The sequence below is a fragment of the Nocardioides sp. Z22_16 genome, from assembly GCF_058134365.1.
Genome location: NZ_JBYTTI010000005.1, coordinates 449,081 through 506,420, shown reverse-complemented (window position 1 = coordinate 506,420; position 57,340 = coordinate 449,081). Strand labels below are relative to the sequence as shown.

The window sequence follows — 57,340 nt, the reverse complement described above, 5'->3', positions numbered from 1 at the left end:
GGTCCACTCGCAGAGGGTCTGGTCGTCCTCGCAGGGGCCGGTGGTCAGGAAGGGCAGCGGAGGCATGGCGCTCAGTATGGCGAGCCGGTGGTGACCGACCATGGTCAGGTGCGGGCGCGCCGGAGCGGCGCGATATCCTGGTCAGCGTGACCTCCACGACCTCCTCCGAGACCAGCCCCGCCCGCGTCCTGCGCTCGTCGCTGCGCCTGATCGTCCCGGTGGTCGTGGCCGGCTCCGTGCTGCTCGCCGCGCCGGCCCTCGCCGACGTCCCGGAGGGCTGGTCGGAGCCCGACCCGGTCTCCGCCCTGGACTTCCTGATCCTGCTGGTCCTCCTGCCGCTCGGCGGCGTGGCGCTGGTGACCCTGCTCTTCTACGCCCCCATCCTGGCGCGCGGCGAGAAGATCTCGACCCGCTCCGCCCCGGTCGAGGACCAGTGGCTGGGTGGACCGCGCGGCGGCCGTGCCGAGCTCGAGGAGTCGGCACCGCCGGCCAAGGAGACCGGTGGGGCCAGTGGCAGCTGGTGAGCTGACCGCCCGGCAGCAGGCCGAGCTCGACCGGACGATCCGCGCGGCCGAACAGGCCACCAGGTTCGAGTTCTCCCTCTTCCGTGGGGTCGTCGACGGCCCCCCGCGCCCGTTCGCCGAGCGGCTGCACGCTGCCCTGTCCACCCCCGAGCGCAGCGTGCTGATCGTGGTGGACCCGATGGCCCGGATCCTGGAGGTGGTGACCGGCCGCGAGGTGCGCCGGCACCTCACCGACGACCAGGTGGCCCTGGCCGTGGTCGCGATGCAGGCCGACTTCGCCGAGGGCGACGAGGTCGGCGGCCTCAAGCGGGGCATCACGCTGCTGGCCGAGCACGCCGTCGGGCCCCGCACGCTCCACGCGCGCAACTGATCTCAGCCGCCCCCGGGTCGCTCCGCGATCCGCGTCGGGCACCGACGAGAAGGAGCCCGGACCGTCCTGGTCCGGGCTCCTTCTCGTCGTCGGCGGGGCCGACCGTGCCGGTCAGCCGGCCGCGGCCCGGGCGTCGCACTCCTGGGCGGCGAGCGCGCGCTCCACGTCGGCCAGCCCCTCCCGCGCGTACCGCTGGGCGCCCATCGGCGCGCTCGAGCCCTCGAGCCAGGCGCGGACCCGCGTCGCCAGCTCGCGCGAGGCCAGGACCTTGGGGAAGCCGTGCTCGAGCACCGTCGAGGCCTTGTGGAAGCCGAGGGTGTCGATGAGGGTGTCGGCCGCCTCCAGGTACTTCTCCAGGTAGGGGGCCACGACCTCCTCCTGGCCGGCGCGGAAGATGGAGAAGACCATCTCCCGGGAGGTCTCGTTGGGGGTCGCCGGGTCCATGATCGCGGCCCACCCGGCGGCCTTGGCCTGAGCGGTGGGCTGGGCGACGCGCGCCGCGGCGGCCTTCTCCTTGCCCTCGATCGTCGCGTCCCGCGCGAGCTCGGCGTCGATCGCGGCGTCGTCGACACGGCCGGCGGCGGCCAGCGAGGTCAGCAGCGCCCAGCGCAGGTCCTGGTCGACGGCGAGACCGTCGATGACGACGGAGCCGTCGAGGAGCCCGGCCACGTCCGCCAGGGCGTAGTCGGAGCGGGCCGCCGCGGCGTAGGAGCGGGCGAAGGTGAGCTGGTGGTCGCTGCCCGCCTCCGCGGCGAGGAGCAGGGCGCGGAGCCCGGCCTCCCACTCCGCCCGCAGCTGGGGGCGGGTGGCCGGGTCGGAGTAGAGGTTGACCGCCATCGCGGCCGAGACCGGGATCCGGGTGACGCCCCAGGAGTCGGTCTCGTGCCCGATGTTGGCGAGCACCAGCCGCACGAAGTCGCGGGCCGGGAGCTCGCCGTCGCGGGTCATGTCCCAGGTGGCTCCCCACACCAGCGCACGGGCCAGCGAGTCGTCGACCCGGGAGAGCCCCTCGACCGCGGTGGCCAGGGAGCGCTCGTCGAGCCGGATCTTGGCGTAGGCGTGGTCCTCGTCGTTGAGGAGCAGCAGCGCCGGCTGGCGCACGCCCACCAGCTCGGGCACCTCGGTGGCCTCGCCCTCGACGTCGACCTCCAGGTAGTCGCGCCGGACCAGGCGCTGCTGACCGTCCTCACCGGGCACCGAGTCGTAGAGGCCGATGCCCAGCCGGTGGCGACGCAGGGTCGGCTGCTCGGGCGCCGCGCTCTGCAGGACCGAGAAGGAGGAGTAGGCGCCGTCCTCGCCCAGCTCGAAGGCGGGGCGCAGGGTGTTGACCCCGGCGGTCTGGAGCCACTCGCGCGCCCAGCCCTGGAGCTCGCGGCCCGAGGACTTCTCCAGCGCCGCGAGCAGGTCGCCGAACTCGGCGTTGCCGAAGGCGTGGTCCTTGAAGTACTGGCGCAGCCCGGCGACGAAGGGATCCAGGCCGACCCAGGCCACCAGCTGCTTGAGCACCGAGGCGCCCTTGGCGTAGGTGATCATGTCGAAGTTGACCTCGACCGCGTGCAGGTCGACGTTGTCCGCGGCGATCGGGTGGGTGCTGGGCAGCTGGTCGGCGCGGTAGCCGGTCTGCTTGCGCGCGTTGGCGAAGCCGGTCCAGGCGTCGGTGAACTCCGTGGCCTCGGCCTCGCACCAGTAGCAGGCCCACTCCGCGAACGACTCGTTGAGCCACAGGTCGTCCCACCACCGCATGGTCACGAGGTTGCCGAACCACATGTGCGCCATCTCGTGGGTGATCACCGAGGTGCGGAACTCGTAGAACGAGCGCGGCTGGCGGCTGCGAGGCAGGTACTCGTCACGGAGGGTGACGCACCCGGCGTTCTCCATCGCGCCCATGTTGTACTCCGGCACGTAGAGCTGGTCGTACTTGCCGAAGGGGTAGGGGAAGTCGAACTTCTCCTCGAAGAACTCGAAGCTCGCGCGCGTCGTGCGCACCAGCTCCTCGGTGTCCATCAGCTCCACCAGCGACTGGCGGCAGTAGTGACCGAGCGGGATGGTGCCGAACTTCCCCTCGTAGGTGTCGAGGACCTCGTGGTACTCGCCGGCCACCACCGCGGTGATGTAGGTGGACATCCGGACGGTCGGCTCGAAGCGCCACACCGCCTTGCCCTCGCCGAGCGGAACGGGGGTGGGGCTGGGGGAGTTGGAGACCACCTTCCAGTGCTCGGGGGCGGTGACGTGGAAGGTGAAGCTCGACTTCAGGTCGGGCTGCTCGAAGGTGGTGAAGACGCGACGTGCGTCCGGCACCTCGAACTGGCTGTAGAGGTAGACCCGGTCGTCCGCGGGATCGACGAACCGGTGGAGCCCCTCGCCGGTGTGGCTGTAGGTGCAGTCGGCGCGGACCACCAGCACGTTGTCGGCCTGCAGGTCGTCGAGGGCGATCCGGCTGTCGGCGTACGCCGTCGCGGGGTCCAGCGACCGGCCGTTCAGGGTGATCTCGTGCACCACTGCGTCCACCAGGTCGGCGAAGGTGCTCGCGCCGGGCTCCCGGCAGGTGAACTCCAGGGTGGTGGTGGAGCCGAAGGTCTTCTCACTGGTGGTGAGGTCGAGCTCGACGGTGTAGGACGTCACGTCCAGGAGAGCGGCGCGGGTGGCGGCCTCGTCCCTGGTGAGGTTGGTTCCGGGCATGGTGTTCATCATGTCACTGCCGACCACGGCGTCCAGGGGTGGCTGTGGCGCGTCTGCTTGACTTCGGGGGTGACGAACTCCAAGACGAAGGCCGATTTCTGGTTCGATCCGCTCTGCCCGTTCGCGTGGATCACCTCACGGTGGATCCTCGAGGTGGAGCAGGTGCGCGACATCGAGGTCACCTGGCACGTGATGAGCCTGGCCTACCTCAACAAGGACAAGGACATCCCCGCCGAGTACCGGAAGATGCTCGAGCCGGCCTGGGGGCCGGTGCGTGTCTGCATCGCGGCGGAGCAGCGGCACGGCCGCGGCGTGCTGCTCCCGCTCTACACGGCGCTCGGCAACCGGATCCACCTCCAGGAGCAGCCGATCAGCCGCGAGCTCATCGCGGCCGCCGTCGCCGAGGCCGGCCTCGAGGCCGACCTGGTCGAGGCGATGGACGACTCCTCCTACGACGAGGCGGTGGCCAAGTCCCACCACGAGGGGATGGACCAGGTCGGCGACGAGGTGGGCACCCCCACCATCGCCATCGAGGGGGCGGCCTTCTTCGGTCCGGTGCTCTCGAAGATCCCGCGCGGCCAGGAGGCCGGCGACCTCTGGGACGGGTGCGTGGCGGTGGCGAAGGTGCCGTACTTCTACGAGCTGAAGCGGTCGCGCACCGGCGAGCTGGACTTCAGCTGATCCGCTCGGCGCCCTGACCCGGCGTTCTGACTCGGCGCCCTGAGGCGCCTCAGCTGCTGCCTGCGGCGGCCGCCGAGGACGCCACCATCGCCGCGGTGATGGCCGCCTGGGAGGCGGCGACGGCGTCGCGCACCGCCTTCGCCGCCCAGGCGCCCTCCGCGATCTGCTTCGCGCGCTTGCGCACCTCGCCCTTGCTGAGCGCGCCGCGGTCCACCACCTTGTACGCGTGGTCGACCGCGGCGAGCAGCGACACCAGCGCCGCGGTCCGGGCGTCCGGATCCACGCCGGCCACCAGGCAGTCCTGCAGCCGCTGGCGGAGCTGCTGCTCGTGCCGCAGGTCCGCGGCGGGCCAGGTGCGGCTGGGGAAGAGGCCGAGGATCCGGGTCTCGCGGACCTCGAGGATGCCGCGCGCCACCAGGCGCTCCTGGAGCGCCTCGCGCACGTCCTTGCCGATCCGGTTGACCAGGTCGGGGGCGGTGCGCGGCTTCTGCGCGACCGTCTGCCAGGCCTCGGCCAGCAGCGGGTCGCGCCGCGCCTGGGAGCGTGGTTGCCGCGCGTGCACCTTGGGGGTGTGCAGGAGGCCGCGCTTCTCCTCGACCTCGACGGCCTCGTCCAGCGCCAGCTCGACGAGCAGGGCGCCCCCGAAGAGCGGGCGCGACTGGGCGGCGGCGGCGAGCCGCCCCTTCTCGTCGTCCATCAGCAGCAGGAGCAGGTCCTCGGCGATCAGCGTCTGGTCGGGGCTCATGCCTGGCAACCTAACCGGCGGGGGAGCGGTGGGCGAGCCTCACTAGGATCGCTCCATGACCAAAGTCCTCTCCGCAGTCGCCTGGCCCTACGCCAACGGCCCGCGCCACATCGGCCACGTGGCCGGGTTCGGCGTCCCCTCCGACGTCTTCAGTCGGTACATGCGGATGGCAGGGCACGACGTGCTCATGGTCTCGGGCTCCGACGAGCACGGCACCCCGATCCTGATCGCGGCGGACGAGGCCGGGATGACGCCCCAGGAGCTGGCCGACAAGAACCACCGGCTCATCGTGGAGGACCTGGTCGGTCTCGGGCTCTCCTACGACATGTACACCCGCACCACGACGCGCAACCACCACGCGGTGGTGCAGGAGATGTTCCGCGGGGTGTACGAGAACGGCTACTTCGTCGAGCAGACGACGTACGGCGCCATCTCGCCGTCGACCGGACGCACCCTGCCCGACCGCTACATCGAGGGCACCTGCCCGATCTGCGGCACCCCGGGCGCCCGCGGCGACCAGTGCGACGCCTGCGGCAACCAGCTCGACCCGCACGACCTGATCGACCCGGTCTCGCGGATCAACGGCGAGAAGCCGGAGTTCGTCGAGACCCAGCACTTCTTCCTGGACCTGCCCGCCCTGGCCGACGCGCTGGGGGCCTGGCTCGACGAGCGGGACGCGTCGGGGACCTGGCGCCCCAACGTCATCAAGTTCTCCAAGAACATCCTCTCCGAGATCCGGCCGCGTGCCATGACCCGGGACATCGACTGGGGCATCGCGGTGCCGCTGCCTGAGTGGGTCGACAACCCGACCAAGAAGCTCTACGTCTGGTTCGACGCCGTCATCGGCTACCTCTCGGCCTCCATCGAGTGGGCCCGTCGCACCGGCGACCCCGAGGCCTGGCGCCAGTGGTGGAACGACCCCGAGGCCCTGTCCTACTACTTCATGGGCAAGGACAACATCACCTTCCACAGCCAGATCTGGCCCGCGGAGCTCCTCGCCTACAACGGCCAGGGCAGCAAGGGCGGCGAGGTGCACGACTACGGCGTCCTCAACCTCCCCACCGAGGTGGTGAGCTCGGAGTTCCTCACCATGGAGGGACGCAAGTTCTCCTCCTCCAAGAAGGTCGTCATCTACGTGGCCGACCTCCTGTCGCGCTACCAGGCCGACGCCTTCCGCTACTTCGTCGCCGCCGCCGGCCCGGAGAACCAGGACTCCGACTTCTCCTGGGCCGAGTTCGTGCAGCGCACCAACTCCGAGCTGGTGGCGGGCTGGGGCAACCTGGTCAGCCGCACCGCCACCCTGGTCGCCAGGAACTTCGGGGAGATCCCCGCCGCCGGCGAGCTCACCGACGCCGACCGGGCGATCCTGGCCACCTGCGCGGAGGCCTTCGACACCGTCGGCGGTCAGATCGGGCGGAACCGGATGCGCCACGCCATCACCGAGGCGATGCGCGCCGTGGCGGAGGTCAACAAGTACGTCACCGACTCCGAGCCCTGGAAGATCAAGGACGACCCGGCCAGGCTGGCGACCGTGCTGCACGTGATGACCCAGTGCGTCCAGGACCTCAACACCGTGCTCAGCCCGTTCCTGCCGTTCACCGCCAACGAGGTGGACCGGGCGCTCGGGGGCGACGGCACCGTGCAGCCGCTGCCTCGGATCGAGGAGGTCGACGACCTCGACGGCGGGGCGGGATACCCGGTGATCACCGGCGACTACACCTCGATCCGTGCCTGGGCGAGCAGGCCGGTGGTGGTGGGCACCCCGGTGGAGAAGCCGGCACCGGTCTTCACCAAGCTCGACCCCACGCTGGTGGACGACGAGCTCGCCCGGCTGGGCCTGGCATGACCGCACCCGCAGGGCAGCCCGTCCGGCACGTTCCCCGGTTCTACCTCCGGCAGCAGATCACCATGATGGTCAACCGCTACGACGTGCAGGCGGCCGAGCCGGACGGCTCGCCGGGTGCCCTGCTGGCCTTCGCCGAGCAGAAGCGCTTCGCGTTCAAGGAGCAGGTGACCTTCTGGAGCGACCCGACCCGCGGCCAGGCGGTCTTCGGGTTCAAGGCCCGTCAGGCGATGGACCTCGGGGCGGGCTACGACATCACCGACGGGGCGGGCGCCCCGCTGGGGTTCTTCCGCAAGAACTTCGGCGCCAGCCTGCTGCGCTCGACGTTCCACCTCGAGGGCCCCGGCTACACCGGCACGGGGCAGGAGCGGAGCCTCCTGGTCGCGCTGGTGCGCCGGTTCACCGACGTGCCGTTCCTGCCGATCCACTTCGACTTCGTCGACCCGGGCGGGGCGCCGCTGATCTCGGTCTCGCGACAGCGGAGCCTGACCGACCGCTACACCGTGGACGTGCCGGACCCGCGCGTGGACTTCCGGGTCGCCGCCGCCGTCGCGGTGGCGATGGACGCCCTGATGGGCCGCTGAGGGGGAGAGATGGTGCTGCATCCACAGGCGCGGGCCGCGCTGGAGGCCGCCGCCGATGAGCCGTCGGTGACCGACCCCGGCTTCGACGTGGCGGCCTCCCGGGCGGCCGACCGCGCTGCGGCGCTCGCCGCGCCGCGCGAGGAGGTCGCCGAGGTCCGCGACGTGGAGGCCGCCGGGGTGCCCGCACGGTTCTACCGACCGGCGGGCGACCCGGGAACCGGGCTGGTCCTGCACCTGCACGGCGGCGGGTTCGTGCTCAACGACGTCGAGGTGCACGACGCCTCCGCGCGCCGGCTGGCCAACCGCTCGGGCCTCGCGGTGCTCAGCGTCGACTACCGGCGTCCGCCCGAGCACCGGTTCCCGGCCGCTCCCGACGACGTCTCGGCGGTGGTCTCCTGGCTGGACGCCGGCGGCCTGGCGGAGCTCGGCCTGGGGCCCGGCACGCGGCTCTTCGCCCACGGGGACAGCGCCGGCGCCAACCTGGCCCTGGTCGCCGCGCTGCGCCACCCCGGACGCTTCGCCGCGCTCGTCCTCATCTACCCCTTCCTCGACCCCACGATGGCGGGGGAGTCCTACCGCACCGAGGTGGAGGGCTTCGAGCCGGCGCAGGCGCGCTGGTACTGGGACCAGTACGCCGCCTCTCCCCACGACCTCGACGACCCGGACCTCGCCCCGCTGCGCTCCGACCGGCTCGGCACCCTGCCACCGACCCTGGTGGTGACCGCCGAGCACGACCCGCTGCGTGACGAGGGCGAGCTGCTCGCCGCCCGGCTGGCCGAGCTCGGCGTGGAGGTGGTGGGCACCCGCTACCTGGGGATGCTGCACGGGTTCTGGCGTCACCCGGACGCCTTCGACGCCGCCGAGCCGCTGATGGGGCAGGTGGCGGGCTTCTTGCGCCAGCACCTGTGAGGAGCCGCCGCGCCCACGGGTGAGAGAATGCCGTCATGCGCGTGCACCTCGGATCTGACCATGCCGGCCTCGAGCTCAAGGACCACCTGACGAACTGGCTGGTGGACGCCGGCCACGAGGTCGTCGACCACGGCCCCTTCGTCTACGACGCCCTCGACGACTACCCCGTCTTCTGCCTGCGTGCGGCCGAGGCGGTCGCCGCGGAGCGCGCCGAGGGGCTCGACAGCCTCGGCGTGGTGATCGGCGGCTCCGGCAACGGGGAGCAGATCGCCGCCAACAAGGTCCTCGGGGTCCGCTGCGCGCTCGCGTGGTCGGAGGAGACCGCGGCGCTCGCCAAGGAGCACAACGACGCCAACGTCGTCTCCGTCGGCGGCCGCATGCACACCCTGGAGGAGATGACCCGCTTCGTCGAGGTCTTCCTCACCACCCCCTTCACCGGGGACGAGCGGCACGTGCGCCGGATCGCCCAGATGGCCGACTACGAGCAGACCCGCGACCTCCCGCCGCTCCCGGAGTCGGCCCTGAAGGGGCCGGATGCCTGAGGGGCACACCCTCCGACGGCTCGCCGACGACCTGGGCCGCACGTTCACCGGACACGTCGTCGCCGTGTCCAGCCCCCAAGGGCGCTTCGAGGCCGAGGCGCGCCAGCTCGACGGCTCGCTGCTGGTCGGCGCCGACTCCGCGGGCAAGCACCTCTTCGTCGAGCTCGCCGGCGACCGCTTCGTCCACGTCCACCTCGGGCTGTACGGCGGCTTCTCGGTGCACCGCGACGTCGCGGAGGTCCCGCCCCCGGTGGGACAGGTCCGGCTCCGGCTGGTGGCCGTCACCGGGCCCTCCGCCTTCGCCTACGCCGACCTGCGGGGCGCCACCCGGTGCGACCTGGTGGGCCGGGCGGCCGTGGAGCAGGTCCTCGCGCGCCTGGGTCCCGACCCGCTGCGTCCCGACGCCGATCCCGGACCGGCCTGGGAGCGGGTCCGCCGTAGCCCTCGCCCGATCGGCGACCTGCTGATGGACCAGTCGGTGCTGGCCGGGGTCGGCAACGTCTACCGCGCCGAGGTGCTGTTCCGGCAGCGGCTCCACCCGCTGCGTCCGGGCAACACCCTGCGCCGCGGCCAGTTCCTGGCCCTGTGGGAGGACCTGGTCGCCCTGATGGCCGAGGGTGTGCGGCTGGGCCGGATCGACACGGTGCGGCCCGAGCACACGCCCGAGGCGATGGGTCGTCCGGCCCGGCGCGACGACCACGGCGGGGAGGTCTACGTCTACCGCCGGACCGGCCAGCCGTGCCTGGTGTGCGGCACGGCGGTGCGCACCGAGGTGCTTGCCGGGAGGAACCTCTTCTGGTGCAGTCGGTGCCAGCCCCGGTTCAGGTCGCGGGGCCTAGGCTCACAGACACCCGCACGCGAGGAAACCCATGGCTGAAGCGAACTCGGTGCTGGCCGCCTCGACCCGACGAGTCCGCCGGCGCTACCAGCGAGCCGTGCGCACCGGCATGTCCGACGAGCTGGTGCTGCTGGTCGTCGTGACGCTGCTGATGGCGGCGGCCATCATCGGCCTGCCGACCGTGGCGCCGCTGATCCTCCTCGTCCTGCCGATGGTCGTCGCCAGCCTGGTGCTGGGGCCTCGACAGCTCCCGTGGTTCATCGTCTTCGTGCTGCTGACCCTGGCGGTCACCGTGACCCAGCAGCCACGGGTGACGCTCCTGGTGGCCGTGAGCGTCGCGGTGATGTTCGGCCTGGGCTTCATCGTCCTGCTCGGCTCGTTCCGGCGCTCCCGGCTCGGGGTGCCGGGGATGATGGGGGAGTCGATGCTGGTCGACCTGCGCGACCGCATCCTCAAGCAGGGCGCGATCCCGCCCCTGCCCCCGTGCTGGGACGTCGCCTGGGAGCTGCGCTCGGCCGGAGGGACACCGTTCGCGGGGGACTTCGTGGTCGCCAGCCGGTCCGCCGCGGACCGGCTCGAGGTCGCCGTGGTCGACGTCTCCGGCAAGGGCGAGGACGCGGGCACCCGCGCCCTGCTCCTCTCGGGCGCCTTCGGCGGCCTGCTGGGGGCGATGGAGCCGGCGGAGTTCCTCCCCGCCGCCAACGCCTACCTGCTGCGGCAGGACTGGGAGGAGGGGTTCGCCACGGCGGTCCACCTCTCGCTCGACCTCTCCACCGGGCGCTTCGAGCTCCGCTCCGCCGGACACCCCCCGCCGGCTGTCCACGACGCGGGCACGGGGCGCTGGAGCGTCGTCGAGGCCCACGGACCGCTGCTGGGGCTGATCGACGACGCCTCCTACCCGGCGGCCACGGGGCAGCTGCGCCCGGGCGACGCGATGCTCCTCTACACCGACGGTCTCGTCGAGGACCGCGGCCTGGACATCGTCCTGGGGATCGACCGGATGCTGGGGCAGGCCGAGAGGATCCTGCGGGGCGACTTCGAGGACGGCGCGGCACGACTGATCGACGCCCTGGGCTCGCCCGACGACGACCGGGCCCTGCTCATGGCGCACCTGCGGGTCTGACGACCCTTCGCCCCGGCGCCGGCCCGACCGAGACCCGGTCCGAAGGGGCCGCCCTCGGTTACGGATCGGGGGGCCGTGTGTGGCACCATGGCAGCGCGCATTTCCGCAGCGGGGCGACCCCTCCGTGAGGCGTGCACGCGGATGTAGCTCAATGGTAGAGCCTCAGTCTTCCAAACTGATTACGCGGGTTCGATTCCCGTCATCCGCTCCAAGGAGCCCCTGACCAGCACGGCCGAGGGCACTTGGCGGGGCGTAGCGTAGTGGCTAGCGCGCCTGCTTTGGGAGCAGGAGACCGCAGGTTCGAGTCCTGTCGCCCCGACTTCCGCACGACGACCACGTACCACCGATGAAGGAGACCACCTGTGAAGAGCGCCGTCGAGAACTTGAGCCCGACCCGGGCCAAGCTGACTGTCGAGGTGCCCTTCGAGGAGCTCAAGCCGAGCCTCGACGCGGCGTACAAGAAGATCGCCCAGCAGATCAACGTCCCCGGCTTCCGGCGCGGCAAGGTCCCGCCGGCCGTGATCGACCGCCAGGTCGGCCGCGGTGTCGTCCTCGACGAGGCGATCAACCAGGTCGTGCCCGCCAAGTACATCGAGGCGATGCAGGAGAACGCGCTCGAGCCGCTGGCGCAGCCCGAGATCGAGGTGACGCGCCTGGAGGACAACGAGCTGCTGGAGTTCTCCGCCGAGGTCGACATCAAGCCCCAGTTCGACCTTCCCGACTACGACGGCGTCCAGGCCGAGGTCGAGGACACCGAGGTCACCGACACCGACGTCGAGGAGCAGGTCGAGGCGCTGCGTGAGCGCTTCGGCACCCTGGTGGACGTCGAGCGCCCGGCCGCCGAGGGCGACTTCGTCACGATCGACCTGCGTGCCGACCAGGACGGCGAGACCGTCGAGGGCGGCGAGGTCTCCGGGATGTCCTACAAGGTCGGTCGCGGCGGCATGCTCGACGGCCTGGACGAGGCGCTGGTCGGCATGTCCGCCGGCGACGAGAAGACCTTCTCCTCCCAGCTCGTGGGCGGCGACCTGGTCGGTCTCGACGTCGAGGTGACCGTCACGGTGACCGGCGTGCAGGAGCAGCAGCTCCCCGAGCTCGACGACGAGTTCGCCCAGCTGGCCTCCGAGTTCGACACCGTCGAGGAGCTCACCGCCGACGTGCGCGAGCGCCTGGGCCGCGGCAAGCGGCTCGAGCAGGCGGCCGCCGCGCGCGACGCCGTCCTCGAGGCGCTGCTGGAGAAGGTCAGCATCCCGCTGCCCGACACCCTGGTCACCGACGAGCTCAACGCGCGCCGCCAGAACATCGAGCAGCAGCTGGTCTACGCCGGCATGACCATGGAGAAGTACCTCGAGGACGAGGGACAGACCCAGGAGGAGTTCGAGGCCGACCTCGAGCGCCGGGTCCGCGACGCGATCACCGCTCAGTTCGTCCTCGACGCCATCGCGAAGAAGGAGGAGCTGGGGGTCGACCAGAACGATCTCTCCCAGCACATGGTCATGCGGGCCCAGCAGTCCGGCCAGGACCCGCAGGAGTTCGCGAACCACATGTTCGAGCACAACCACATCCCCGACCTCGTGCAGGAGATCCTGCGCGGCAAGGCGCTGGCGCGGGTGGTGGAGTCGGCCGAGGTGAAGGATGCCTCGGGCAACGCGCTCGACCTGAAGAACCTGCGTCCCGACGGCACGATCGCCGACCCCGCCGAGCAGGGCGACGCCCCCGAGCCGGCTGCCGAGGCCGACTCCGAGGACTCCGACTCCGAGGGTTCCGAGAAGGCCTGAGCCTCCTCGTCCGCGAGACGCCCCGTCGGCGACCACCAGGTCGCCGGCGGGGCGTTCGTCGTCGGTGCGCGCCGGCGGATACGCAGAATCACGGACGCGCGCACGTTGACCCTGGGTCTACAAAGGAGGTTCCGCCTCATCTCGTGCGGACTCCGTCCCGCCCTCCGGCTCCCGGCCCGACGGAGAACCATCGCGGAGCCGAAGGTGAGGGATCGAGATGATGAGGAACAACCGAGGCGTCGCCGGGCTCGCGGTGGCGGTGCTGGCACTCAGCGTGGCGTGGGGGAGCAACGCCACCGCGGGCCCGTCGGAGAGGTCGGAGCGCCACCAGGCTGCGCCGGCCCTCTCGAGGGCCGAGACCAAGGCAGTCACGAAGCTGTCCAGGAAGATCGCGCGGCAGCAGGCCGCCAAGGTGGTGGAGCGCAAGGCGCCGACGCTGTCGGTGGCCTCCGCCCGGAGTGCGGAGACGGCGACCAGGGCCCTGGTCGCCGACCGGGCGACGCTGGCCGACAACGCCACGATGGCCACCAATGCCCAGAACGCCGCCAACGCCGCCAAGGTCGGGGGACTGGACGTGAAGAAGTTCGTCGCCCGGGTGGCGCCGGACGGTGCACCGGCCACCCTGGTCTCCGACCTCGGGTTCACCGTCACCGCCTCGTGCGCGGGCGGCCTGCCCGGGCTCCGGGCGGCCTCCTCCGTGCCCGGCGGGGTGCTGCGGACCACCGCGATCGACAACAACGAGGCCCTGCGCACCAACGGGTCCAACGACCTGTCGGCGACCGGGGTCACCTTCGAGGCCAACGTCGGCGACGGGCTGGGCTCGGCGACCGCCGAGTTCGTGACCGCGGCCGGCGAGGTGGTCAGCGTCTGGATCGGCTACCGCAACGACGCGCCCGCCTGCGTCTTCTTCGGCAACCACCTGGTCGGCTGAGGCGCCCGGGGAGGGACGGGCCCGGCGGTACCCGGCCGGGCCGACACGTGGCACAGCGGTGCGGACCCCGCGGTCCGGGCCGCTGTGCGCTGTGGGCGAACAGGGGTGGATAACGCGTGGAACTGTCGGAGCCACGGGCTAGTGTCACTGGCGTGAACCCGAACTCCAGCGCTTCCCAGACGACGCCGCAGATGAACGGCGGCGGTTCCTACGGGCTCGACGACCACATCTACCAGCGGCTCCTCAAGGAGCGGATCGTCTTCCTCGGCTCCGAGGTCCGCGACCAGAACGCCAACGCGATCTGCGCCCAGCTCCTCCTGCTCTCCGCGGAGGACCCAGAGGCCGACATCTTCCTCCACATCAACAGCCCCGGTGGCTCGGTGGACGCGGGGATGGCGATCTACGACACCATGAACTACATCCCCAACGACGTGGCGACCGTGGGCATGGGCCTGGCCGCGTCGATGGGTCAGTTCCTGCTCTGCGCCGGCACCAAGGGCAAGCGCTACGCCCTGCCGCACGCGCGCATCATGATGCACCAGCCGTCCTCCGGCATGGGTGGCTCCGCCTCGGACATCAAGATCCAGGCCCAGCAGTCGCTGCACATCAAGAAGGTGCTGCTCGAGCTCATCGCCCAGCACACCGGCCAGAGCGTCGAGCAGGTGGAGGCCGACGCGGACCGCGACCGGTGGTTCACCGCCGACCAGGCCCGCGACTACGGCTTGGTCGACCAGGTCATCAAGAGCGCCCGCGAGGCCGCCGACGAGGGTCGTCCCGCCCACTCCACCGACTCCGACAAGGACTGATCGATGAACTACTACATCCCGCAGTGGGAGGAGCGGACCTCCTACGGGTTCCGCCGGATCGACCCCTACGCGAAGCTCTTCGAGGAGCGCATCATCTTCCTCGGCTCGCCGATCTCCGACGACGTGGCCAACGCCGTCATGGCGCAGCTGCTCTGCCTGGAGACGATGAACCCCGACCAGGACATCTCCATCTACATCAACTCCCCGGGCGGCTCCTTCACGGCCCTGACCGCCATCTACGACACCATGCGGTTCATCAAGCCCGACGTCCAGACCGTCTGCCTGGGCCAGGCGGCCTCCGCCGCCGCGATCCTGCTGGCCGCCGGCACCCCGGGCAAGCGGATGGCCCTGCCCAACAGCCGCATCCTGATCCACCAGCCCTACACCGAGGGCACGTTCGGCCAGACCTCCGACATCGAGATCCAGGCCAACGAGATCCTCCGGATGCGCGAGCTGCTGGAGAAGATGATCGCCGAGCACAGCGGCAAGGACATCGAGACCGTGAGCCGCGACATCGAGCGCGACAAGATCCTCACCGCCGCCCAGGCGGTCGACTACGGTCTGATCGACTCGGTGCTGGCGCCGCGCTCGAGCGCGCTCGCCCTCGGCTGACGAGCGGTCCGGACACAGTCACGTCGGGTCTCCGTGTCCCGCCCCCGGCGGGGGCGGGCACGGGGTACCGTCAAGAAGTTTCGAAGCACCATGCCGGGCTCACCCGGCCGAACCGGAGGATGATCGCCCGTGGCACGCATCGGTGACGGCGGTGACCTGTTGAAGTGCAACTTCTGCGGGAAGAGCCAGAAGCAGGTCAAGAAGCTCATCGCCGGCCCAAACGTCTACATCTGTGACGAGTGCATCGAGCTGTGCAACGAGATCATCGAGGAGGAGCTCGCCGAGGGCACCGAGGTCGGGCTCGAGGAGCTGCCCAAGCCCAAGGAGATCTTCGAGTTCCTCAACTCCTACGTCATCGGGCAGGAGCACGCCAAGAAGTCGTTGGCCGTCGCGGTCTACAACCACTACAAGCGGGTCCAGTCCGGGCTGAGCGGCACCGCGGGCAAGCACCACAAGGACGAGGTCGTCGAGGTGGCCAAGTCCAACATCCTGGTGATCGGCCCCACCGGCTGCGGCAAGACCTACCTGGCCCAGACGCTGGCCCGCATGCTCAACGTCCCCTTCGCCATCGCCGACGCCACCGCGCTGACGGAGGCGGGCTACGTCGGCGAGGACGTGGAGAACATCCTCCTCAAGCTGATCCAGGCCGCCGACTACGACGTCAAGAAGGCCGAGACCGGCATCATCTACATCGACGAGATCGACAAGGTGGCCCGCAAGGCGGAGAACCCCTCGATCACCCGTGACGTCTCGGGCGAGGGCGTGCAGCAGGCCCTGCTCAAGATGCTGGAGGGCACGACCGCGTCGGTCCCGCCGCAGGGTGGTCGCAAGCACCCGCACCAGGAGTTCATCCAGATCGACACCACCAACATCCTCTTCATCGTGGGTGGTGCCTTCGCCGGGCTCGAGCACATCGTCGAGCAGCGCGTCGGCAAGAAGTCGTTGGGCTTCACCGCCGAGGTGCGGGGCCAGGCCGAGCGCGAGGCCGAGGACCTGATGGCCCAGGTGCGTCCCGAGGACCTGACCAAGTTCGGCCTGATCCCGGAGTTCATCGGTCGGCTCCCGCTCATCGCGAGCGTCAGCAAGCTGGACATCGAGGCCCTCGTCCAGATCCTGACCGAGCCGCGCAACGCGCTGGTCAAGCAGTACCAGCGCCTCTTTGAGCTCGACGGGGTCGAGCTCGAGTTCACCGAGGACGCGATCGCAGCGATCGCCGAGAAGGCACTCGAGCGCGGCACCGGGGCCCGTGGGCTCCGCGCCATCATCGAGGAGGTGCTGCTCCACGTCATGTACGACGTGCCCTCCCGCGGCGACGTCGCGAAGGTGATCGTGACCAACGAGGTGGTGCGCGACGACGTGGCGCCCACCCTGGTGATCCGGGAGCCGGAGAAGAAGAAGCGCTCGGCCTGAGCCACCCTCACCGCAGAGCCTGAGAGGCCACGCGGTGGCGTGACCCGTTGAGCCCGGGGCGAGTAGTCACTTATGACCATTTGGTCCTTTTGGCCTCCGGGACCCCGCTCCACGTCGCACACTTGTCGGGTCAGATCCACCTCGGGACGGAGCAGGACCCTCGCATGAGCGCCGAGCACAAGCGACCGTTGTTCGCCTTCATCGCCGTCACGGTGCTGTGCGCCCTCTTCCTGGCGCATGCGGTCCGCAGCGAGGCCATCGGCGGGGTGCTGCGCGCGCTCCCGGGACCGGTGTCCAGCCTGGGTCACCAGGACCGGGACGCCGGCCAGGAGAAGGCCCGGCCCGCGCCCGCCGACGAGGAGAACGTCCACGACCAGGCGCCGCCGGCAGCGGTGACCCCGGACCGGCCGACCGCGCGCCCGGGTGTCGCCCGGCGCGTCGCCGGCGTGAGCACCGCCGTGCGCCGCCCCCGGGCCACGCCGGAGCCCCGCGCCAAGCGTCGCCAGGAGCCACCCTCGCCCAGGAGGTTCGAACCGCGGACGCAGGTCCCGCCGGAGCCGCCCGTGACCCCGCCCACGACCCCGCCCACGACCCCGCCCACGACCCCGCCCACGACCCCGCCCACGACCCCGCCCACGGTCCCTCCCTCCACCCCGCCGGTCGTCCAGCCGCCGGTCGCTCCCGCGCCCAAGCCCACCCACGGCGCGAAGGGTGCACCGGGCACGCCCGGTCAGCCGGCAGGTCGCGGGCCCAAGGGCGGAACGCCTGCCCAGCCCCCGGTGCCCGTGGCGAAGGCCCCGGTTCCCGCGGCCGCTCCTCCCACGGCGAAGGCCCCGGTTCCCGCGGCCGCTCCTCCCGCGGCGAAGGCCCCGGTTCCCGCAGTCGCTCCTCCCACATCCGGCCGAGGGCCGCAGTCGGTGCTGCCTCCGAGCCCCGTCGCGCCGACCACGCCCGGCTCCCCGAGCCCGTCCACCCAGCCGGTCGACCAGTCGGGCTGGTCCTCGTCCTCCCCGGGGCGGTCCGGGCTCGCCCCCGGCCACCAGCGGTCCGGGCGGGACTGACTCGGCCCGCCCCACGAGCAAGGGCGGGCGCACCGGGCCGGACCCGGCCGGTCAGTCCTCCGGGACCGGCGCCAGCTCGGCCTCGACCGTGACCTCGGGTGCCTCCTCGTCGACGACGAAGAGGAGCTCACCGGTGATCTTGCCGGCCCGGCGCAGGTCCTCGGCCGCGGACTCGGCCCCGGCGACGAGGGCCGACGGCCCGGACACGCGGACCCGGGAGAGCTCGTGGCGCATGGAGACCTTGGCCTTCGACTTGGCACCCCGGACTCCGGCCAGAGCCGCGGCCACGCCCGCCAGGGAGCGGGGGTCGGTGGCGGCGGCGGAGCCGAGCTCGAGGGGAGTGGGCCAGGCCTGGGTGTGGACCGAGCCCTCGCGCCACCAGGACCACACCTCCTCGGTCACGTAGGGGAGGAAGGGCGCCAGCAGCCTCAGCTGGACGTGGAGCGCGAGGGCCAGCGCGGCTCGGGCGGAGTCGGTGGCCGGGCCGCCCTCCTCCGCGTAGGCGCGCTCCTTGACGAGCTCGACGTAGTCGTCGCAGAACTCCCAGAAGAAGCGCTCGGTGACCTCGAGGGCGCCGGTGTAGTCGTACGCCTCGAACGCCTCGGTCGCGGTGCGGACGACCGCGGCGAGCCGGCCCATCAGGGCGCAGTCGACGGGCTCGGAGACGGTGACCGGGCTCGGGTTGGTGGCCCCGACGCTCGACAGCACGAACTTGGCGACGTTGAGCACCTTCATGGCCAGCCGGCGGCCGACCTTCATCTGGGTCTCGTCGAACGGCGAGTCGAGGCCCGGACGGGCCAGGGCGGCGCGCCACCGGACGGCGTCGGCCCCGAACTTCTCCAGGATCTCGGTCGGGACGACCACGTTGCCCTTGGACTTCGACATCTTCTTGCGGTCCGGGTCGAGGATCCAGCCCGAGAGCATGGCGTGCGACCACGGGGTCACGCCGTTCTCGAAGTGCGAGCGGACGACCCGGGAGAAGAGCCAGGTGCGGATGATGTCGTGGCCCTGGGTGCACAGGTCCATCGGGAAGACGCGGCCGAAGAGGTCGTCGTCGGTGCCCCACTGGCCGGCGATCTGGGGGGTCAGCGAGGAGGTGGCCCAGGTGTCCATCACGTCGGGGTCGCCGAGGAAGCCGCCCGGCTTGCCGCGCTGCGCCTCGTCGTACCCACGCGGGGCGTCGGTGGAGGGGTCCACGGGCAGCTCCGCCTCGGTGGGCAGGAGGGGGTGGTCGTAGTCGGGCTCGCCCTCGGCGTCCAGGGGGTACCAGACCGGGAAGGGGATCCCGAAGAACCGCTGCCGGCTGATCAGCCAGTCCCCGTTGAGTCCACCCACCCAGTTGTCGTAGCGGTGCTTCATGTGCTCGGGCAGCCACGAGATCTCGGCCCCCCGGGCCAGCATCTCCTCACGCAGCTCGGCGCTCCGGCCACCGTTGGTGAGGTACCACTGCCGGGTGGAGACGATCTCGAGCGGCTTGTCGCCCCGCTCGTAGAAGTTCGCCATCCGCTGGGTCGGCTTGGGGTCGCCGATCAGGTCACCGCTCTCCCGGAGCAGGGCCACCATCGCCTCCCGGGCGGAGAAGACCGTCTTGCCGGCCAGCTCGGCGTACGCCGTGGTCGCCGGCTCGGCTGCCAGCCACTCCGGGGTCTCCCGGGTGAACCGGCCGTCCCGGCCGATCACGGTGCGGACCGGCAGCTGCAGCTCGCGCCACCAGGTGACGTCGGTCAGGTCGCCGAAGGTGCAGCTCATGGCGATGCCGGCGCCCTTGTCCATCTCCGCGGCGGGGTGGGCGAGCACCGGGATCTCGACGCCGAAGACGGGCGAGGTGACGGTGGTGCCGAAGAGCGGCTGGTAGCGCTCGTCGTCGGGGTGGGCGACCAGGGCGACCACCGAGGGGATCAGCTCGGGGCGGGTGGTCTCGATCTCGACGGTCTGCCCGTCGGGCCGGTGGAACGCCACCCGGTGGTAGGCGCCCGCGTAGTCACGCGACTCGAGCTCGGCCTGGGCGACCGCGGTCTGGAAGGTGACGTCCCACAGGGTGGGGGCCTCCTGCAGGTAGGCCTCGCCCCGGGCGAAGTTGCGCAGGAACGCGCGCTGGCTGACCACCTGGGCCGGCTTGCTAACGGTCGTGTACTGGTGGTCCCAGTCGACGGAGAGGCCCAGGGTGCGCCACAGCGACTCGAAGACCTTCTCGTCCTCCTGGACCAGCTGCTCGCAGAGCTCGACGAAGTTCGGTCGGCTGACCGGCACCTGACGCTTGGGGTCCGGCTTCTCCGGCGGGGTGAAGTCGGGGTCGTACGGCAGCGAGGGGTCGCACCGCACGCCGTAGTAGTTCTGCACCCGCCGTTCGGTGGGCAGCCCGTTGTCGTCCCAGCCCATCGGGTAGAAGACGCTCTTGCCGGTCATCCGCTGGTAGCGGGCGATCAGGTCGGGATGGGTGTAGGAGAAGACGTGCCCGACGTGCAGGGAGCCGCTCACCGTGGGCGGGGGAGTGTCGATGGAGTAGACGTTCTCGCGCGGCTGCGTGCGGTCGAAGCGGTAGGTCCCCTGCTCCTTCCACCGCTGCGACCACTTGGCCTCCAGACCCTCCAGCGCCGGCTTGTCCGGTACGACGACGTCGCGCGGGGACGGCGTCGTCGTGGACAGGTCGGGGGTCTGGTTCTCAGTCATGAGCCTGAGTCTATGAGTGGCCGCGGGCCCCGGCTAAATGCGTTCCCACCCACGGTCACGTGCTCGGGCGGGTGGTGGCGGCTGACGGCGTCCTCCGGGTCCTGAAGCGGGCCCCCTAGACTCTGAGGCATCATGACCGAGTCTGCGCAGCCCCGTCCCGCCGAGACCTTCGCCGAGGCGGAGGACGCCCTTCTGTCGCGCTGGCCGGAGACCCGCCTCGAGCCGTCGCTGGACCGCATCGAGGCGTTCACCGAGCTCCTCGGCGACCCGCAGGGGGCCTACAAGGTCGTGCACCTGACCGGGACGAACGGCAAGACCTCCACCTCCCGGATGATCGACACCCTGCTGCGTGCCATGGAGCTGCGCACCGGGCGCTTCACCAGCCCGCACGTGGAGCGGATGAACGAGCGGATCAGCATCGACGGCGAGACGTTGGACGACGAGGCGTTCGTCCGCGCCTTCAACGACGTGGCGCCGTACACGCACCTGGTCGACACCGAGCAGGAGCACCCGCTGTCGTTCTTCGAGACCATCGTCGGGATGGCGTTCGCCGCCTTCGCCGACGCGCCGGTCGACGTCGCCGTCGTCGAGGTCGGGATGGGCGGGTCCTGGGACGCCACCAACGTGGTCGACGCCGAGGTGGCGGTGGTGCTGCCGGTGGCGGTCGACCACAGCCAGTACCTCGGCCCCGACGCCGTCTCGATCGCCGTCGAGAAGGCCGGGATCATCAAGCCCGGCAGCACCGCGGTCCTCGCCGAGCAGACGCCCGAGGTGGCGGCGGTGCTCCTGGAGCGGGCCGCGGAGGTGGGTGCCACCGTCGTCCGCGAGGGCGTGGAGTTCGGCGTGCTCTCGCGGGTGCCGGGCGTCGGCGGGCAGATGCTCTCGCTGCAGGGCCTCCACGGCCGCTACGACGACGTCTTCGTGCCGCTGCACGGGGCCCACCAGGCGCAGAACGCCGCGGTGGCGCTGGCCGCGGTGGAGGCGCTGACCGGCGACGCGCCGCTCGACGAGGAGCTGGTCCGCGCGGCCTTCGCCGAGGTCACCTCGCCCGGCCGGCTGGAGGTCATCCGGCACTCCCCGACGATCGTCCTCGACGCCGCGCACAACCCGGCCGGAGCGGAGGCGACGGCGCAGGCCCTGGCCGACTCGTTCGCCTTCTCCCCGCTCATCGGGGTGATCGGCGTGATGGGCGACAAGGACTACGAGGGGCTGCTCGCGGCCTTCGAGCCCACCCTGGCCCACCTGGTGGTCACCCAGAGCTCCACCCCCCGCGCCATGCCCGCCCAGGCGCTGGGGGAGGTCGCCGTCGAGGTCTTCGGCGAGGACCGGGTCACCGTGGTGCCGCGGCTGGCCGACGCGATCGACCAGGCGGCGGCGCTGGCGGAGGCCGGCCAGGCGTTCGGGGACTCGGTGGGCTCCGGGGCGGTGCTGGTCACCGGCTCGGTGGTGACCGTGGGCGAGGCGCGCAGCATGCTGCGCCCCGCCCTGCCGCGGAGCGCCTCGCGGGCCCGCCCGGTGGAGGCCGTCGTCGTCCCGGGGGACCAGGAGCTGGTCGACGAGCTGGACGAGTACGACGAGCAGGACGACCTGGGCGACGACCGGGCGGAGCGGGAATGACCGAGGAGACCCCGGCGCCCCAGGCGGCGCCCCCCAACACCGAGCGCTCGCCGCGGCGCGGCATGTGCGCGGCGGTGCTGGGCCTCGAGGCGATCGCCCTCGGACTGACCACCCCGGTGCTGGTCACCATCGCGGACGTGCCGGTGGGCACCGCGCTGACGGTCGGCCTCGGCCTCGCCGTCGTCTCGCTGCTGCTGGCCGGGATGCTGCGCGCCGAGTGGGCCTACAAGGCCGGGTGGGGGGTCCAGGTGGCGGCTGTCGCGCTGGGCTTCGTGATCCCGATGATGTTCGTGCTGGGCGGGATCTTCGCCGCGCTGTGGGGAGCGGCCGACTGGCTCGGCCGCAAGATCGAGCGGGAGCGTGCGGAGGCCTGGCTGGCCTACCGCGGGACGGGGACGCCGCAGGACGGGTCCCAGGACGGCGCTTCCTAGCCCGGCGCCGGCCGCGACGCCGTGGGAGGGGCGCGAGGGCGGGGTGGCTAGGCTGGTCCCATGACCCAGCGCACCCTCGTCCTGCTCAAGCCCGACGCCGTGAAGCGCGGCCTGGCCGGGGCGATCCTGTCCCGCTACGAGGCCAAGGGGCTGTCCCTGGTCGCGATGGAGCTGCGCACCATCGGTGCCTCGCAGTCCGACGCCCACTACGCCGAGCACGTGGAGCGCGACTTCTACCCGGCGCTGCGCGACTTTGTGACGAGCGGACCGCTGGTCGCCGCAGTGCTCGAGGGCGACGACGCGGTCGAGGTGGTCCGGGCGCTCAACGGCGCCACCGACGGGCGCAAGGCGGCCCCCGGCACCATCCGCGGCGACTTCTCCCTCTCCAACCGGGAGAACCTGGTGCACGGCTCCGACAGCCCCGCCTCGGCGGAGCGCGAGATCGAGCTCTGGTTCCCCGCCCTCACCGGCTGACCTGCCTCCCGCCACCTCCCCGTCGCGCCGGGTGACGCCGACCCGCGCGCGTGTCCTGCCGTGATCGTGCCTGCCTTCTCCCTACCCTGAGTCAAGGCCACACCCGTCACACCGTGGCCCTTCCCCACGGACGACCAGTGAAGGCATCTGCGCATGGCGAACAGCGTCATCGGCCGCGACATGGCGGTCGACCTCGGCACTGCCAACACGTTGGTCTACGTGCGCGGCAAGGGCGTCGTCCTCGACGAGCCCAGCGTCGTCGCGATGAACACCAGCACCGGCGAGGTGCTCGCCGTCGGGCACGAGGCCAAGCGGATGATCGGCCGCACGCCCGACAGCATCGCCGCCATCCGCCCGCTCAAGGACGGCGTCATCGCCGACTTCGACGCCACCGAGCAGATGCTGCGCTACTTCATCCAGCAGGTGCACCGGCGTCGCTACTTCGCCAAGCCCCGGATGGTCATCTGCGTGCCGAGCGGCATCACCGCGGTGGAGCAGCGTGCCGTCAAGGAGGCCGGCTACCAGGCGGGCGCGCGGCGCGTCTACATCGTGGAGGAGCCGATGGCCGCCGCGATCGGCGCCGGACTCCCCGTCCACGAGGCGACCGGCAACATGGTCGTCGACGTCGGCGGCGGCACCACCGAGGTGGCCGTCATCTCGCTCGGCGGCATCGTCACCAGCCTCAGCGTGCGGACCGCGGGCGACGACCTCGACCAGGCGATCATGGCCTGGATGAAGAAGGAGTACTCCCTGATGCTGGGGGAGCGCACCGCCGAGGAGGTCAAGATGACTCTCGGCTCCGCCTTCCCCCTGCCGGAGGAGCCGGAGGCGGAGATCCGCGGCCGTGACATGGTCTCCGGGCTGCCGCGCACGGTAGTGGTCTCCAGCTCCGAGGTGCGGCACGCCCTGGAGGAGCAGGTGGTCGACATCGTCGACGCCGTCCGTGCCACGCTCGACCAGACGCCCCCCGAGCTCGCCGGCGACATCATGGACCGCGGGATCGTGCTGACCGGGGGAGGCGCCCTCCTGCGGGGGCTCGACGAGCGGCTCCGCCACGAGACGGGCATGCCGGTGCACGTGGCCGAGCACCCGCTGGAGTCCGTCGCCTTCGGCGCGGGTCGGTGCGTGGAGGAGTTCGAGGCCCTCCAGCAGGTCCTGGTCTCGGACCCCAGGAGGAGATGATGGCCCCCTTCGACCGGGAGCGCCGTTGGCGCGGCCTCGACGAGGGTTCCCGTCCGCCGCGCTCGACGCTGGTCGCGCTGGTGCTCGCCGCCGCGACCTTGATGACGCTCGACCAGTCGACCGGTGCCGACTCGCCCGTGGAGCACCTGCGAGCCGGCGTCGGCGAGGCGTTCGCCCCGGTGGAGTCGGTCACCTCGAACGTGGTCCGCCCCTTCACCGCCGTCCCGGCCTGGTTCCGCGACAAGGGGGACCTGCGCCGCGACCTGCGCGACCTCGAGGCCGAGAACGCCGCTCTCCGCGGCCAGGTCGCCACCAGCGACTTCGACCGCAACCGTCTCGCCCAGTTCGAGGGGCTGACCCGGGCCGCCGCCGACCTCGGCCGGAGCCTGGTCCCGGCCCGCGTGGTGGCCTACGGGCCCGCCCAGTCCTTCACCCGCACCGTCACCCTCGACGCCGGGTCGGAGGCCGGGCTGCGACCCGACATGACGGTGGTCAACAACGCCGGCCTCGTCGGCCGGGTGGTGCGGGTGACCGCCCGGCACGCCACCGTGCTCCTCGTGGTCGACGCCGAGTCGGTCGTGGGGGGTCGGCTCGGCTCCTCGATGGAGCTCGGCTTCCTCCGAGGCGGCGACGACGACACCCTCGACCTCGAGCTCGTCGACCAGAAGGTGGTGCCGGCCCAGGGCGACACCGTGGTCACCTGGGGCAGCGACGGAGCCGGGCCCTACGTGGCCGGCGTCCCGGTCGGCCGGGTCACCGACGTCTTCGCCAGCGTCCGCGAGCAGTCCCAGCGGGCGGTGATCGAGCCGTTCGTGGACTTCTCCGCGCTCGACGTGGTCGGCGTGGTCGTGCCGCAGGGCACCGCGAGCGACCGCGCCCTGGTGGAGGCCGACGGGGGGATCGGATGAGCCTGACCCGCACCGCCGGCGGCCTGCTCGCCGTCGTCCTCGCCCTCGCCCTCCAGGTCTCCTTCTTCCCGCACCTGGCCTGGCAGGGCGTGGTCCCCAACCTGGTCCTCCTCGTGGTGGTCGCCGCGGCGCTGACGCGCGGAGCCGGCTTCGCGCTGCCGCTGGGCTTCGTGGCCGGCGTGCTCCTCGACCTCGCGCCGCCGGCCGACCACGTCGCCGGCCGCTGGGCGCTGGCGCTGGTGCTGGTGGCCTGGGTAGCCGCCCGGGTCCGGCAGGACACGCGTCCCACCACCCCGGTGGTGCTCGCCTGCGTGGCGGCCTGCTCGTTCGTCGGCACCTCGGTCTTCGCCCTGACCGGCCTGCTGCTCGGCGAGCCGCTGGGGTCCGTCCCGGAGATCCTGGCCGTGATCGGCGTCGCGGTGCTCTGGGACCTGCTCCTGACGCCGTTCGTGCTGCCGGTCACGATGCGGCTCTTCGGCCGGCTGGGCGTCTCCGCGCGGGAGAGGGCGAGCGCCTGATGGCTGTCACCCGCTCCGAGCGGAGCCGGCTGCGCCTGATCGTGGTGCAGGCCCTGGTCTTCTCCCTCTTCGTCACCCTCTTCGTCCGGCTCTACTACCTCCAGGTCGTCGACGGGGAGGGCTACCAGGCCCAGGCCGCCGACCAGTCGGTGCGCGACATCGTCGTGCAGCCCCAGCGCGGCCTGGTCGTCGACGCCATGGGCCGTCCGCTGGTCGCCAACCGCCTCTCCTGGGTCGTGGCGGTGGACCGCAGCGTGCTCGCCAAGCTCTCCGACGACGAGCGCGACCAGCTGGTCGAGCGGGTCGCTGCGGTCGTCGGGCAGAAGCCCGGCCAGGTCGAGCGCAAGCTGGTCGACTGCGGCCAGGAGGGCGCCGTCGCCGGGGTCTGCTGGAACGGCTCGCCCTTCCAGCCGGTGCCGGTGGCCACCGACGTGGAGCAGTCGGTGGCCCTGCGGGTCCTCGAGCAGCCGGAGGACTACCCCGGCGTGATCGCCGAGCAGCAGAACGTGCGCGCCTACCCGCGGCCGCACGGGGTCAACCTCGCCCACGTCCTGGGCTACCTCAGCCCGATCACCGAGGCCGAGTTCGACCGGGCGAGCGAGGCCGACGACCGGTCCCTCAACGGCGCCTCGGTCGTGGGGCGGGCCGGGGTGGAGAAGGAGTACGACGCGTGGCTGCGCGGCATGCCCGGCTACCGCCGCGTCGCCGTGGACTCGATGGGCCGGGTGCTGGGGGACGACGGCGAGATCGCGGCGACGCCCGGGGACACCCTGGTGACCTCGATCGACGCCAAGGTGCAGGGGGTCGTCGAGCGGGAGCTCGCGCGCTCCATCGCCTTCCAGCGCACCCAGGTCGACAAGGTCACCGGACGGCCCTACGAGGCGGACGCCGGCGCCGCGGTGGTGATGGAGACGAAGACCGGCCGGATCGTGGCGATGGCCAGCCAGCCGACCTACGACCCCGACGTCTGGGTCGGGGGCATCAGCGAGGAGGACCTCGCCCACCTCTACTCCGAGAAGGCCGGGACGCCGCTCCTCTCGCGTGCCACGCAGGGGCAGTTCGCCCCCGGCTCCACCTGGAAGCCCTTCATGACCGCCGCGGCGCTCCGCAACGGCTACGGCACCGACAGCACGCTGCCGTGCTCCTCGGGGTTCCAGGTCGGCAACCGGGTCTTCAAGAACTTCGAGTCCGGCGCCCACGGCACGATCGGCTTCGCCCGGGCGCTCGAGGTCTCCTGCAACACCTTCTTCTACCAGATCGGCTACGACTACTGGCAGCGGTTCGGCTCCGACGTGGCCGACGTCGAGGCCCGCGACCCGCTCGTGGAGGGCGCCAAGGAGTTCGGCTTCGGCTCCGAGACCGGGATCGACCTGCCCGGCGAGGCGCCCGGCCGGATCGCGGACCGGGCGTGGAAGCGCTCCTACTTCGAGTCGCAGAAGGACTACTACTGCGGCATCGCCGGCAAGCCCCAGGACGCCGAGACCTCGGACTTCGTCTACCGGTTCGCCCGCGAGTTCTGCGTGGAGGGCTTCGCCTACCGCGCCGGCGACGCGGTGAACTTCTCCATCGGCCAGGGCGACACCATCGTCACCCCCCTCCAGCTGGCCCGCGCCTACGCGGCGCTCGGCAACGGCGGCACCCTGTGGGAGCCGCGGGTCGGCAAGGCCATCGTCAGCCCCGAGGGCGAGGTGCTGCGCCGGATCCCGCCCAAGCGTCAGGGCAGGGTCAAGGCGGCCAAGCAGGAGCTCGCGTTCATCGACGAGGCGCTGAAGGGCGTCTCCACCCGGGGCACGATGAACTGGAAGCTGATCGGCTTCCCGCTGGACCAGGTCCAGATCCGGGCCAAGACGGGGTCCGCGGAGGTCTACGGCAAGCAGACGACCGGGTGGGTGGCCTCCTACACCGAGGACTACACGGTCGTGATGATGATCAGCCAGGGAGGCACCGGCTCGGGCAGCGTCGGGGACTCCGTCCGGACGATCTGGGAGTCGCTCCACGGCGTCGAGGGGGACCAGGTGGTGGCCCGGAAGGCGGCGATCCCCGGCGTCGTCCCGCCGGCCAAGCTGCCTTCCTTCCAGGCCGACGGCACCATCATGCCTCCCACCCGGAGGAAGCAGTGACCGGGCGGACCCCGGGATCCCTGCGGGCGCCGGGACTCGACTGGGTGCTGATGCTCGCCGTGGCCGGACTGCTGGTCGTGGGCACGCTGATGGTCTGGTCGACCACCGCGAGCCGTGAGCTGCTGACCGCGGGCGACTCCACGGCGTACCTGCGCAAGCAGCTGGTCAACCTCGCCATCGGCGTCGTGCTGCTGGTCCTGGTGACCGCGACCGACCACCGGTGGGTCCGCATCCTGGCCCCGCTGGTCTACCTCGCCTCGATCGGCGGGCTCGTCCTGGTGCTGACGATGGGCTCCACGGTCAACGGCTCCCGCTCCTGGCTGCAGCTGGGCGGCCTCTCCGTCCAGCCCTCGGAGTTCGCCAAGCTGGCGGTCGTGGTCGGCATGGCGCTGCTGGTCGCCGAGCGCACCGAGGGGAGCTGGCGGCGCTCGGTCGGGTCGGTCGACGTCGTCGGCATGCTGCTCATCGCCGCGCTGCCGGCGGTCCTGATCCTGTCGCAGCCCGACCTCGGCACGATGCTGGTCCTCGCCGCCACGGTCTTCGGGGTGCTGGCCGTGGCGGGCGCACCGCGTCGCTGGCTCGCCGGGCTCCTGGTCACCGGCGTCGCGGCCGCGGCCGTGGCGGTCACGGGTGGTGTCCTCAAGGACTACCAGCTCGCCCGGTTCATGGCCTTCACCAACCCCGACCTCGACCCGCGGGGCGCCGGCTACAACACCGAGCAGGCCCGGATCGCGGTGGGCAACGGCGGTCTCTTCGGCCAGGGGCTCTTCGACGGGTCCCAGACCCAGTCGGGCTTCGTCCCCGAGCAGCACACCGACTTCATCTTCACCGCCGTCGGCGAGGAGCTGGGCCTCCTCGGCGCCGGCCTGGTGATCGTGCTGACCGCGGTGGTGATCTGGCGGGCGCTCGCCATCGCCGGTGCCACCGACGACATGTTCGGCCGGGTGGCGGCCGCGGGGATCGCGTGCTGGTTCGGGTTCCAGGCCTTCCAGAACGTCGGGATGTGCCTCGGCATCATGCCGGTCACCGGGGTGCCCCTGCCGTTCGTCTCCTACGGCGGCTCCTCGATGTTCGCCGGGATGCTGGCGATCGGTCTCCTGCAGAACGTGCACCTGCGCAACAGCACCAGCCTGCCCACCCGGCTGCTCTCACCCGCGCGGGTGCTCTCCGGACGCTGAGTGAGGGCCCCCGGGTCAGGGGTTCATCGACAAGAAGATGAAGGCGGCCAGCAGGACCAGGTGGACCGTGCCCTGGAGGGTCTTCGCCCGGCCCTGGACGACGGTGAGCACCGAGACCACCACGGTGATCGCGAGCAGCACCATCTGCATCGGCATCAGCCCCAGCTCCAGGGGACCCTCGAGCCAGATCATGGCGACCGCGATCGTGGGGATGGTGAGGCCGATCGAGGCCATCGCCGACCCGTAGCCGAGGTTGAGGCTGGTCTGGACCCGGTCGCGGGAGGCGTTGCGGACCGCGGAGATGGACTCGGGGGAGAGGACCAGCAGGGCGATCACCACACCTACCACGGTGTAGGGCAGCCCCAGGCCGCGGACGCCTTCCTCGATGGTGGGGGAGAGGAGCTTGGCCAGGCCGACCACGGCGACCAGGGAGGCGAGCAGCAGGCCGAGGCTGAGCATGGTCACCCGGGTGGTGGGCGGGTCCGCGTGGTCGTCGTCGTCGGCGTCGAGGAGGCCGGTGAAGCGGCCGAGCTCGTCGCTGGAGACGGGGACGAAGAAGTCCCGGTGGCGCACTGTCTGGGTGAGCACGAACGAGACGTAGAGCACCAGGGAGGCGACCGCGGCGAAGGCCAGCTGCGAGGCGGAGAACTCCAGCCCGACGCCCGAGGTGGTGAAGCCGGGCAGCACCAGGGTGACGCCGGCCAGGGTGATGACCGTGGCGAGCGCCGCCCCCGTGCCGGAGGCGTTGAAGCTGACCAGGTGGTGCTTGAGTGCGCCCACCAGCAGGGAGAGGCCGACGATGCCGTTGAGGGTGATCATCAGCGCGGCGAAGACGGTGTCCCGCGCGTAGGTGCTCGCGCCCGCGCCGCCGCTGGTCATCAGCATCACGATCAGGCCGACCTCGATCACCGTCACGGCGACCGCCAGGATCAGGGAGCCGTAGGGCTCACCCACCTTGTGCGCCACCACCTCCGCGTGGTGCACCGCGGCGACCACGGCACCGACCAGCGCGACCGCGAGCGCCACCAGCACGGCCCAGTGCTCGTGCCGGGACCAGGTCGCGGCCAGCAGCACCAGGGCGAGCGGCGGGACGGCGAGTGTCCAGTTGAAACGGCCATGGACCGTCGAGGCACTCATGGGCGCAAACCTATCCGCAGTACGGGTCCTTCCTTGAAATCCACGTAGGCTTGCGAGGATCGCCGCACCCGTCCGAGAGGTTCCCCCCATGTCCCACGTCACCGACACCCGCACGGAGATGTCGAGCGACGTCGCGTCCGTCTTCCACCTGCTCGAGCCGCGCCTGCCCTCGGTCTCCAAGCCGATCCAGTACGTCGGCGGCGAGCTCAACTCCACCGTCAAGGAGTGGCACTGCGCCGCGGCCTCGCCGGACGGGGGCGAGACCGTGCGCTGGGCGTTGATGTACCCCGACGCCTACGAGGTGGGCCTGCCCAACCAGGGCGTCCAGATCCTCTACGAGGTGCTCAACGAGCGGGACTGGATCCTGGCCGAGCGGACCTACGCGGTCTGGCCGGACATGGAGAAGGTGATGCGCGAGGACCGGATCCCGCAGTTCACCGTCGACGGGCACCGTCCGGTCCGCGCCTTCGACGTCTTCGGGATCAGCTTCTCCACCGAGCTCGGCTACACCAACATGCTCAACGCCCTCGACCTGGCCGAGATCCCCCTCCACGCCGCCGACCGGGGCGAGGACGACCCCGTGGTGCTGGTGGGTGGTCACGCGGCCTTCAACCCCGAGCCGATCGCGGACTTCATCGACGCCGCGGTGCTGGGCGACGGCGAGGAGGTCGTGCTCGCGATCTCCGAGGTGGTCCGGGAGTGGAAGACCGAGGGTCGGCCGGGTGGCCGCGACGAGCTGCTGCGCCGTCTCGCGGTCAGCGGCGGCGTCTACGTGCCCCGCTTCTACGACGTCGCCTACGCCGCCGACGGCTCCATCGAGGCGGTCGTGCCCAACCGTCCCGGCATCCCCTTCCGGGTGCGCAAGCACACCCTGATGGACCTCGATGCCTGGCCCTACCCGGCCAAGCCCCTGGTGCCGCTCGCCGAGACGGTGCACGAGCGCTTCTCGGTGGAGATCTTCCGCGGCTGCACCCGCGGCTGCCGCTTCTGCCAGGCGGGGATGATCACCCGCCCGGTCCGCGAGCGGTCGATCAAGACCATCGGCGACATGGTGGAGAACGGGATCAGGAAGTCCGGCTTCGAGGAGGTCGGCCTGCTCTCGCTCTCCAGCGCCGACCACACCGAGATCGCCGAGGTGGCCAAGGGGCTGGCCGACCGCTATGAAGGCTCGAACGTCTCCCTCTCGTTGCCCTCGACCCGGGTGGACGCCTTCAACATCTCGCTTGCCAACGAGTTCTCCCGCAACGGCCGCCGCTCGGGCCTCACCTTCGCCCCCGAGGGCGGCAGCGAGCGGATGCGCCGGGTGATCAACAAGATGGTCACCGAGGAGGACCTGATCCGCACGGTCGCGGCGGCGTACTCCCACGGCTGGCGGCAGGTGAAGCTCTACTTCATGGTGGGCCTGCCCACCGAGACCGACGAGGACGTCCTCCAGGTCGCCGAGCTGGCCAAGAAGGTGATCGCCAAGGGCCGGGAGGTCTCCGGCCGCAACGACATCCGGTGCACGGTCTCGATCGGCGGCTTCGTGCCGAAGCCGCACACCCCCTTCCAGTGGGCGGCCCAGCTCGACCACGAGACCACCGACGAGCGCCTCAAGCAGCTGCGCGACCTGGTCCGCGCCGACAAGCGCTACGGCCGCGCCATCGGCTTCCGGTACCACGACGGGAAGCCCGGCATCGTCGAGGGACTCCTCTCCCGCGGGGACCGCCGGGTCGGGCGGGTCATCGAGGAGGTGTGGCGCGACGGCGGCCGGTTCGACGGCTGGAGCGAGCACTTCTCCTACGACCGCTGGATGGAGTGCGCCGAGCGGGCGCTGGCCGGCACCGGCGTCGACGTCGGCTGGTACACCACCCGCGAGCGTGACCTCGACGAGGTGCTGCCCTGGGACCACCTCGACTCCGGCCTCGACAAGGACTGGCTCTGGGCCGACTGGGAGGACGCCCTCGCGGCCGCCGAGGGCGCCGACATCGAGGTGGAGGACTGCCGCTGGACCCCCTGCTACGACTGCGGGGTCTGCCCGGAGATGGGGACGGAGATCCAGATCGGCCCCACCGGCCAGACGCTGCTGCCGCTCAGCGTCGTCTGACCCCGACCGGGCGGGCGGCTACGGGGCGAACGGCCGGGCGAGCCACTGGCAGCCGGTGACCCCGGCCACGAGCAGGTCGACCCCGACCGCGGCGTGGTCGGAGACGACGCTCGGCAGCACGCGGGCGGCCCGGGGGATCACGGCCTCCTGGACGAAGACGTAGTCGATCCGCGCGCCGGGTGAGCGTCCCGCCGTCGGGCCGCGTCCCTGGCCCACCTGGGCCCAGGAGTCGGAGAGCGCGGAGGTGATGGTGGCGTAGGGGACCGTCACCGGGGAGGCGTTGAAGTCGCCGCCCAGCACGACGGGCGCGCCGCCGCGCTCGACGAGGCCCCGCACCGCCTCGGCCTGCCGCCGCCGCAGCGGGTCCGAGGTGTGGTCGAGGTGGGTGTTGTAGACGTCGACCTCCTCCGGCCCGACCGAGACGCGGGTGCGCAGCACGCCGCGCTGCTCCTTGCCCGGGTCGTTGGGCAGGAGCACGTGCTCGGTCTCGACGATGGGCAGGCGGGAGAGCGTCGCCACGCCGTACTCGGCCCGCCCGGGGAACCGGACGTTGGGCGCGAAGGCGTGCTCCATGCCCAGCTCGGCCCCCAGCACCGCCGGCATGTCGATGGCGCCGGTGCGGGGACGGAACCGGTCGACCTCCTGCAGCATCACGACGTCGGCCCCGGAGGCCCGGATCTCCTCCACGATCCGCGGGAGGTCACGGCCCCGGGGCCCGAGCCCGCCGTGGATGTTGAAGCTGAGGACCTTCAACGGGGTGAGCCTCGGGACCGGCACGCAGAGCGGGGCCGGCGGCCGGGCCGAGGCGCTGGCGCTGGGCGCTGGCGCCGGGCGGGCCGGAGCGCTGCTCGGGCCCCTGCCGGGCGACGGCGTCGGGCTCGCCGAGCCGCTCGCCGCGGGATCTGGCGACTCGGTCGGGCCGGGGGTCGCGGTTCCGTCCGTGGGCGAGGCCGCGGCCGTGGGTGTCGCGGTCGGCTCCGCGGGCTGCCCGGTCTCGGTCGGTGCGGGCTCCCGCTCCCGATCGACCAGTGCCTCCAGCGCCGTCTGGGCCGGTCCCGGGGTCGGGTCGAGCGCCAGCACGCTCAGCACGACGACGCAGGCCGTGCCCAGCGCCGCCACCAGCACCCAGGGCAGGGTGCTACTCCAGCGGGTCATCCGGGCTCCGAGCACTGTGGGACGTCTCGGCCATGATAGGTCGGTGCGCACCGTGACGGACGTGGAACGACGCAGTCGACTGGCCCATCGCCATGGGCTGGCCCCGGCGGCGCGCTTTCCCGATCCCGTCACGGCCGCCACCGCGATGACCGCGCTGCACGCCACCGAGGCCGCCAGCGTGCACCTGGCGCTGTGGGCGCGGGTGGAGGGGGTCACGGCCGAGCAGGTCGACCGCGCGCTGCGCGACGACCGGTCCCTGGTCAGCCAGCTGGCGATGCGCCGGACCAAGTGGGTCCTGCCGCGCGACCTGCTCCCTGCGGTCCTGGGCAGTGCGGCCGCCCGGGTCGCGGAGGCCGAGCGGAGGCGCCTGGCCAAGGACGTCGAGGAAGCAGGTCTCGCGCCGGACGGGGAGGCGTGGTTCGCCGACGTGCGCCGCACGACGCTGGCTCACCTGCGCGCGGAGCCGACACCCCGTTCGGTTCCCGAGCTCCGGAGCGAGGTCCCGGCCCTGGCCGGGCAGATCACCAGGGGCCGCGGCCGCTGGGCGGTGCGGATCTGGCTGGCCACGCCGGTGACCACCGTGCTGGGCGCCGAGGGGGCGCTGATGAGCGGACCCAACGGCGGGGTGGCGGGGGCGCCCTGGTGGCAGCATCGTCCCACCTGGTGCACCGCCGAGGGTTGGCTCCACGAGCGGCCGGAGCCCTGGCCGGCCGAGGCGGGGTACGCCGAGCTGGTGCGGCGGTGGCTGTGGACCTTCGGCCCCGGGACCGAGGACGACCTGGTCTGGTGGCTCGGGTCGACCCGGCGGGCGGTCCGCGGGGCGCTGGCGTCGGTGGGTGCGGCCCAGGTCCGGCTCGAGGACGGGGCCACCGGCTGGCTGCTGCCCGACGACCTCGACCCGGTGCCGCCGGTCGACCCCTGGGCCGCGCTGCTGCCCACCCTCGACCCGACGACGATGGGGTGGAAGGGACGCGACTTCCACCTGGCCCCCGGCGTCCGCCCGCGGGTCTACGACAGTGCTGGCAACGGCGCCACCACCGCCTGGTGGGACGGGCGGATCGTCGGCTGCTGGGTGCAGGACGAGGAGGGCGTGGTCGAGGTCGTGCTCCACGACGACGTGGGCCGGGAGGCGCAGGCCCGGCTGGCGGCGGAGGCGGCCCGGCTCACCGACTGGCTGGGTGGGACCCGCATCACCAACGCCTACTCCGCCAGGCAGCGGAAGTCGGTCTCCCTGCCCTGACGGGCTACGGTGTGCGGCGTGCGTGAGCAGCCCGAGCAGCAAGCCCCTCCCGTCCAGCGACTCCGGATCCGCTACGCCAAGCGTGGCCGTCTCCGCTTCACCAGTCACCGGGACTTCAGCCGAGCCTTCGAGCGGGCGGTCTTCCGCGCCCGGATCCCGATGGCCTACTCGTCCGGGTTCAACCCCCACCCCCGGATCTCCTACGCCGGTGCCTCCCCGACCGGCGCGGCCTCCGAGGCGGAGTACCTCGAGCTCGCGCTGGCCCAGGTCGTCGACCCGGCGGACGTCCTCGCCCAGCTCGACGAGGCGCTGCCGGACGGTCTGGACCTGCTGGAGGTCGTGGAGTCGGAGGGCGGGTCGCTCAGCGACCGGCTGACCGGCAGCCGGTGGCGCATCGGGCTCCCCGGCGCCTCGGACCTCGAGACCCTGGTGGCGCGCTTCCTGGAGACGGAGGTCGTGCTGGTCGAGCGGATGACCAAGAAGGGGCTGCGCGAGTTCGACGCGCGCGGCGCGGTGCTCTCCCTCGAGGCCGAGCCGGCGCCGGGCGGCATGGTCCTCGAGCTGGTGCTGCGTCACACCGTGCCGGCCGTCCGCCCCGACGACGTGCTGACGGCGATGGCCAAGCTGACCGACGAGGGGCAGGCGCTCGGCTCGGGCGCGCCCCTGCTCACCCGGCTCGAGCAGGGACCGTTGGACGAGGCTTCGGGCACCATCGGCGACCCGCTGCGCTCCGCGTCGTAGCGGAGAAGCGGGGGTGGGTGTGCGATACTCGCCTCGGTCGCTCCTGACGGCACACGTCGGCAAGAGGGACACGACGACGTTCTCGCCGGCCCGACACCCGTCGGACGGCACGGAGGATGGAAGTCGACGCCAGACCGCGACGCGGCCAGGGTGAGTCGGTGACAGAGGCCCGCCCATGTGGCACCCGTGACACATAGGGGTGGCACAGCCCAGCGACCGCGGCAGGTGCGCGGCAGACATCCCCCGACGCGCCCGCGGAGGGTGTCGTTGCCACCGAAGGCTTTGCGTCGCGGATCCTGAGCATCCGGGTCCCGGCGTCCTACACACCGGTGCAGCGCACCGGTCGAGGAGCGCACATGCTCGACGAGACCGAGAACAACCAGAACACGCAGGGAACCGCCGGGGAGGCGGAAGCCGCGGAGCAGGCGGGGGCCACCTCCGCCGACACCGCGCCGAGCACCGCCAAGAGGGCGGCCGCGAAGAAGACCGCCGCCAAGAAGGCGGCGCCCGCGAAGAAGGCCACCGCGCGCCGCAGCCCCGCCAAGAAGGCCGCCGCGGCTGAGCCGGTCGCCTCCGGGGACGCCCCCGCCGAGGCGCCCGCCGCCGAAGAGGCGCCGGCCCCGGCGAAGAAGGCTCCCGCCAAGCGGGCCCCGCGCAAGAGCGCCGCCAAGAAGGCCGCCACCCCCGCGCAGGACCAGCCCGCCGACGCGGCTGACGCGTCCGCCCCGGCCCGCGAGGAGGCGGCCGGCTCGGCCACCCTCCCGCTCTTCCAGGCACCGGAGCCGGTCAAGGCCCCGGCCCGCCGGACCCGCAAGCGCACCGCCGCGCCCGTGGCCGCCGACGAGACGGCCCAGGTCGCGGAGGCGGCTCCCGCCCCCGCCGAGGTCCCTGCCCCCGCGCAGGAGGACCAGGCCGCCGGCGAGACCGCCCCCAAGGTCACCAGGACCACCAGGTCCGCCCGCAGCCGCAGCGGCCGCGCCGCCAAGAAGGCCGCCGCCCCGGTGGAGGCGCCCGAGGTGGAGGAGACCCCCGAGGAGGACGAGGAGGCAGCCGCCCTCGCCGCCGCGGAGGAAGCCGCCGAGGAGACCCCCGAGGCTGTCGAGGACGCGACCGACGAGTCGAGCGACGAGACCGGTGACGACGAGGACTCCGCCGACGGCACGCCGTCGCGGCGCCGCCGTCGGCGCGGGGGCCGACGCCGCCGCAAGGCGGGGGACTCCTCCGACGACAGCGGCGAGAGCGACGAGAACGGCGAGGACGCCCAGAAGTCCGAGACGAGCGACGACGACGCCGCCGGGGACGACGACTCCTCGGTCGCGGACGACGACAGCTCGTCGTCCGGCTCGCGTCGTCGCCGTCGCCGCCGCCGCAGTGGGGACGGCTCAGGCGAGGGGTCCGACGACCCGGACAACACCGTCACCCGGGTGCGCAAGACCCGCTCCGCCGAGGACCAGATCACCGCCGTCGCGGGATCCACCCGGCTGGAGGCCAAGAAGCAGCGCCGGCGTGAGGGCCGCGAGGCCGGCCGCCGCCGGGCACCGATCGTGAGCGAGGCCGAGTTCCTGGCCCGCCGCGAGGCGGTGGACCGGGTGATGGTGATCCGTCAGCGCAAGGACCTCACCCAGATCGCCGTCCTCGAGGACAAGGTGCTGGTCGAGCACTACGTGGCGCGCGAGTCGCAGACCTCGCTGATCGGCAACGTCTACCTCGGGCGGGTGCAGAACGTGCTGCCCTCGATGGAGGCGGCGTTCATCGACATCGGCAAGGGCCGCAACGCGGTGCTCTACGCCGGCGAGGTCAACTGGTCGGCCCTCGGCCACAAGGAGGGGCAGCCCCGCAAGATCGAGTCGGTGCTCTCCTCCGGGCAGAGCATCCTGGTGCAGGTCACCAAGGACCCGGTGGGCCACAAGGGCGCCCGGCTGACCAGCCAGGTGAGCCTCGCGGGCAGGTTCCTGGTCTACGTGCCGGACGGCACCACGAGCGGCATCTCCCGCAAGCTGCCCGACACCGAGCGCAACCGCCTCAAGGCGCTGCTCAAGGAGATCGTCCCGGACACCGCGGGCGTGATCGTGCGCACCGCCGCGGAGGGCGCGAGCGAGGAGGAGCTGACCCGCGACGTCGAGCGGCTCAAGGCGCGCTGGGAGGACATCGAGGCCAAGACCAAGGGCAACGCCCCGCAGCTCCTCTACGGAGAGCCGGACCTGACCCTCAAGGTGGTGCGCGACCTCTTCACCGAGGACTTCAAGAAGCTGGTCATCGAGGGCGACGACGCCTGGGACACGGTCCAGGGCTACGTCACCCACGTGGCGCCCGACCTCGAGGAGCGCCTGGAGCGCTACCAGCCGGGCGACAACGCCTCGGCCCAGCAGGGCGACGTCTTCTCGGCCTACCGGGTCGAGGAGCAGATCGCCAAGGGTCTGGACCGCAAGGTCTGGCTGCCCTCGGGTGGCTCCCTGGTGATCGACCGCACCGAGGCGATGACCGTGGTCGACGTCAACACCGGCAAGTTCACCGGCTCCGGTGGCAACCTGGAGGAGACGGTCACCAAGAACAACCTCGAGGCCGCGGAGGAGATCGTCCGCCAGCTCCGGCTGCGCGACATCGGCGGCATCATCGTCGTCGACTTCATCGACATGGTGCTCGAGTCCAACCGCGACCTCGTCGTCAGGCGCCTGGTGGAGTGCCTGGGCCGCGACCGCACCCGGCACCAGGTCGCCGAGGTCACCTCGCTCGGCCTCGTGCAGATGACGCGCAAGCGGATCGGCACCGGCCTGCTCGAGGCGTTCTCCACCGACTGTGAGCACTGCCAGGGTCGCGGCGTCGTCGTGCAGAGCACGCCGGTCGAGCCGAGGTCCTCCTCGGCGTCCGACGACGACGGCCGTCGCGGCGGCCGTCGCGGTCGCGGGGGTCGTGGCAAGGAGGCCGGCCAGGGCTCCGGCGGCTCGGAGAGGCCGGCTGCGCCCTCGCCGAAGGTGGTCGCCGCCATGGCCAAGCCGGAGAACGCCGACCTGGCCGAGCGCCCGTCGGCGGCACCCGCCCCTGCGGATGCCCCGGTCCAGCTCACTCCTGAGCCCACGCCCGAGCCTGAGCCGACGCCTGAGCCTGAGCCGACGCCTGAGCCTGAGCCGACGCCTGAGCCCGAGCCGACGCCTGAGCCGACGCCCGAGCCCGAGCCGACGCCCGAGCCCGAGCCGACGCCCGAGCCTGAGCCGACGCCCGAGCCCGAGCCGACCCCTGCGCCGACCACCACGGTGGTCACCAGGACCCGGCGCCGCGCGGCGTCGCGACCCGCCGGCCCCCCGGCCGGCGTGGAGGTCGCACCACAGAGTGCCCCCGCGCCCGAGGATCAGGACGACGATCCCGACGGTGCACCGGTCGGGCACGTCCCGATCAAGAAGAAGGGCGCGCGCAAGCGCTGACCCGACCGGAGGGGGGACGGACCGCGTTTTGCGCGCACGTCCCCCCATCCGTAGTATTGACCCTCGGTGTCCCAACACCTTCCCGCTGGTGTGCTTGCACGTCGTGGCCTTGACGGACACGAGCGTGGGCGGCGCGCGGCGGGTGCCCTGAGTCTTGAGTTTTGTTGATGGACTGTTCGAGTCCGACGAGGAGAGTGAGTCGCGGTGTACGCGATCGTGCGGAGTGGCAGCAAGCAGCAGAAGGTTGCTGTCGGCGATGTCATCGAGATCGACCAGGTCCTGACCACCCCCGGTGAGTCCGTGACCCTTCCCGTCGTGATGGTGGTGGACGGCGAGGCCGTCACCGCCACCGGCCTGGACAAGGCGTCGGTGACCGTCGAGGTCCTCGGCCGCACCAAGGGCCCGAAGATCATCATCCAGAAGTACAAGAACAAGACCGGCTACAAGAAGCGCCAGGGTCACCGCCAGAAGTACACCCAGGTCAAGGTCACCGACATCTCCGTCTGAGCGGCTTCCCGCCCTCGCGATCCACGAAGGACTGAACTCATGGCACACAAGAAGGGTGCGGCCTCGACCAAGAACGGTCGCGACTCCAACGCACAGCGGCTCGGCGTCAAGCGCTACGGCGGCCAGGTCGTCGGCGCCGGCGAGATCATCGTCCGCCAGCGCGGCACGCACTTCCACCCGGGCAGCGGCGTCGGCCGCGGCGGCGACGACACGCTGTTCGCGCTGGTCGCGGGTGCGGTCGAGTTCGGCACCCGGCGTGGCCGCAAGGTCGTCAACGTCGTCCCCGGCGAGTGACCTGACGCTTCACGCAGCACACACTTCCATCGAAGGGCGTCCCTAGACTTGGGGACGCCCTTCGTGTGTTCCACCCCAGCGAGGAGAGCTCCATGGCCGTACCCACCTTCGTCGACCGCGTGACGCTGCACGTCAGCGCCGGTCGCGGCGGAAACGGCGTGGCGTCCGTGCACCGCGAGAAGTTCAAGCCCCTCGGAGGGCCCGACGGGGGCAACGGCGGGCCCGGCGGCTCGGTCATCCTCCGCGTCGACCCCCAGGTCACCACCCTGATCGAGTACCACCACAGCCCCAAGCGTCGCGCCGAGAACGGCGGGCACGGGGCAGGGGACCACAAGAACGGCGGCCACGGCAGCGACCTGGTGCTCCCGGTGCCCGACGGCACCGTGGTCACCGATGCCGAGGGCAACGTGCTCGGCGACCTGATCGGCGCCGGCAGCGAGATGGTGGTGGCGACCGGCGGCCGGGGCGGTCTCGGCAACGCCTCGCTCGCCTCCTCCAAGCGCAAGGCCCCCGGCTTCGCGCTGCTCGGTGAGCCGGGCGACGAGCTCGAGATCCACCTCGAGCTCAAGGTCGTCGCGGACATCGGGCTGGTGGGCTACCCCAGCGCCGGCAAGTCCTCGCTGATCGCCGCGATCTCCCGGGCGCGGCCCAAGATCGCGGACTACCCCTTCACCACGCTGGTGCCCAACCTGGGCGTGGTCCGCGCGGGCGACACCACGTTCACCGTCGCCGACGTACCGGGGCTGATCGAGGGCGCCGCCGAAGGGCGTGGCCTCGGCCACGACTTCCTGCGCCACATCGAGCGCTGCGCGGCCCTGGTCCACGTCGTCGACACCGCCTCCATCGAGCCGGGCCGCAACCCGGTCGACGACCTCGAGGTGATGGAGTCCGAGCTCGCCCGCTACGGCGGGCTGGAGGACCGGCCGCGCCTGGTGGCGCTCAACAAGATCGACGTGCCCGACGGCGCCGAGATCGCCGAGATGGTCATCGACGACCTGCGCGAGCGCGGCATGCTGGTCTTCCCGATCTCGGCGGCCTCGGGTGCCGGGGTGCGCGAGCTGACCTTCGCGATGGCCGAGATCGTCTCCAGGAGCCGGACCGCGAAGCCCGAGGTCGAGCCGACCAGGATCGTCATCCGCCCCCCGGCGGTCGGTGGCGGCGGCGACTTCGAGATCACTCGGGACGGCGACGCCTGGCGGGTGCGCGGCACGAAGCCCGAGCGGTGGATCCGTCAGACCGACTTCAGCAACGACGAGGCGGTCGGCTTCCTGGCCGACCGGCTCAACCGGCTCGGCGTCGAGGACCAGCTGGTCAAGCGCGGGGCCCAGGCCGGCGACACGGTGCTCATCGGGCACCCGGACAACTCCGTGGTCTTCGACTTCAAGCCCGACATCGAGGCCGGCGCCGAGATGCTCGGGCGTCGCGGCGAGGACCAGCGGTTCGACGAGCAGCGGCCGGCACGCACCCGCCGCCGCGACATCGATGCGGCGATGGACGAGCGCGCGGAGAACGAGACCCGGGCCGACGTGGCCCGGCGGCTCGACAAGGGGGAGAGCTTCGGTCCCAGCTCCTACGAGATCGGCTCCCCGGAGGACCCGGACTGGTCCGAGGACGACCCCGGCGCATGAGCGACGGCGGCAGCCTGCGCCCGGCGGTCGTCGGCGCGGGCAGGATCGTGGTCAAGGTCGGGTCGTCGTCGCTGACCAGCGCGGCCGGCGGCATCGACCAGGGCCGGGTCGCCCAGCTCGCGGACGTGCTGGCCGCGGTGCGCGCGCGCGGTGCGGAGGTCGTGCTGGTCTCCTCCGGTGCGATCGCGGCCGGGCTCGCACCCCTCGGGCTGCGTCGCCGGCCCCGGGGCCTGCCCGCCCAGCAGGCGGCCGCCTCGGTCGGGCAGGGACTGCTCGCGCACCACTACCAGCAGGAGTTCGCGCGGCACGGGATCGTCACCGGCCAGGTCCTGCTCACCGTCGACGACGTGACCCGGCGGGCGCACTACCGCAACGCCTACCAGACCTTCGCCAAGCTCCTCGAGCTCCAGGCACTGCCGATCGTCAACGAGAACGACACCGTCGCCACCTCCGAGATCCGCTTCGGTGACAACGACCGGCTGGCCGCCCTGGTGGCCCACCTGGTCCACGCCGACCTGCTGGTGCTCCTCTCCGACGTCGACGGCCTCTACGACGGCCCGCCCGACCTCGCCGGGACCCGCCTGCTCAGCGACGTCCGCGGTGGCGCCGACCTCGACGGCGTACGGATCGGCAGCGCGGGCGCGGCGGGCGTGGGGACCGGCGGGATGGTGACCAAGGTCGAGGCCGCGCGGATCGCCACCGGTGCGGGCATCCCGGTGGTGCTCACCTCGGCCGACAACGCCGTCGCGGCGCTGGGCGGTCAGGCGGTCGGGACCCTCTTCCACGCCCGGGGGAGGCGTCGACCGACCCGGCTGCTGTGGCTCGCTCACGCCTCGGAGCCCCAGGGCAGGCTGGCCCTGGACGCCGGCGCCGTACGGGCGGTCGTGGAGCGCCGCGCCTCGCTGCTGGCCGCCGGGATCACCGGGGTCAGCGGCCGCTTCGTCGCCGGCGACCCCGTCGACCTGACCGATCCCGAGGGGCGTCCGGTCGCCCGGGGACTGGTCAACTTCGACTCCGCGGAGATCCCCGGCCTGCTCGGAAAGTCCACGCACCACCTCAAGCGCGAGCTGGGCGCCGGCTACGAGCGCGAGGTGGTGCACCGCGACGACCTGGTCCTCCTGGAGCCGCGTCTGGTCGGATCGCCCCCTCCGCCGGCGCCGAGGCAGTAGTTTCTGCCTCTGTGACCCTCCTGCTGCGGACCGGGGCCGGAGCGTGCCTGCTCGGGGGTGTGCTCCTCACCGGCCTGCGCCTCCTCCAACCCGACCAGGGCCTCCTGGTGAGGCTGGTCTCGTTCACGCCGTGGGCGGTCCTGGCCTACCTGCTGGCCCTGGGGCTGCTCGCGCTCGACCTGCGTCCGGGCGGCGGCCCGCGCCTGGCGTGGGCGGCCTGCGCGACCGCCGTGCTGGGTCTCGTGCTCCACCTGGGGTGGCTGGCTCCCCAGTTCCTGGGGGACGAGCCGGAGCCGGCGGCCGGCGCCCTCGGCCTGAAGGTGATGACGGTCAACATGCTCAACGGGGGCGCGGACCCCGAGGAGGTGGTGCGTCTGGCCGCCGAGGAGGACGTCGACCTGCTGGCGGTCCAGGAGGTCACCCCCTACGCGCTGCTGATGATGGAGGAGGCGGGGCTCAACGTGCAGCTCCCGTTCCACGCCGGCCAGGCGCGCTACGGGGTGGAGGGCACGATGCTCTACTCCCGGCACCCGGTGGTGGGGGAGCGGGAGGTCGGGACGAGGTGGACCTCGTTCCGGGCCCGCCTCGACGTGGAGGGTGAGCGGGTCACGGTGGTCGTCACCCACCCGGAGTCCCCGATGGGGGACGCCGGCGGGTGGCGCAGCGACCACCGCGTCCTGGCCGAGGAGGCGGCGGAGAGTCCGGTGGACCTCCTGCTCGGCGACCTCAACGCCACCCCGGACCACGAGGTCTTCGGTGACCTGCTGGACGCCGGACTCCGGGACGCGGCTCTCGTCGCCAACTCGGGGTGGCAGCCGACCTGGCCCTCGGCGGGGGAGGTCGGGCTCGGGCCGCTCTCACTGCCTCCGGTCGTCGCGATCGACCACGTGCTGGTCGGAGAGGGGTGGACCGCGACCCGCACCGGGACCCACCCGCTGCGCGGGTCCGACCACGCCGTTCTGGTCGCCGAGGTCGCCCGCGACTGAGTGCGCACCTCCGCGGCTGCGGCGACCCGGGGCGCCGTAGGCTGAGGGATGACATGAACACCGTTGCGTCGACCCCGTCGGTCTACCTCGACCACGCCGCCACCACTCCCATGCTTCCCGAAGCGGTGGAGGCGGTGGCGCGTCACCAGTCGACGGTGGGGAACGCCAGCTCGCTGCACGCCTCCGGGCGCCGAGCCCGCCGGGTGGTGGAGGAGAGCCGCGAGACGATCGCCCAGGCGCTCGGCTGCCGCCCCGGCGAGGTGGTCTTCACCTCCGGTGGCACCGAGTCGGACAACCTGGCGCTCAAGGGGATCCTGTGGTCCAGGCGCGCCGAGGATCCGCGTCGCACCCGGGTGCTGGCCACCGCGGTCGAGCACCACGCCGTCCTCGACCCGCTGCACTGGCTCGACGCGACGGGGGCCGCGGAGGTCGAGCTGGTGCCGGTGGACCCGGCCGGTCGGGTGGACGTGGACGCCTTCCGGGCCAGCGTCGAGCGCGACCCGGGCTCGGTCGCCCTGGTGTCGGTCATGTGGGCCAACAACGAGGTCGGCACGCTCCAGCCGCTCGACGAGGTGGCGCGGATCGCCGGCGAGCACGGCATTCCGGTGCACACCGACGCGGTCCAGGCGGTGGGGGCGGTCCCCGTCGACTTCGCCGCGAGCGGCGTCGACGCCCTGACCTTCACCGGCCACAAGCTGGGCGGGCCCTACGGGGTGGGCGCCCTCGTCGTCAGACGGGAGGTGAGCGTGACCGCGCTGCTCCACGGCGGCGGTCAGGAGCGGGACATCCGCAGCGGCACCCTCAACCCGCCGGGCATCGCGGGGCTCGCGGCCGCCGTCGAGATCGCGGTCAAGGCGCAGGCCGAGCACGCCGCCCGGGTCACCGCGCTCCGGGACGACCTGGTGCGCCGGGTGATCGAGGTCGTCCCCGACGCGCACCTGCACGGCGACCCGCAGGCCAGGCTGCCCGGCAACGCCCACCTCGGGTTCCCCGGGTGCGAGGGCGACTCCCTGCTGATGCTCCTCGACGCCCAGGGCATCGAGTGCTCCACGGGGTCGGCGTGCTCCGCGGGTGTCCCGCAGCCCTCCCACGTGCTGCTCGCCATGGGGTGCGACCCCGCGCAGGCGCGCCACTCCCTGCGCTTCTCGCTGGGGCGCACCAGCACCCCGGCCGACGTCGACGCCCTGGTCGCGGCCATCGGGCCGGCGGTCGAGCGGGCCCGGGCCGCCCACGGGGGGACCAGGTGAAGGTGCTGGCGGCGATGTCCGGCGGGGTCGACTCCGCCGTGGCCGCCGCGCGCGCCGTCGAGGCGGGCCACGAGGTCACCGGAGTGCACCTCGCGCTCTCCCGCAACCCCGCGTCGTACCGCTCCGGGGCCCGGGGCTGCTGCACCATCGAGGACAGCAACGACGCCCGGCGTGCCGCCGACGTGATCGGCATCCCGTTCTACGTCTGGGACCTCTCCGACCGCTTCCACGACGACGTCGTGGAGGACTTCATGGACGAGTACGCCGCCGGGCGCACGCCCAACCCGTGCCTGCGGTGCAACGAGAAGATCAAGTTCGCCGCCGTGCTCGACCGGGCCCTGGCGCTCGGCTTCGACGCCGTGGCCACCGGGCACTACGCGCAGCTGCGGACCGGTCCCGACGGACTGGTCGAGATGCACCGGGCCGTGGACCACGGCAAGGACCAGTCCTACGTGCTGGGGGTGCTGACCCAGGAGCAGCTGCGGCACGCGATGTTCCCGCTGGGCGACTCCACCAAGCCCGACGTGCGGGCCGAGGCCGCCCGACGTGGCCTGCTCGTCGCCCAGAAGCCCGACAGCCACGACATCTGCTTCGTCGCCGACGGGGACAACGCCGGCTGGCTGCGCGAGAAGCTCGGCGACCGGGCCCCCAACCACGGTGGCGAGATCCTCGACGAGCAGACCGGCGAGGTGCTGGGCACCCACGAGGGCACGTACGGCTTCACCATCGGTCAGCGCAAGGGGCTGCGGCTCGGCCGCCCCGCCCCGGACGGCAAGCCCCGCTTCGTGCTCGACATCGAGCCCGTCAGCGGCACGATCACGGTCGGTCCGCGCGAGCGCCTCGCCGTGGGGCACATCGACGCCTTCCGGCCCCGCTGGTGCGGCACCGTGCCGGGGCGGCTCGAGGGCACGGTGCAGCTGCGCGCCCACGGCCAGGAGCACCGCGCGGTGGTGCAGACCGACGGCGACACCGTGCACATCGAGCTGCTGGAGCCGGCCGAGGGGATCGCCCCGGGGCAGGCCGCGGTGATCTACGACGGCTCCCGGGTCGTCGGCTCCGCGACCATCACCGCGACCGAGCGGGTGACCGCGTGACGCTCGCGACCGGGATCGGGTCGATGCCCGGCCCGGGGGAGCAGCCGGACGCGCACGCGTACGCGGAGGCGGTGCGGGCCGTGCTGGGCGAGCTCGGCGAAGCCCCCGGCCTCCCGCACGTGCCGGAGCTGCCCGGGCGTGGTCCCGCGGCCACCATGACCGGCCGGACCCTGGCCGTGGTCACCGGCCTCGCCGCCGACCTGCAGCCCGCCGGCTGGCGGATGACCGACGCCCCGGGTGTCGACCAGCGTCGCGCGCGCTCGCTGCTGGCCCAGGACCTCGACCAGGTGGAGGAGCAGGCGCAGGGCTGGACGGGCGCCTTCAAGACCCAGGTGGCCGGTCCGTGGACCCTGGCCGCCACCGTGGAGAAGCCGCGGGGCGACAAGGTGCTCTCCGACCACGGCGCTCGGCGCGACCTCGCGCAGGCGCTCGCGGAGGGGGTCCGGGACCACGTCGCCGACCTGCGGCGCCGGCTGCCCGGGGTGGAGCGGCTGGTCGTCCAGGTCGACGAGCCCGCGCTCGCCGCGGTGCTGGCCGGCCGGGTGCCGACCGCCAGCGGCTTCGGCCGCCACCGCGTCGTCCATCCCCCCGAGGCCTCCGCCTCGCTGGAGTGGGTGCTCGCCGCGATCACCGACTCCGGTGCCGAGCCCTGGGTGCACGCCTGCGCCGCCGGGACCCCGCTGGGCCTGCTGCGCGGCGCCGGTGCGCGCGGACTCGCGGTGGACCTGGGCCAGCTCGGCGCCGAGGACCACGACGAGCTCGGCCAGGCGCTGGAGGCGGGCGAGACGGTCGTCGTCGGCGTGCTGCCCACCCTCGAGCCGGCCGAGCGACCCGACGACGCCCGCCTCGCCGAGCGGGTGCTGCGCTGGCTCGACATGCTGGGCTTCGACCCCGAGGAGGTGGGCTCCCAGCTGGTGATCAGCCCCGGGTGCGGCCTCGCGGGCGCCTCCCCGGACTGGGCCAGGCAGGCCCTCACCCTCGCCCGCACCACCGCGCGCGCCCTCTCCTGAGGCGGAGCCCGCGACTGTGGGTGCCGCAGGGCAAGATGAGGTCATGAGCACGCCCGAGGTCACTCCCGCGCCGCCCGAGGCCCGCGAACGCCACCAGGAGCTGTCGGAGCAGGTCGAGGAGGCACGCTGGCGCTACTACGTGCTCGACTCACCGACGCTCGACGACGCCGACTTCGACCGGCGGATGCGCGAGCTCGAGGAGCTCGAGGAGGCACACCCCGAGCTGCGGACCCCGGACTCCCCGACCCAGAAGGTCGGGGGTGCGGTCTCCACCGAGTTCACCCCGGTCGACCACCTCCAGCCGATGGAGTCGCTGGACAACGCGTTCTCCTTCGAGGAGCTCGACGCCTGGCACGCCCGCCTGGCCCGCGACGGGATCACCGGCGCCGACCTGCTCTGCGAGCTCAAGGTCGACGGCCTCGCCATCAACCTCCTCTACGAGCAGGGGAGGCTGGTGCGGGCGCTGACCCGGGGTGACGGGCGCACCGGGGAGGACGTGACGCCCAACGTGCGCACCATCGACTCGGTGCCGCACCGACTGACCGCGAGCGACGAGTTCCCGGTGCCGGCGCGGGTGGAGGTCCGTGGTGAGGTCTTCCTCCCGATCGAGGCCTTCGAGCGGCTCAACGCGACGATGGCGGACGCCGGGAAGCCTCCCTTCGCCAACCCGCGCAACGCCGCCGCGGGGTCGCTGCGCCAGAAGGACCCGCGGGTCACCGCCACCCGGGCGCTGGGGATGGTCTGCCACGGCATCGGCGCCCGCGAGGGGTTCGAGCCCACCGCCCAGTCCACCGCGTACGCCGCGCTGGCCGCGTGGGGCCTGCCCACCAGCGACCGGGTCCGGGTGGTGCCCGACCTGGCGGGGGTGCGCGAGTTCGTGGAGCACTACCGCGAGCACCGGCACGACGTGGAGCACGAGATCGACGGGGTGGTGGTCAAGGTCGACTCGGTCGCCCTCCAGCGCCGGCTCGGCTCGACCAGCCGTGCCCCTCGGTGGGCCATCGCCTTCAAGTACCCGCCGGAGGAGGTCAACGCCCGGCTCCTCGCGATCGAGGTCAACGTCGGTCGCACCGGACGGGTGACTCCCTTCGGGGTGATGGAGCCGACCCGGGTGGCCGGCTCGACGGTGGAGCGGGCGACCCTGCACAACGCCCACGAGGTCCGCCGCAAGGACGTCCGCCCGGGCGACACGGTGATCCTGCGCAAGGCGGGCGACGTGATCCCGGAGATCCTCGGCCCGGTGCTGCCGCTGCGTCCCGAAGGACTGGCCGAGTGGGTGATGCCCACCCACTGCCCCTCGTGCGGCACCGAGCTGGCCCAGCAGAAGGAGGGCGACAAGGACCTGCGCTGCCCCAACCACGAGGCGTGCCCCGCCCAGGTGCGCGAGCGGGTCTTCCACGTCGCCGGCCGCGGCGCGTTCGACATCGAGGGCCTCGGCTACGAGGCGGCCGACGCGCTGCTCGCCGCCGAGGTGATCGCCAACGAGGGCGACGTCTTCGACCTCGACGAGTCGGGGCTGCTGCGCACCGAGCTCTTCACCCGGGCCGCGAAGAAGGCGGAGCTGGAGGCGGGCAGCGGGCAGCGGGTGCTCAGCGCCAACGGCCGCCGGCTGCTCGACAACCTCGACAAGGCCAAGCAGGTGCCTCTCTGGCGGGTCCTGGTGGCGCTCTCGATCCGGCACGTGGGCCCCACCGCCGCCCGTGCCCTGGCCACCCGGTTCGGGTCGATGGAGGCGATCCGCGAGGCCGACGAGCAGCAGCTCGCGGACACCGAGGGGGTCGGTCCCACCATCGCCGCCTCGGTGCGCGAGTGGTTCGACGGCGAGCAGTCGGGCTGGCACCGCGCCATCGTGGACACCTGGGCCCGCGCCGGCGTCACCATGGAGGACGCGCGGGACGAGTCGGTGCCGCGGACCCTGGAGGGGCTCACCGTCGTGGTCACCGGCTCGCTCGAGGGCTGGACCCGAGACTCGGTCAAGGAGGCGATCATCACCCGGGGCGGCAAGGCGTCGGGATCGGTGTCGAAGAAGACCGACTTCGTGGTGGTGGGGGAGAACGCCGGCTCCAAGGCCGACAAGGCCGAGCAGCTCGGGCTCACCATCCTCGACGAGGCCGGGTTCGAACGGCTCCTGGCCGAGGGCCCACCCGGCGACTGAGGGGCGGCTCGGCCCGCCCCGCGGCGGGGGCCACCGGCGGGCGGCGGCGTACGGACGCATGGGGGAGAGACCCTAAGATGGGCGGCTGATCCCCCGCACGCCTGGCAAAGGATGCTGATGCCCGAAATCACCCGCGACGAGGTCGCGCACCTGGCCGACCTGGCCCGGATCGACCTCTCCGACGCCGAGCTCGACCACCTGGCGCCCCAGCTGAGCGTCATCCTGGACTCGGTCGCCTCGATCAGCGAGGTGGCCGACGCCGATGTGCCGCCGACCTCGCACGCGCTCCCGCTGACCAACGTCTTCCGCGAGGACGTCGTCGTCCCCGGGCTCACCGCCGAGCAGGCGCTCGCGGGGGCCCCGGAGTCGGAGCAGCAGCGGTTCTCCGTGCCGAGGATCCTGGGGGACGAGCAGTGAGCGGCGAGCGGACCGACTGGACCCGGCGCACGGCGGCCGAGATGGCCGATGCGCTGGCCGCCGGCGAGGTGACCAGCGTCGAGCTCACCCAGGCGCACCTCGACCGGATCGCCGAGGTCGACGGCCCCGCCGACGGCAGCGACAAGCAGGGCGTGCACGCGTTCCTCCACGTCGACGCCGAGGGGGCCCTGGCCCAGGCCCGCGCCTCCGACGAGCGTCGCGCCGCCGGCGAGCCGCGCGGCGTCCTGGACGGCGTCCCGATCGCGGTCAAGGACGTGCTGACCACCGCCGGACTGCCCACCACCTGCGGGTCGAAGATCCTCGAGGGCTGGGTGCCGCCCTACGACGCCACCGTGGTGCGCAAGCTGCGCGAGGCCGGCCTGCCGATCCTCGGCAAGACCAACATGGACGAGTTCGCCATGGGCTCCTCCACCGAGCACTCCGCCTACGGCCCGACCCGCAACCCGTGGGACCTCGACCGGATCCCCGGCGGCTCCGGTGGCGGCTCCGCCGCCGCGGTGGCCGCCTTCGAGGCCCCTCTGGCTCTGGGCACCGACACCGGTGGCTCGATCCGGCAGCCCGGTGCGGTCACCGGGACGGTCGGCGTCAAGCCGACCTACGGCGGGGTCTCCCGCTACGGGCTGGTGGCGCTCGCCAACTCGCTGGACCAGGTCGGCCCCGTCACCCGGACGGTGCTCGACTCGGCGCTCCTGCACGAGGTGATCGCCGGCCACGACCCGCTGGACAGCACCTCGATCCCCGAGTCGATGCCTTCGTTCGTCGAGGCCGCCCGGGCAGGCGCCGGCAAGGACCTGACCGGGCTCAAGGTCGGCGTCATCAGCGAGCTGCGCGGCGAGGGCTGGCAGCCCGGTGTGATGGCGCGCTTCGACGAGACGGTCGAGACGATGGTCGCGGCCGGTGCCGAGGTCGTGGAGGTCTCCTGCCCGCACTTCGTGCACGCGCTGGCGGCCTACTACCTGATCCTGCCGGCCGAGGCGTCGAGCAACCTCGCGAAGTTCGACGCGATGCGCTACGGCCTGCGCGTGCTGCCCGAGGGCGTCGAGGCGCCCAGCGCCGAGGACGTCATGCGGGCCACCCGCGACGCCGGCTTCGGCGACGAGGTCAAGCGCCGCATCATCCTGGGCACCTACGCCCTCTCCAGCGGCTACTACGACGCCTACTACGGGCAGGCGCAGAAGGTGCGGACGCTGATCAGCCGCGACTTCGAGGCTGCCTTCGAGAAGGTCGACGTGCTGATCAGCCCGACGGCGCCCACCACGGCGTTCAAGCTCGGGGAGAAGCTGGACGACCCGCTCGCGATGTACCTCAACGACCTCGCCACGATCCCGGCGAACCTGGCCGGCACGCCCGGCATCTCGGTGCCGTGCGGTCTCGCCGACGAGGACGGCCTCCCGGTGGGGCTCCAGGTCCTGGCGCCGGCGCTGGGCGACGACCGGCTCTACCGGGTCGGGGCCGCGGTCGAGGCCCTGCTGCAGGAGAAGTGGGGTGGTGCGGTCCTCGACCGTGCGCCCGAGCTGAAGGGAGCCCGTCAGTGAGCACCAGGACCGCCGAGCTGCTCTCCTTCGAGGAGACGCTGGAGAAGTACGACCCCGCGCTGGGCCTCGAGGTCCACGTCGAGCTCAGCACGCTGACCAAGATGTTCTGCGGCTGCCCCACCGAGTTCGGCGCGGAGCCCAACACGCAGGTCTGCCCGACCTGCCTGGGTCTGCCCGGCGCGATGCCGGTCGTCAACCGGAAGGCCGTCGAGGGCGCCATCAGGATCGGTCTGGCGCTCAACTGCCAGATCGCCGAGTGGTGCCGGTTCGCGCGGAAGAACTACTTCTACCCGGACATGCCGAAGAACTTCCAGACCTCGCAGTACGACGAGCCGATCGCCTTCGACGGCTGGATGGACGTCCAGGTCGAGGGCGAGGACGGCGAGCCGGAGACCTTCCGGGTCGAGATCGAGCGGGCCCACATGGAGGAGGACACCGGCAAGACGCTCCACGTGGGTGGCGCCACCGGCCGCATCCACGGCGCGGACTACTCCCTCGTCGACTACAACCGGGCCGGCATCCCCCTGATCGAGATCGTCACCCGCCCCATCCAGGGTGCGGGGGAGAGGGCCCCCGAGATCGCCAAGGCCTACGTCGCCCAGCTGCGCGAGCTGATCGTCGCCCTCGACGTCTCGGACGCGCGGATGGACCAGGGCTCGATCCGTGCCGACGTCAACCTCTCGCTGGCGCCGAAGGGCTCCGGCGTGCTCGGCACCCGCACCGAGACCAAGAACGTCAACTCGCTGCGCTCGGTGGAGCGGGCGGTCCGCTACGAGATGCGGCGGCACGCCGCCGTCCTGCAGTCGGGCGCGTCGATCCTGCAGGAGACCCGTCACTGGCACGAGGACACCGGGATCACGACCAGCGGCCGGGAGAAGTCCGACGCGGAGGACTACCGCTACTTCCCCGAGCCCGACCTGGTGCCGGTGGCTCCGTCGCGCGAGTGGGTGGAGGAGCTGCGCGGCACCCTGCCGGAGAACCCGACGCAGAAGCGGGCCCGGCTGCAGGCCGACTGGGGCTTCTCCGACCTGGAGATGCGCGACACCGTCGGCGCCGGCGCGCTGCTCCTGATCGAGCAGACCGTCGCCGCCGGCACCGCCCCGCAGGCGGCGCGCAAGTGGTGGCTCGGTGAGATGGCCCGGCGGGCCAACGAGACCGGCACCGAGATCGACGCGCTGGGGGTGACCCCGCAGCAGGTCGCGGCGGTGCAGGCGCTCGTGGACGCCGGCACGCTCAACGACAAGCTGGCGCGCCAGGTCTTCGACGGACTGCTGGCCGGGGAGGGGACGCCGGAGCAGATCGTGGAGGCCCGCGGCCTCGCGATCGTCTCCGACGAGGGTGCCTTGTCGGCCGCCGTCGACAGTGCCATCGCGGCCAACCCCGACGTGGCCGACAAGATCCGCGACGGCAAGGTGGCCGCCGCCGGTGCGCTGATCGGCGCGGTGATGAAGGAGATGCGCGGGCAGGCCGACGCCGGTCGGGTGCGCGAGCTGATCCTCGAGAAGCTGGCCTGATCCCGGCCCCGGACCCCTTCGGCGGGGGCCGGGAGGTGGGGTTAGAGTGGGTGCGTCGCGGCGTCCGTCGCGACGCACCCACGCTCACAGCTGGGGGAAGCCGGTCCAAGTCCGGCGCTGACCCGCAACCGTAGGCACGGTCCCGACCGTGCGAGCCGGAACACCCACTGTGCTGCGTCCGAACATTCGCTGTCGAGGAACGCAGCGGTTCGATCCCCGCAGGGGACCGTCCCGCTCAGCAGCGGGAAGGACCACCCTCATGCTCCGTCACCACTCCCGACGTCGCCGTATCTCCGCGGCCGGCGCCACGCTCGCCCTGGTCTGCGCGGCCGCCACCGCCTGTGCGGAGGAGGAGGGCAGCGGCGCCGACACCAGTGCCGAGGCCAGCGTCTCCGACGCCCCGCGGCCGGTCGAGCTGGCCGCCACCTGGCTGCTGGGCAACCGGAACGCCGACGGGCTGCTGGAGCACACCACCTCGTGGGAGGGCAAGACCTCCACGTCGGTGGACGTGGGCTCCAGCATCGATCTCGTGCTCGGGCTCTCGGCCACCGGGCTGCACGACGAGGAGGCCGCGGAGACCACGGACGCGGTCGCCGAGACCCTGGAGACCTATGTCGGCGCCGGCCGCGAGCTCTACTCGGGACCCTCCGCCAAGGCGCTGCTCCTCGCGGTCGACCAGGATCGCGACCCGGCCGACTTCGGCGGGGTCGACCTCCAGGCCCGGGTCGAGGGCGCGGTGACCCCGAAGGGCGTCAACGCCGGCCGGCTCCGCGACCGCTCCGAGTACGGCGACTACGCCAACGCGATCGGCCAGTCCTACGCCGCCGCCGCCCTGACCCGGCTCGGCAGCGAGAAGGCCGACGAGGTCACGGAGTTCCTGCTCCTGCAGCAGTGCGAGCAGGGCTTCTTCCGCCTCGACTTCTCGGACGCCGGAGCCCGCGACCAGTCGTGCGCGGGCGACCAGGTGAGCCCCGACCAGGCCCCGGACACCACCGCCCTCGTCGTGCTCCAGCTGGCGTCCCTCTCCGAGGAGGGGGAGCCCGAGCCCGCGGTGTCGGAGGCGCTCGAGAGGGCGACGACGTGGCTGCTGGAGCAGCAGGGTGAGGACGGCTCCTTCGCCGACCCGCAGAACGGCGTCAACGCCAACTCCTCGGGCCTGGCCGGGTGGGCGCTGGCCGAGCTCGGCGAGGACGACGCTGCGCAGCGGGCGGCCGCCTGGCTGCGGGAGCTGCAGGTGGTCGACGCCGACGGCGAGCTGGCGGATGAGACCGGCGCGGTGGCCTTCGACGAGTCGAGCCTCGCCGAGGCCGGGACCCACGGCCTCGACGACCCGCTCGACCGCGCGCCCTGGGTGATCGCCGGGGTGCAGGCGTTTCCGGTGCTGGCCGCGGCGGAGGGCGACGGGGAGGACCGGTGACCGTGCGGTCTCTGGGGACCGCCGTGCTGGCGGCCGTCGGCGTCGCGCTCGCGGGCGCGGGGCTGGGGCTCTCAGCCGCCGGTCCGGCGGTCGCGGTGCCCGCTCCGTGTCCGCCCGAGGGCGTGACCGTCGTGGTCGACTTCGGCGCGCTGGTCGAAGCCGGGGACGGCGTCCGCACGGGGTGCGACCGCGCAGTCGCCGACGAGCGGGCCGCCACCAGCATCCAGGACGCCGGCTTCACCCTCGAGAACGCGACCCGTGACCCCGGGTTCATCTGCCGGGTCGACGGGCTCCCGGCTGCCGACCCCTGTGTCAACGCGGCGCCGGCGGACGCCTACTGGAGCGTCTGGTGGGCCGACGGTCAGGGGGGCGACTGGGTCTACTCGAGCCGCGGCGCCGGCACCCTGCGCACTCCGGCGGGTGGCCACCTCGCCCTGGTCTGGCACCAGGGCGACGGGGAGGCCCGGCCGCCGGCGACTGCGCCGGAGGCGACGGAGCCCTCGGTCGGTGGCGACGTGCTGCCCGCTGAGCCCGCCACCGACGAGTCGTTGCCGCTCTGGGTGCCGGCCGGTGTTCTCGTGGTCCTGGTCGGCGCGGGCCTGCTGCTCTCGCTGAGGCGCAGGAACGGGTGAGCCGGATGAGCGAGGTGGTGGGGCGGACGAGCAAGCGGGCGCGGATCTCCCGCGAGCTCCACCCGGTGGCGTGGTGGGTCTGGGCCGCCGGCCTGGCCGCCGCGGCCTCGGCCACCACCAACCCGTGGCTGCTGGCGCTGCTGGCCGCGGTCGCCTGGGTGGTCGTGCAGGCGTGCCGCGGGGACGGCACCTGGGCCCGTGCCTTCCGGCTCTACCTGTGGCTGGCCGGCATCACGGTCGTGGTGCGGGTCGTCTTCCGGGTGCTGCTCGGCGGCGTCGAGGGCGGCACCGTCCTGTTCCGCCTGCCGCAGGTGCAGCTGCCGGAGTGGACCACGGGGATCCGGCTGCTCGGCCCGGTGACCCGGGAGGCCGTCCTGGCGGGCCTCTACGACGGGATGCAGCTGGCCTGCATCCTGCTCGCGTTCGGTGCCGCCAACGCCCTGGCGAACCCCAAGCGGCTGCTCAAGTCCCTGCCCCCGGCCCTCTACGAGATCGGCACGGCACTCGTGGTGGCGGTCTCGGTGCTGCCTCAGCTGGCGGACAGCGCGCGCCGGGTCAAGCACGCCCAGGAGCTGCGCGGCGGCCGCACCTCCCGAGGCGGGGCGCGTCGGATCCGCGGTCTGCGCCGCCTCCTGGTCCCGGTCCTCGAGGACGCCTTCGAGCGCTCGATGGCGCTGGCCGCCGGGATGGATGCCCGCGGCTACGGCCGCACCGGGGAGGCGACCGCGGGCGAGCGCCGGGCCACCGGGGCGCTGATGCTCCTCGCGCTCCTCGGTTCCGGCGTGGGTGTCTACGGCTTCCTGGACACCACGGCACCGCGCTGGCTGGGCGTGCCGATGCTCGCGCTCGGCGCGGGCGGCGCCGCGCTGGCGCTCGCCAGCGCCGGCCGCCGGGTGGGCCGGACCCGCTACCGCCCCGACAGGTGGCAGCCGGAGGAGCTGCTGGTCGCGATCAGCGGGCTGACGGCCGGCGCGGGGCTCTGGTGGGCCGCGCGCGTCTCGCCGGGCGTCGCCCACCCCGGTGTGCTGGGGGCCCCGGCCCTCGACCTGGCCGCGCTCCTGGTCCCCCTGGCGGCCCTGCTGCCGGTGCTGGTCGCGCCGCCGGCGCCCACCGTCGCCAGCCGCCGGGCGGCGGTGGCACCGAACGGTGCCCGCACCCCGGCGCTCTCCGGCCGGGAGGTGACCCGATGATCGAGCTGCGCGACATCCGGTTCGCCTACCCGGGCCGCGAGGTGCTGGCCGGGATCGACCTCACCGTCGAGGAGGGGGAGCTGGTGCTGCTGGCCGGCTCGACCGGCGTGGGGAAGTCCACGCTGCTGGGCGTGCTCGCCGGGCTGGTGCCGGAGCACACGGGGGGGATCCTCCGCGGCGACGTGCTCCTCGACGGCACCAGCATCGTCGAGCAGCCGGCCCGGGAGCGTGCCGCGGACATCGGCTACGTCGGGCAGAACCCGGCGGCGTGGTTCGTCACGGACACGGTCGAGGAGGAGCTCGCCTACGGGATGGAGCAGCTCGGGCTCCCGGCGGCGACCATGCGCCGTCGGGTCGAGGAGACCCTCGACCTGCTCGGCATCGCCGAGCTGCGCCACCGGGACCTGCGGACCCTCTCGGGCGGGGAGCAGCAGCGGGTGGCCATCGGCTCGGTGCTCACCATGCACCCGCGTCTGCTGGTGCTGGACGAGCCGACCTCGGCGCTGGACCCCAACGCGGCCGAGGAGGTGCTGGCGGTCGTGACGCGACTGGTGCACGACCTCGGACTCTCGGTGGTCGTCGCCGAGCACCGGCTCGAGCGCGTGGTGCCGTTCGCCGACCGGGTGGTGCTGCTGCGCGCCGACGGCACCGTCCTGGTCGACGCCCCGGACGTCGTGATGGCCCACTCACCCGTCGCCCCGCCGCTGGTCGAGCTCGGCCGGGCGGCCGGGTGGTCGCCGCTGCCGCTCAACGTGCGCGACGCGCGTCGCCGGGCCGGGGGACTGCGGGCCAAGGTCGCCGCGCACCCGCCGGCCCAGGTGAGCATCGCGCCCGAGGCGGCACCGGTGCTGACCGCGCACGGCGTCGTGGTCGCCCAGGGCGGCAGCGTCGTGCTGCGCGGCGTCGACCTCCGGCTGGCCCGCGGGCGCGTGACCGCGCTGATGGGACGCAACGGCGCCGGCAAGTCCACCCTGCTCTGGGCGCTCCAGGGACGGCTGCGGCGGAGCTCGGGGGAGGTCCGGGTGGCCGGCCGGGACCCCCACACGCTGTCCGGCGCCGAGCGGCGCCAGCACACCGGGATGGTCCCGCAGACCGCGTCCGACCTGCTCTACCTCGAGTCGGTGGGCGAGGAGTGCGCCGACGCCGACGCCGACGCGGGGGAGCCCGGCCGCTGCCGCGACATCCTGGACCGCCTCGCGCCGGGGATCGACGACGCCACCCATCCCCGTGACCTCTCCGAGGGCCAGCGGCTCGCCCTGGCGGTCGCCGTGGTGCTCGCGGCCCGGCCCCCGGTGCTCCTCCTCGACGAGCCGACCCGCGGGCTCGACTACCCGGGGAAGCGGGCCCTGGCCTCGCTGCTGCGTGAGCTCTGCGACGAGGGTCACGCCGTCCTGGTGGCCACCCACGACGTGGAGTTCGTGGCGGGCGTCGCCGACTCCGTCGTGGTCCTCGCCGAGGGTGAGGTGGTCTCCGAGGGTCCGACCCTGCAGGTGGTGGTCGAGTCTCCGTCGTTCGCGCCGCAGGTGCACAAGATCCTGGGCTCCCCGTGGCTGCGCGTCGACCAGGTGACCGCGGCCCTCGCTGCCGCCGGGGCGTCATGACGACCCGGCAGGCCGGCCGGACGCCGGGCGGAGCCCTCCCGGCCGCCACGACGACCGCGGTGCGCGTCGGGCCCCGCAGCGCGATGGTGCTCGCGCTGGTCTCGGCACTCGGGCTGATGATGCTGGGCTGGCCCTTCCTGCTCGAGGTGCCGGACGGCACGAGGGTCGACCCGCCCTTCCTCTTCCTGGCGCTGCTGCCGCTGCTGCTGGTGATGGTGCTGGCCGAGATGACCGAGGGCGGCATGGACGCCCGGGTGCTCGCGGTGCTCGGCCTGCTGTCGGCGATCAACGGGGTGATCCGCGGCCTGGGGGCCGGGGTGGCCGGGCTGGAGCTGATCTTCTTCCTGCTGATCCTGGGCGGCCGGGTCTTCGGCCCTGCCTTCGGGTTCATCCTCGGCGGGACCTCGCTCTTCGTCTCCGCCCTCTTCACCGCGGGGGTGGGCCCCTGGCTGCCCTTCCAGATGCTCGTCGCGGGCTGGGTGGGGATGGGCGCCGGGCTGCTGCCGCGCCGGGTGGGCGGACGGAGCGAGATCGCCCTCCTGGTGGTCTACGGCATCCTGGCCGCCTACCTGTACGGCGCCCTGATGAACCTGTGGGGCTGGCCCTTCATG

The 57,340-nt window shown here is 72.7% G+C and carries 50 protein-coding genes, 2 tRNA genes and 1 riboswitch (2 of these 53 cut by a window edge); of the genes, 46 read left to right on the top strand and 6 right to left on the bottom strand.

Features of this window, described 5'->3' with window-relative positions:
- Positions 1-66, bottom strand: partial view of a mechanosensitive ion channel family protein gene (locus tag AC3X7R_RS17590; protein ID WP_489966972.1) — the start only. 1,038 nt of this gene lie to the left of the window's left edge; the window shows 66 of its 1,104 coding nt (coding positions 1-66); it begins with the start codon at positions 64-66; its stop codon lies beyond the left edge, outside the window.
- Positions 67-146: 80 nt separating this feature from the next.
- On the opposite strand from AC3X7R_RS17590, the gene AC3X7R_RS17585 reads away from it, so the two are divergent.
- Together AC3X7R_RS17585 and AC3X7R_RS17580 are read left to right on the top strand one after the other, a co-directional pair.
- Entirely contained in the window at positions 147-524 is a 378-nt protein-coding gene (locus AC3X7R_RS17585) for a hypothetical protein (RefSeq protein WP_489966971.1), read from the top strand.
- Entirely contained in the window at positions 511-894 is a 384-nt protein-coding gene (locus tag AC3X7R_RS17580; RefSeq protein ID WP_489966970.1) for a DUF5130 family protein, read from the top strand. The genes AC3X7R_RS17585 and AC3X7R_RS17580 overlap by 14 nt, the downstream gene beginning before the upstream one ends.
- 111 nt (positions 895-1,005) lie before the next feature.
- Here AC3X7R_RS17580 and pepN read toward each other — a convergent pair whose 3' ends face one another.
- Positions 1,006-3,573 carry an aminopeptidase N gene (gene pepN, locus AC3X7R_RS17575; protein WP_489966969.1) on the bottom strand — a complete coding sequence of 856 codons (2,568 nt, stop codon included), beginning with the start codon at positions 3,571-3,573 and terminating at the stop codon, positions 1,006-1,008.
- Between the two features lie 69 nt (positions 3,574-3,642).
- Between pepN and AC3X7R_RS17570 the strand changes: the two genes are divergently transcribed.
- Entirely contained in the window at positions 3,643-4,254 is a 612-nt protein-coding gene (locus AC3X7R_RS17570; protein WP_489966968.1) for a mycothiol-dependent nitroreductase Rv2466c family protein, read from the top strand.
- 49 nt (positions 4,255-4,303) lie between these two features.
- Here the strand turns inward: AC3X7R_RS17570 and AC3X7R_RS17565 are convergent, their stop codons facing one another.
- Positions 4,304-4,999: a GOLPH3/VPS74 family protein gene (locus AC3X7R_RS17565; RefSeq protein WP_489966967.1), complete on the bottom strand. Its 696-nt coding sequence runs from the start codon at positions 4,997-4,999 to the stop codon at positions 4,304-4,306.
- A 55-nt stretch (positions 5,000-5,054) separates the two neighbouring features.
- Here AC3X7R_RS17565 and metG point away from each other — a divergent pair, with 55 nt between their 5' ends.
- The 14 genes from metG (at position 5,055) to AC3X7R_RS17495 (ending at position 17,436) form a co-directional block, all read left to right on the top strand.
- Complete coding sequence (gene metG / locus AC3X7R_RS17560; protein WP_489966966.1) at positions 5,055-6,845, top strand: methionine--tRNA ligase; 1,791 nt, start codon at positions 5,055-5,057, stop codon at positions 6,843-6,845.
- Complete coding sequence (locus AC3X7R_RS17555) at positions 6,842-7,426, top strand: LURP-one-related family protein (protein WP_489966965.1); 585 nt, start codon at positions 6,842-6,844, stop codon at positions 7,424-7,426. The genes metG and AC3X7R_RS17555 overlap by 4 nt, the downstream gene beginning before the upstream one ends.
- A 9-nt stretch (positions 7,427-7,435) precedes the next feature.
- Positions 7,436-8,335 carry an alpha/beta hydrolase gene (locus AC3X7R_RS17550; RefSeq protein WP_489966964.1) on the top strand — a complete coding sequence of 300 codons (900 nt, stop codon included), beginning with the start codon at positions 7,436-7,438 and terminating at the stop codon, positions 8,333-8,335.
- A 35-nt stretch (positions 8,336-8,370) separates the two neighbouring features.
- Positions 8,371-8,877 (top strand): ribose-5-phosphate isomerase, encoded by a 507-nt coding sequence (locus tag AC3X7R_RS17545; RefSeq protein WP_489966963.1) that lies wholly within the window; start codon positions 8,371-8,373, stop codon positions 8,875-8,877.
- Positions 8,870-9,754 (top strand): Fpg/Nei family DNA glycosylase, encoded by an 885-nt coding sequence (locus AC3X7R_RS17540; RefSeq protein ID WP_489966962.1) that lies wholly within the window; start codon positions 8,870-8,872, stop codon positions 9,752-9,754. The genes AC3X7R_RS17545 and AC3X7R_RS17540 overlap by 8 nt, the downstream gene beginning before the upstream one ends.
- A complete protein-coding gene (locus AC3X7R_RS17535; RefSeq protein WP_489966961.1) occupies positions 9,747-10,838 on the top strand; it encodes a PP2C family protein-serine/threonine phosphatase in 1,092 nt (363 codons plus the stop codon). The genes AC3X7R_RS17540 and AC3X7R_RS17535 overlap by 8 nt, the downstream gene beginning before the upstream one ends.
- A gap of 137 nt (positions 10,839-10,975) precedes the next feature.
- Positions 10,976-11,049, top strand: a tRNA-Gly gene (locus AC3X7R_RS17530).
- 35 nt (positions 11,050-11,084) lie between these two features.
- Positions 11,085-11,157 (top strand) — tRNA-Pro (locus AC3X7R_RS17525).
- Between the two features lie 43 nt (positions 11,158-11,200).
- Entirely contained in the window at positions 11,201-12,616 is a 1,416-nt protein-coding gene (gene tig / locus AC3X7R_RS17520; RefSeq protein ID WP_489966960.1) for a trigger factor, read from the top strand.
- A 220-nt stretch (positions 12,617-12,836) separates the two neighbouring features.
- Positions 12,837-13,547, top strand: a complete 711-nt coding sequence (locus AC3X7R_RS17515) for a hypothetical protein (RefSeq protein ID WP_489966959.1) — start codon at positions 12,837-12,839, stop codon at positions 13,545-13,547.
- Positions 13,548-13,738: 191 nt separating this feature from the next.
- Complete coding sequence (locus AC3X7R_RS17510) at positions 13,739-14,353, top strand: ATP-dependent Clp protease proteolytic subunit (protein ID WP_489967098.1); 615 nt, start codon at positions 13,739-13,741, stop codon at positions 14,351-14,353.
- Positions 14,354-14,356: 3 nt separating this feature from the next.
- Positions 14,357-14,965, top strand: coding sequence for an ATP-dependent Clp protease proteolytic subunit (locus AC3X7R_RS17505; protein ID WP_489966958.1), 609 nt, complete (start codon positions 14,357-14,359; stop codon positions 14,963-14,965).
- A gap of 129 nt (positions 14,966-15,094) precedes the next feature.
- Entirely contained in the window at positions 15,095-16,375 is a 1,281-nt protein-coding gene (gene clpX, locus AC3X7R_RS17500; RefSeq protein WP_489966957.1) for an ATP-dependent Clp protease ATP-binding subunit ClpX, read from the top strand.
- 164 nt (positions 16,376-16,539) lie between these two features.
- Entirely contained in the window at positions 16,540-17,436 is an 897-nt protein-coding gene (locus AC3X7R_RS17495; protein WP_489966956.1) for a hypothetical protein, read from the top strand.
- Between the two features lie 51 nt (positions 17,437-17,487).
- Here AC3X7R_RS17495 and valS read toward each other — a convergent pair whose 3' ends face one another.
- A complete protein-coding gene (gene valS, locus AC3X7R_RS17490) occupies positions 17,488-20,106 on the bottom strand; it encodes a valine--tRNA ligase (RefSeq protein WP_489966955.1) in 2,619 nt (872 codons plus the stop codon).
- A 132-nt stretch (positions 20,107-20,238) separates the two neighbouring features.
- Here valS and AC3X7R_RS17485 point away from each other — a divergent pair, with 132 nt between their 5' ends.
- The 8 genes from AC3X7R_RS17485 to rodA all read left to right on the top strand — a co-directional run bounded on the left by AC3X7R_RS17485 (position 20,239) and on the right by rodA (position 28,534).
- Positions 20,239-21,723 (top strand): bifunctional folylpolyglutamate synthase/dihydrofolate synthase, encoded by a 1,485-nt coding sequence (locus tag AC3X7R_RS17485; RefSeq protein ID WP_489966954.1) that lies wholly within the window; start codon positions 20,239-20,241, stop codon positions 21,721-21,723.
- On the top strand, positions 21,720-22,154 hold the full coding sequence (locus AC3X7R_RS17480; RefSeq protein WP_489966953.1) for a DUF4233 domain-containing protein: 435 nt from the start codon (positions 21,720-21,722) through the stop codon (positions 22,152-22,154). The genes AC3X7R_RS17485 and AC3X7R_RS17480 overlap by 4 nt, the downstream gene beginning before the upstream one ends.
- Positions 22,155-22,214: 60 nt before the next feature.
- Positions 22,215-22,628: a nucleoside-diphosphate kinase gene (gene ndk / locus AC3X7R_RS17475; RefSeq protein WP_489966952.1), complete on the top strand. Its 414-nt coding sequence runs from the start codon at positions 22,215-22,217 to the stop codon at positions 22,626-22,628.
- 153 nt (positions 22,629-22,781) lie between these two features.
- On the top strand, positions 22,782-23,810 hold the full coding sequence (locus tag AC3X7R_RS17470; protein WP_489966951.1) for a rod shape-determining protein: 1,029 nt from the start codon (positions 22,782-22,784) through the stop codon (positions 23,808-23,810).
- Positions 23,810-24,718: a rod shape-determining protein MreC gene (gene mreC / locus AC3X7R_RS17465; RefSeq protein ID WP_489966950.1), complete on the top strand. Its 909-nt coding sequence runs from the start codon at positions 23,810-23,812 to the stop codon at positions 24,716-24,718. The genes AC3X7R_RS17470 and mreC overlap by 1 nt, the downstream gene beginning before the upstream one ends.
- Entirely contained in the window at positions 24,715-25,236 is a 522-nt protein-coding gene (gene mreD / locus AC3X7R_RS17460) for a rod shape-determining protein MreD (protein ID WP_489966949.1), read from the top strand. The genes mreC and mreD overlap by 4 nt, the downstream gene beginning before the upstream one ends.
- Positions 25,236-27,356 carry a penicillin-binding protein 2 gene (mrdA, locus tag AC3X7R_RS17455; protein WP_489966948.1) on the top strand — a complete coding sequence of 707 codons (2,121 nt, stop codon included), beginning with the start codon at positions 25,236-25,238 and terminating at the stop codon, positions 27,354-27,356. The genes mreD and mrdA overlap by 1 nt, the downstream gene beginning before the upstream one ends.
- Complete coding sequence (gene rodA / locus AC3X7R_RS17450; RefSeq protein WP_489966947.1) at positions 27,353-28,534, top strand: rod shape-determining protein RodA; 1,182 nt, start codon at positions 27,353-27,355, stop codon at positions 28,532-28,534. The genes mrdA and rodA overlap by 4 nt, the downstream gene beginning before the upstream one ends.
- A 15-nt stretch (positions 28,535-28,549) precedes the next feature.
- Here the strand turns inward: rodA and AC3X7R_RS17445 are convergent, their stop codons facing one another.
- Positions 28,550-29,671, bottom strand: coding sequence for a calcium:cation antiporter (locus tag AC3X7R_RS17445; protein WP_489966946.1), 1,122 nt, complete (start codon positions 29,669-29,671; stop codon positions 28,550-28,552).
- Between the two features lie 118 nt (positions 29,672-29,789).
- On the opposite strand from AC3X7R_RS17445, the gene AC3X7R_RS17440 reads away from it, so the two are divergent.
- On the top strand, positions 29,790-31,757 hold the full coding sequence (locus AC3X7R_RS17440) for a TIGR03960 family B12-binding radical SAM protein (protein ID WP_489967097.1): 1,968 nt from the start codon (positions 29,790-29,792) through the stop codon (positions 31,755-31,757).
- An 18-nt stretch (positions 31,758-31,775) separates the two neighbouring features.
- Here AC3X7R_RS17440 and AC3X7R_RS17435 read toward each other — a convergent pair whose 3' ends face one another.
- The gene (locus tag AC3X7R_RS17435; protein WP_489966945.1) at positions 31,776-32,510 is read right to left on the bottom strand and encodes an endonuclease/exonuclease/phosphatase family protein; all 735 of its coding nucleotides are present in this window, start codon (positions 32,508-32,510) and stop codon (positions 31,776-31,778) included.
- Here AC3X7R_RS17435 and AC3X7R_RS17430 point away from each other — a divergent pair.
- The 20 genes from AC3X7R_RS17430 to AC3X7R_RS17335 form a co-directional block, all read left to right on the top strand.
- Positions 32,488-34,152, top strand: a complete 1,665-nt coding sequence (locus AC3X7R_RS17430; RefSeq protein ID WP_489966944.1) for a winged helix DNA-binding domain-containing protein — start codon at positions 32,488-32,490, stop codon at positions 34,150-34,152. The two genes, AC3X7R_RS17435 and AC3X7R_RS17430, sit on opposite strands and share 23 nt — an antisense overlap.
- An 18-nt stretch (positions 34,153-34,170) precedes the next feature.
- On the top strand, positions 34,171-34,893 hold the full coding sequence (locus AC3X7R_RS17425; protein WP_489966943.1) for a TIGR03936 family radical SAM-associated protein: 723 nt from the start codon (positions 34,171-34,173) through the stop codon (positions 34,891-34,893).
- 356 nt (positions 34,894-35,249) lie between these two features.
- Positions 35,250-38,312, top strand: a complete 3,063-nt coding sequence (locus tag AC3X7R_RS17420) for an Rne/Rng family ribonuclease (protein WP_489966942.1) — start codon at positions 35,250-35,252, stop codon at positions 38,310-38,312.
- 204 nt (positions 38,313-38,516) lie between these two features.
- Positions 38,517-38,819: a 50S ribosomal protein L21 gene (rplU, locus tag AC3X7R_RS17415; RefSeq protein WP_489966941.1), complete on the top strand. Its 303-nt coding sequence runs from the start codon at positions 38,517-38,519 to the stop codon at positions 38,817-38,819.
- Positions 38,820-38,858: 39 nt separating this feature from the next.
- Positions 38,859-39,113, top strand: a complete 255-nt coding sequence (rpmA, locus tag AC3X7R_RS17410) for a 50S ribosomal protein L27 (protein WP_110181809.1) — start codon at positions 38,859-38,861, stop codon at positions 39,111-39,113.
- Between the two features lie 92 nt (positions 39,114-39,205).
- On the top strand, positions 39,206-40,741 hold the full coding sequence (gene obgE, locus AC3X7R_RS17405; protein WP_489966940.1) for a GTPase ObgE: 1,536 nt from the start codon (positions 39,206-39,208) through the stop codon (positions 40,739-40,741).
- Complete coding sequence (gene proB, locus AC3X7R_RS17400; protein ID WP_489966939.1) at positions 40,738-41,910, top strand: glutamate 5-kinase; 1,173 nt, start codon at positions 40,738-40,740, stop codon at positions 41,908-41,910. Before obgE ends, proB begins: the two co-directional genes overlap by 4 nt.
- A gap of 11 nt (positions 41,911-41,921) precedes the next feature.
- A complete protein-coding gene (locus AC3X7R_RS17395; protein WP_489966938.1) occupies positions 41,922-42,896 on the top strand; it encodes an endonuclease/exonuclease/phosphatase family protein in 975 nt (324 codons plus the stop codon).
- 53 nt (positions 42,897-42,949) lie between these two features.
- Entirely contained in the window at positions 42,950-44,143 is a 1,194-nt protein-coding gene (locus tag AC3X7R_RS17390; protein WP_489966937.1) for a cysteine desulfurase family protein, read from the top strand.
- Positions 44,140-45,237 (top strand): tRNA 2-thiouridine(34) synthase MnmA, encoded by a 1,098-nt coding sequence (gene mnmA, locus AC3X7R_RS17385; protein ID WP_489966936.1) that lies wholly within the window; start codon positions 44,140-44,142, stop codon positions 45,235-45,237. Before AC3X7R_RS17390 ends, mnmA begins: the two co-directional genes overlap by 4 nt.
- On the top strand, positions 45,234-46,247 hold the full coding sequence (locus AC3X7R_RS17380) for a uroporphyrinogen decarboxylase/cobalamine-independent methonine synthase family protein (protein ID WP_489966935.1): 1,014 nt from the start codon (positions 45,234-45,236) through the stop codon (positions 46,245-46,247). The genes mnmA and AC3X7R_RS17380 overlap by 4 nt, the downstream gene beginning before the upstream one ends.
- Before the next feature lie 43 nt (positions 46,248-46,290).
- The gene (gene ligA / locus AC3X7R_RS17375) at positions 46,291-48,402 is read left to right on the top strand and encodes an NAD-dependent DNA ligase LigA (RefSeq protein ID WP_489966934.1); all 2,112 of its coding nucleotides are present in this window, start codon (positions 46,291-46,293) and stop codon (positions 48,400-48,402) included.
- 117 nt (positions 48,403-48,519) lie between these two features.
- The gene (gene gatC / locus AC3X7R_RS17370; RefSeq protein ID WP_489966933.1) at positions 48,520-48,819 is read left to right on the top strand and encodes an Asp-tRNA(Asn)/Glu-tRNA(Gln) amidotransferase subunit GatC; all 300 of its coding nucleotides are present in this window, start codon (positions 48,520-48,522) and stop codon (positions 48,817-48,819) included.
- A 41-nt stretch (positions 48,820-48,860) separates the two neighbouring features.
- Positions 48,861-50,375, top strand: coding sequence for an Asp-tRNA(Asn)/Glu-tRNA(Gln) amidotransferase subunit GatA (gatA, locus tag AC3X7R_RS17365; protein ID WP_489967096.1), 1,515 nt, complete (start codon positions 48,861-48,863; stop codon positions 50,373-50,375).
- A complete protein-coding gene (gene gatB, locus AC3X7R_RS17360) occupies positions 50,372-51,889 on the top strand; it encodes an Asp-tRNA(Asn)/Glu-tRNA(Gln) amidotransferase subunit GatB (protein ID WP_489966932.1) in 1,518 nt (505 codons plus the stop codon). The genes gatA and gatB overlap by 4 nt, the downstream gene beginning before the upstream one ends.
- A 41-nt stretch (positions 51,890-51,930) precedes the next feature.
- Positions 51,931-52,075: riboswitch (cobalamin riboswitch) on the top strand.
- A 73-nt stretch (positions 52,076-52,148) separates the two neighbouring features.
- Positions 52,149-53,306, top strand: coding sequence for a prenyltransferase/squalene oxidase repeat-containing protein (locus AC3X7R_RS17355; RefSeq protein ID WP_489966931.1), 1,158 nt, complete (start codon positions 52,149-52,151; stop codon positions 53,304-53,306).
- Positions 53,303-53,938 (top strand): hypothetical protein, encoded by a 636-nt coding sequence (locus AC3X7R_RS17350; protein ID WP_489966930.1) that lies wholly within the window; start codon positions 53,303-53,305, stop codon positions 53,936-53,938. The genes AC3X7R_RS17355 and AC3X7R_RS17350 overlap by 4 nt, the downstream gene beginning before the upstream one ends.
- A 5-nt stretch (positions 53,939-53,943) precedes the next feature.
- A complete protein-coding gene (locus tag AC3X7R_RS17345; RefSeq protein WP_489966929.1) occupies positions 53,944-55,128 on the top strand; it encodes an energy-coupling factor transporter transmembrane component T in 1,185 nt (394 codons plus the stop codon).
- Positions 55,125-56,729: an ABC transporter ATP-binding protein gene (locus AC3X7R_RS17340; RefSeq protein WP_489966928.1), complete on the top strand. Its 1,605-nt coding sequence runs from the start codon at positions 55,125-55,127 to the stop codon at positions 56,727-56,729. Before AC3X7R_RS17345 ends, AC3X7R_RS17340 begins: the two co-directional genes overlap by 4 nt.
- Positions 56,726-57,340: the 5' portion of an ECF transporter S component gene (locus tag AC3X7R_RS17335; protein WP_489966927.1), read on the top strand. 240 nt of this gene lie beyond the right edge of the window; the window shows 615 of its 855 coding nt (coding positions 1-615); the start codon lies at positions 56,726-56,728; the stop codon falls past the right edge of the window. The genes AC3X7R_RS17340 and AC3X7R_RS17335 overlap by 4 nt, the downstream gene beginning before the upstream one ends.

Coding starts and splice junctions, on each gene's coding strand:
- pepN (WP_489966969.1), bottom strand. CDS start 3,573: ATGCCCGGAACCAACCTCACCAGGGACGAGGCCGCCACCCGCGCCGCT.
- AC3X7R_RS17565 (WP_489966967.1), bottom strand. CDS start 4,999: ATGAGCCCCGACCAGACGCTGATCGCCGAGGACCTGCTCCTGCTGCTG.
- metG (WP_489966966.1), top strand. CDS start 5,055: ATGACCAAAGTCCTCTCCGCAGTCGCCTGGCCCTACGCCAACGGCCCG.
- AC3X7R_RS17555 (WP_489966965.1), top strand. CDS start 6,842: ATGACCGCACCCGCAGGGCAGCCCGTCCGGCACGTTCCCCGGTTCTAC.
- AC3X7R_RS17550 (WP_489966964.1), top strand. CDS start 7,436: ATGGTGCTGCATCCACAGGCGCGGGCCGCGCTGGAGGCCGCCGCCGAT.
- AC3X7R_RS17545 (WP_489966963.1), top strand. CDS start 8,371: ATGCGCGTGCACCTCGGATCTGACCATGCCGGCCTCGAGCTCAAGGAC.
- AC3X7R_RS17540 (WP_489966962.1), top strand. CDS start 8,870: ATGCCTGAGGGGCACACCCTCCGACGGCTCGCCGACGACCTGGGCCGC.
- AC3X7R_RS17535 (WP_489966961.1), top strand. CDS start 9,747: ATGGCTGAAGCGAACTCGGTGCTGGCCGCCTCGACCCGACGAGTCCGC.
- AC3X7R_RS17515 (WP_489966959.1), top strand. CDS start 12,837: ATGAGGAACAACCGAGGCGTCGCCGGGCTCGCGGTGGCGGTGCTGGCA.
- AC3X7R_RS17510 (WP_489967098.1), top strand. CDS start 13,739: ATGAACGGCGGCGGTTCCTACGGGCTCGACGACCACATCTACCAGCGG.
- AC3X7R_RS17505 (WP_489966958.1), top strand. CDS start 14,357: ATGAACTACTACATCCCGCAGTGGGAGGAGCGGACCTCCTACGGGTTC.
- AC3X7R_RS17495 (WP_489966956.1), top strand. CDS start 16,540: ATGAGCGCCGAGCACAAGCGACCGTTGTTCGCCTTCATCGCCGTCACG.
- valS (WP_489966955.1), bottom strand. CDS start 20,106: ATGACTGAGAACCAGACCCCCGACCTGTCCACGACGACGCCGTCCCCG.
- AC3X7R_RS17485 (WP_489966954.1), top strand. CDS start 20,239: ATGACCGAGTCTGCGCAGCCCCGTCCCGCCGAGACCTTCGCCGAGGCG.
- AC3X7R_RS17480 (WP_489966953.1), top strand. CDS start 21,720: ATGACCGAGGAGACCCCGGCGCCCCAGGCGGCGCCCCCCAACACCGAG.
- ndk (WP_489966952.1), top strand. CDS start 22,215: ATGACCCAGCGCACCCTCGTCCTGCTCAAGCCCGACGCCGTGAAGCGC.
- AC3X7R_RS17470 (WP_489966951.1), top strand. CDS start 22,782: ATGGCGAACAGCGTCATCGGCCGCGACATGGCGGTCGACCTCGGCACT.
- mreC (WP_489966950.1), top strand. CDS start 23,810: ATGGCCCCCTTCGACCGGGAGCGCCGTTGGCGCGGCCTCGACGAGGGT.
- mreD (WP_489966949.1), top strand. CDS start 24,715: ATGAGCCTGACCCGCACCGCCGGCGGCCTGCTCGCCGTCGTCCTCGCC.
- mrdA (WP_489966948.1), top strand. CDS start 25,236: ATGGCTGTCACCCGCTCCGAGCGGAGCCGGCTGCGCCTGATCGTGGTG.
- AC3X7R_RS17445 (WP_489966946.1), bottom strand. CDS start 29,671: ATGAGTGCCTCGACGGTCCATGGCCGTTTCAACTGGACACTCGCCGTC.
- AC3X7R_RS17440 (WP_489967097.1), top strand. CDS start 29,790: ATGTCGAGCGACGTCGCGTCCGTCTTCCACCTGCTCGAGCCGCGCCTG.
- AC3X7R_RS17430 (WP_489966944.1), top strand. CDS start 32,488: ATGTTGAAGCTGAGGACCTTCAACGGGGTGAGCCTCGGGACCGGCACG.
- AC3X7R_RS17420 (WP_489966942.1), top strand. CDS start 35,250: ATGCTCGACGAGACCGAGAACAACCAGAACACGCAGGGAACCGCCGGG.
- rpmA (WP_110181809.1), top strand. CDS start 38,859: ATGGCACACAAGAAGGGTGCGGCCTCGACCAAGAACGGTCGCGACTCC.
- obgE (WP_489966940.1), top strand. CDS start 39,206: ATGGCCGTACCCACCTTCGTCGACCGCGTGACGCTGCACGTCAGCGCC.
- proB (WP_489966939.1), top strand. CDS start 40,738: ATGAGCGACGGCGGCAGCCTGCGCCCGGCGGTCGTCGGCGCGGGCAGG.
- AC3X7R_RS17390 (WP_489966937.1), top strand. CDS start 42,950: ATGAACACCGTTGCGTCGACCCCGTCGGTCTACCTCGACCACGCCGCC.
- ligA (WP_489966934.1), top strand. CDS start 46,291: ATGAGCACGCCCGAGGTCACTCCCGCGCCGCCCGAGGCCCGCGAACGC.
- gatC (WP_489966933.1), top strand. CDS start 48,520: ATGCCCGAAATCACCCGCGACGAGGTCGCGCACCTGGCCGACCTGGCC.
- gatA (WP_489967096.1), top strand. CDS start 48,861: ATGGCCGATGCGCTGGCCGCCGGCGAGGTGACCAGCGTCGAGCTCACC.
- AC3X7R_RS17355 (WP_489966931.1), top strand. CDS start 52,149: ATGCTCCGTCACCACTCCCGACGTCGCCGTATCTCCGCGGCCGGCGCC.
- AC3X7R_RS17345 (WP_489966929.1), top strand. CDS start 53,944: ATGAGCGAGGTGGTGGGGCGGACGAGCAAGCGGGCGCGGATCTCCCGC.
- AC3X7R_RS17340 (WP_489966928.1), top strand. CDS start 55,125: ATGATCGAGCTGCGCGACATCCGGTTCGCCTACCCGGGCCGCGAGGTG.